The following is a 55,891-nucleotide window of genomic DNA, read 5'->3' as shown; positions in this document are numbered from 1 at the left end:
AGCGCCAGGCCTATCGCGGCCATCGCGGCGCGGACGCGCTCGCGGCTTTCGGCCACTGCCTTGTCGGGCAGGCCGACCACGACGAATTTGGGCAGTCCGGCGACGAGGTTGCATTGCACCTCGACCGCGCGCGCTTCCAAACCCAGATACGCAACCGTCGATACGCTCGCAACCAAGACCGCCTCCCCCCAGAGCGGGGCGAGCATAGCGGCTTTTCGCCGATGTGGAACGGTGTCGCGCCACAATGGCTGAAATGTCGTGTGGCACCACGGAGCGGCAATGCGCGTTCTCCTCGCGATGGATGACACGCGCCCTGTCTTGCATGAGCAACACACAGTCCCCACTTCACCCCCTATGGAGAGCAAAGGACGCCGCAGCCCCGTTATTCGCATCGCCCTGCTCATTGCGGGGGTATTGCTGATCCTCGTGACCCCATTGGTGGGAATCATTCCCGGGCCGGGTGGAGTTTTCGTATTCGCCGGCGGGCTGGTGCTGGTGCTTCAGAACTCCAATTGGGCGCGCGGGCGCTTCGTCCGGCTCAAACGCCGCTGGCCGCGTTTCGGGCATTATGCCGATATGGCGCTTCGCCGGCGCAGCTTCCGCAGACGCCAACAACGCGATAAGGAAGCCGCCGCGGCCGAGGCCGAAGCCGCGATGCTCGGCTTCCCGCAGGAGTCGCGTTGACTTGATCGTGAACCCTGCTTATGGGCACCCGACACGCGGCCGCCCTTGTGGTGGCCCTTTTAGTTATGTTCGAGGATGAGCGATGAAGCGGACCTTTCAGCCGAGCAATCTGGTGCGTGCGCGCCGGCACGGCTTCCGCTCGCGGATGGCAACGCCGGGTGGCCGCAAGGTGATCCGCGCACGCCGCGCACGCGGGCGCAACAAGCTTTCGGCGTAACTGCCGCGGCCCTGACCGGCCTCACGCAGCGCAAGGACTATCTGGCGGCGAATAGCGGCAAGCGGGCTCCCATGCCCGGCTTCGTCCTGCTGATGCGCGCGCGTGAGGATTCGGATCCCACGATGCGGATCGGGATCACCGTTTCCAAGAAGGTCGGCAACGCGGTCGTCCGCAATCGGATGAAGCGGCGCTTCCGCATGCTCGCGCGCGAAGTGTTGCCCACTGAAGGGCTGGCGGGCGCGGATCATGTGCTGATCGGGCGAAACGGCGGGATCGAGCGCGATTATGCGGCGCTCAGGGCCGAACTGGTCAAGGCGCTGGCGAAGGTGAAAAGATGAACCGCACCTTCTCCTCGCTCCCCTCCCTGCAAGGGAGGGGCTGGGGGTGGGTGGCGTCAGGGCGTACCGCAGCCGCTCGCCGCCGCGAGCCGTATCGCGGGCATCGACCCACCCCTAACCCCTCCCTTTCAGGGAGGGGAATCACATGATCGCCCGCCTCCTCATCCTGGTCGCTCGCGGCTGGCAGCTCGGCCCTTCGCTGGTCCTGCCGCCCAGCTGCCGTTACTCTCCAAGCTGTTCGGCCTATGCAATCGAGGCGCTTCGCCGCTATGGGGCGCTCAAGGGCGGCTGGCTTGCGGCGAAGCGGATCCTTCGTTGCAATCCATGGGGCGGATGCGGGCATGATCCCGTACCGTAAGATTTCCGGGGAATATCGGTGAAAGAAGACCAGAAGAATTTTCTGCTGTTCGCGGTGCTGGCGGCGCTGATCCTGTTCGGCTGGCCGATGATCGCGAGCTGGGTTTTCCCGACGCAAAATCCTGCGCCGAACAAGATCGAGGCCGGGAAGACCACGCCCGTCGCCGATCCGAAATCCGCGCCCACGGCCAACACGCCCGCCGCGATCCGCGACCGCGCGCTCGTAATCAAGGAAAGCGCGCGCGTCGCGATCGACACGCCCGCGCTCAAGGGCTCGATCAACCTGAAGGGCGCCCGGATCGACGATCTCGTCCTCGCCAGGTATCCGGAAACCATCGCCAGGAACGCGGCGCCGATCCGGTTGCTCTCGCCGGCCGGCACGCAGGACGCCTATTTCGCAGGCTTTGGCTGGCGCGACGACGGGTTGAAACCGCCGGGCGCGGACACTGTCTGGCAGACGAGTTCTCCGGTGCTCTCACCCGGCAAGCCGGTCACGCTTTCGGCGGCCAACGGCCAGGGCCAGATATTCCGGATCGAAATCGCCGTCGATGACAAATACATGTTCACGGTGAAGCAGACCGTCGCCAACGCCGGCACCGGCGTGGTCCCGGTCGCGCCCTATGGGCTCGTCTACCGCAACGGCATCTTCAAGGATCCCGATAGCTGGACCGTCCATATCGGCCCGATGTCGGTCCACAGCGGAGCCGCCAATTACGATCTCAACTTCAGCGACCTGGACGAAGCCGCCTCCAGCTTCCGTTCCAAGGCCACGTGGCTCGGCTTCACGGACAAATACTGGCTCACGGCCTTGATCCCCGATCAAGCGGCCGCGGTGGACGGCAATTTCCGCGCCGCACCTGGTGGCGCCTACCAGGCTGATTACGCCCGCGGCCCGCAATTGCTGCAGCCGGGCTCAAAGGTGTCGCACACCAGCCGCTTCTTCGCCGGGGCGAAGGAAACCGCACTGCTCGACACTTATGAAGCGCAGGGCGTCACGCGCTTCGGCAAGGCGATCGACTGGGGATGGTTCGAGATCCTCGAAAAGCCGATCTTCTATTATCTCGACTGGCTGTTCCGCATGATCGGCAATTTCGGCGTCGCGATCATCTGCCTTACGATCACGATCCGGCTGCTGCTGTTCCCGATCGCCAACAAGCAATTCGCCTCGATGGCGAACATGCGCGCGATCCAGCCCAAGATGAAGGCGCTGCAGGAACGGCACAAGGATGACAAGCAGCGCCAGCAGCAGGAGATCATGAAGCTGTACAAGGAAGAGAAGGTAAATCCGCTCGCGGGCTGCCTGCCGCTCCTGTTGCAGATTCCGATCATGTACGCGCTCTACAAGGTGCTGCTCCTGACCATCGAAATGCGCCACCAGCCCTTCGTCTTGTGGATCAGGGATCTCTCCGCGCCCGATCCCGCGACGATCCTGAACCTGTTCGGCTATCTGCCCTTCACCGTGCCCGGCTTCCTGGCGATCGGCGTGATCCCGGTGCTGCTTGGCGTCTCGATGTACTATCAGATCAAGCTGAACCCTGCGCCGATGGACGATATGCAGAAGCAGATCTTCGCGATCATGCCGTGGATGCTGATGTTCGTGATGGCGCCGTTCGCGGTGGGCCTGCAGGTTTACTGGATCACCTCCAACGTGATCACGATCCTGCAGCAGCGCTGGCTCTATTCGAAGCATCCGGGCTTGAAGGAGCCCCTGCCCAAGAAGGAAGCGAAGGCGAAGTGACCGACGCTTTCGAGCCAGAGGCTATCGAAGCGGCGCGCAAGCTCTTCGCCGGACCGATTTCGTTCCTGAAATCGGCGCCCTCGCTTGAGCATATTCCCAACGCAAACGTGCCCGAGGTCGCCTTTGCCGGGCGCTCGAACGTCGGCAAGTCTTCGCTGCTCAACGCGCTTGCGGGCCGCAACGCGCTCGCCCGCACGTCGAACACGCCGGGCCGGACCCAGGAACTCAACTTCTTCGAGGTCGGCGATCCCCTCGCCTTCCGCCTGGTCGATATGCCCGGCTACGGCTTCGCCAAGGCCCCCAAGGACATGCAGCGCAAGTGGCGCTATCTGGTCAACGACTTCCTGCGCGGACGCGACGTGCTCAAGCGCGCGCTGGTGCTCATCGATTCGCGCCACGGCATCAAGGATGTCGATCGCGAGATCCTCGACATGCTGGACACCGCCGCCGTCAGCTATCGCATCGTCATGACCAAGGCGGACAAGATCAAGGCGAGCGTGCTCACCGAAATGAAGGCGCTGACCGCCGATGAAGCGCGCAAGCGCCCCGCGGCGCATCCGGACATCATCGTCACGTCGAGTGAAAAGGGAATGGGCATTCCCGAGCTGCGCGCCGCAGTGGTCGAGGCGATTGGCTGAGCGGAAGGACGGGGAGCGGATGACAAGCAGGCGGCCGCCCTAGCGCCGGCGGATCAGCGCCTTGAGGTCGGCGAGCCGGAACGCGCGGGTGACGAAACAAGCGACGCCGTAGATCGCGCAGCCGGCGCCTACCAGCGTGGCGAGCGCCAGATAGCGCTGGACCATCGGCCCGTTGAGCCAGGGATCGAGCAACCTGTCTAATCCGAACACCGCCGCCCCCATCAGCAGCGCCGCGAGCGCGAGGCGGGGCAGGCGGTGCTTGAGCTGCGCATCGGCCTTGAAATGCCCGCGCTTCACCAGCTCGCGGTAGAGCATCCAGACGTTTAAGGTCGCGGCCAGCGCAGTTGCGAGTGGAGGCCCGACATGGCCGATCAGCGGGATCAGCGCGAGATTGGCGACGATGTTCACTGCAACCGACCAGAGCGCGAAGCGCACGGGGGTTCGCGTATCCTGTCGCGCATAATAGCCGGGCGTCAGCACCTTCATCATCACATAGCTGGGCAGCCCGATCGAGAAGCCGGCAAGTGCCAGCGCGCAGGCTGCGGTGTCCGCCGCGTCGAACTCGCCATATTGAAAAAGCCCGCGCACGATCGGCTCGGCCGCGACGATCAGCGCCACCATCGCGGGGAGCGTGAGGAACAGCGCGAGCTCGATGCCGCGATTCTGCGTCTCCATCGCTTCGGCTTCCTTGCCGGCGCCCAGCAGCCGCGAGACGGTAGGGAGCAGGATGGTGCCCAGGCCGATGCCGATCATCCCCAGCGGAAGCTGGTTCAGCCGATCGGCATAATAGATGTACGAAAGCGAGCCTGACGCCAGCAGCCCCCCGGCCAGCGCGCTGGAGACCAGCAGGTTGAATTGCGTGGCGCCCGCGCCCGCCGCGGCGGGGAGGATCAGCTTCATCAGCCTTTTCACTTCGGGATCCAGCCGGGGCAGACGGGGCTTCAGCGAGACTCCGGATTGCCGGCACGCCAAAGCGAGCCAGCCGAGCTGGAGCAGCCCGCCAACCGGAATCGCGATCGCCTGTGCGCGCGCAGTCTGGAACGGGTCGCCGTGGAACAGCAGCAGCGCGGTCACCATCGCAATGTTCAGCAGGATCGGCGCCGCTGCGTTGATCCAGAACTTGTCGAGCGAATTGAGTATCCCGCCGAGCAGCGAAGCGAGGCTGATCAGCATCAGATAGGGTATCGTGTAGCGCGACAATTCGACCGCAAAGGCGAACTGATCGCGCGGCGCATCGTTGAAGCCGCCCGACAGCGCCCAGGTAACGGGCCAGGCGGCCGCGAGCATCACCGCGGTGAACAGCAGCAGCGCCGCGAACAGCACCGCCAGCGCGCGCTCCGCAAAGGCAAGTGCGGGGCCCAGCTCGCCATTTTCGCCCATCTTGCGATTGAACATCGGCACGAACGCCGCCGCGAACGCGCCCTCCGCGAACAAGGCGCGAAACATGTTGGGCAGGCGGAATGCGATCGTGAACGCATCCGACGCGAACCCCGCGCCGACATAGCGCGCCTGGAGCGAATCGCGCACCAGCGCCAGCACGCGGCTGGCGAGCGTGAGCCCGCCCACCGAGCCGAGCTTGCGGGCGAGGTTCATGTCAGGTCTTGCCGCCCGACGGGGTCAGGCTTCGCCCGCTGGCTCGCTCAGCTGTTCGGCTGCCTGAGCCCGCTGCGCCATGTAGATGCCGCCGAAATCGATCGGCTCGAGCATCAGCGGCGGGAAGCCGCCGTCGCGGACGGCATCCGCGAGCACGCGGCGCGCGAAGGGGAACAGGATGCGCGGGGCTTCGCCGAGCAGGAACGGGTCCAGCTGATCCTCGGGGATGTTGCGCAGCCCGAACAGGCCCGCATAGGAAAGATCGACCAGGAACGCGACCTGCGTGTCCGCCTGCGCGCGCACTTCGACCTTGAGCACGACCTCATAGACTTCATCGGCCACCTTTGCCGAGCCGATATTGAACTGCACGTCGATCGCGGGCTGGACGGTGCCCTGATAGATAGCAGGAGCGTTGGGATTTTCGAACGACAGGTCCTTCACATATTGCGAAAGCACGCCGGCGGCGGGGCCGGTATCTTCGCCATTCTGCACAGGCTCGCCGGTTTCGGCGATGTTGTCGGTCTCGGCCATTCGAATGATTCCTCTTGTTCCGGAAAGTTTCGCGCATCCGGCGCGTTTCGTCGCGTGCGCGCCTAGCAGCCACGCGCGGGCGTTTCAATCGCCGCAGGGCTCACAGGCGGTTTGAATAGCGGGCCGCTTCGCCCTATGTATCGGGTAACGAGACTGGAGGACCATGTTCTACGTAATCCTTTTCGCGATGGTCGCGGCGTTTCTCGCGCTCCGCCTGTATGCCGTGCTCGGCAAGCGCACCGGGCATGAGCAGCCCTTGCCCAAGCCCGCCGAGGAGCGCGTGGGGCTGCCACCCGTGCCGCGCACGATCGACGTGACTCCCGAAGTTCGTGACAGCGGCGCCCGGGCGATCGAGACGGGGGCCGAAAGCGGCCTGCGCGCAGTGATCGCCGCCGATCCGAGCTTTGATGTCGCGCAGTTCGTCGAGGGGTCGAAATCGGCGTACCGGATGATCCTCGAAGCCTTTTGGAAGGGCGATGAGGAAACTTTGGGCTGGCTGGTGGAGGACGATGTTCGCGAAGGTTTTACAGCGGCAATCGCCGAGCGCCGCGAAGCGGGCCATGTGCTCGAAAACCGGCTTGTCGCGATCGAGCGCGCGCTGATCACCGAGGCGCTGGTCGAGGGCAAGACGGCGCGGATCACGGTGCGCTTCGATGCCGATATCGCTTCGGTGACGCGCGATGCGGATGGCAACCTCATCGCGGGGTCGATGAGCGACGCCGTGGAAACGCACGATAGCTGGACCTTCGCGCGCAAGCTGCGCAGCGACGATCCCAATTGGAAGCTCGTCGAAACCGACGACGCCTGAACAAGAGGCTGATGGCTATGCGGGCATGGGGGGTGGTCGTGCTGGCGGCGCTGTTGAGCGCTTGCTCGGGCGGAGTCGTGCCGCGTTATGTCGAGTCCGGGCCTGCGCCGGTTTCCGAGCCGGTTCGAGCACCCGAACCCCATGCGCATGTCGCGGTTCGCCAGCCCATCCCGGCCACCCCGCTTGCCCCGATCACGGCTCCGGCTGCCGCCCCCACGGTCACCGCCGCGGCCAAGGCGGGGGTGATTGCCGGCCCTCCGGTCGATACGCTGCCGATCACGGACGACAATGCGGCGCGCGCATTGGCCGCCTTCAAGATCAGTTGCGGCGGGCTCCAGAAGCGCACGGACAATAGCGGCCTGACGCGCGGCAGCGATTGGGCGCCGGCATGCGAGGCCGCGAAAACGACAGCGCCCCGCGACGCGCGCGCATTCTTTTCCCGTTGGTTCGAAACGGTCCAGATCGCCGACGGCAAGGCCCAGGCGACGGGCTATTACGAGCCCGAAATCGCAGGATCGCGCGAACGTCGCCGGGGATATGAAGTGCCGATCTACGGCCGCCCGAGCGACCTGATCGATGTCGAGCTTGGCCAGTTCAACGCGGATTTGAAGGGCAAGCGCATCCGTGGCCGCGTGGCCGGGCAGACCTTCATTCCGTATTTCGAACGCAAGGAAATCGAACAGGGCGCGATCCACGATAGGGCCCCGGTCATCGCTTACGCCGCCGATCCGGTCGAAATCTTCTTCCTCCAGATCCAGGGCTCGGGACGCCTTCGCCAGCCCGACGGCAGCGTGATCCGCATCGGCTTCGCCAGCCAGAACGGCCGCGACTATACGGGCATCGGCGCGTTGATGCGCGATCGCGGGCTGCTCAAGCCCGGCGGCGCATCGATGCAGGGCATCATGGCCTATCTGCGCGAGAATCCCGAGCAGGGCCGCGACATCATGTGGGAGAATAAGAGCTTCGTGTTCTTCCAGGAATTGAAGGGCGCGGGACCGCTGGGCTCGATGGGGCTGCCGGTGACCGGCCAGGCGAGCGCCGCGGTCGATCCGCGGTTCGTTCCCTTGGGCGGCCTCGTCTTCCTCTCGATGGACCGGGCGGAGGCCAATGGGCTTTGGGTAGCGCAGGATACCGGCGGAGCGATCAAGGGATCGAACCGCGTCGACACCTTCTGGGGCGCGGGCGAGGAAGCGCGCGCCATTGCAGGCGGAATGAATTCGCGCGGCACCGCCTGGCTGCTCGTCCCGCTCGGCACGCTCGCGCGGCTGACGGCCACGCCGTGAGGCGATTGGCGCCCGAGGAAGCGGCGCTATGGCAACGAGTGATCGCAAGCGTGAAGCCGATTGCGGGCCGGGCTGTTAAATCTCCCCTCCCTGCAAGGGAGGGGCTGGGGGTGGGTGCGCGCGCAAGCGCGCCTGCTACCCCGCCAAGGCAGCGCCAGCCGGGGCATCGAGCCCCGTCTGACGCTAAACCCACCCCTCAACCCCTCCCTGTTAGGGAGGGGAGTAAGAAGGGGGAGGGGAGTAGGAGCGCCAACACGCTAGATGGCTCCTGGGATCGTCAGCTCTCGCGGGGACTCGTCGCGCCCGAAAGCGCGATCGACTTGCATGGGCACAGCCTGGCCTCGGCCTATGACCGGCTGGATCGAGGGCTGGAGCAGGCGATAGCGCAGGGCGACCGGGTCCTGCTGCTTGTCACCGGCAAGCCCCCGCGCGCCGAATCCGAGCGGCCGCATGTGCGCGGCGCGATCCGCGCGGCGGTTGGCGACTGGCTCGCCGGTTCGCGCCATGCGGGCCGGATCGCTGCGGTGCGCAATGCGCACCCGCGCCACGGCGGCAGCGGCGCGCTATATATTGTGCTGCGGCGCGCTGATCGGGCCTGATAAGGAAAACAATCTTAACCTCTCTCTGCGATTTTCCGGCCTTCTGAAACCGGGCTTTCAGCCTGTGTGCGAAGGGGGATCGGGCAGCCGCGGTGGAAGGATTTTCGCTCAAGAGCCGCGCCATCGCCTTTGCGATGTGCGCCGGGGCGGTAGCGTTTATCCTCGCTCTCGCCGCGGCTTCGACTCCGGACATGATCACCGTGGAAACCGCCGGCCGCGCGCTGATTGCCGCGATCGTCTGCGGCGCGATGTGCTGGGCCTCGGCCGAGCGCACCATCGCATCGACCGCGGGGGCCATCGACGCGGCCATCGCGCGCCTCACCCAGGCGGCGAATGGCGACCTCGAAAGCGAAATTCCGCCCGAGATCGACGAATGCGTGCCCGAGCTTGCCTCTGCCATGGGCGGGCTGTTTCGCCAGCTTCACTCGAACCTCGAAAGCGTGCAGCGGCTTGCGATGTTCGATCCCGTGACGTCGCTGGCCAATCGCACCAATTTCCGCCGCACGGTGGAGCGCGCCCTCGCCGACATGCCCGCGAGCGAGAACGCGGTGCTCTATTTCATCGATCTGGATCGTTTCAAGGCGGTGAACGACACGCTTGGGCATGCCACCGGGGACGCGCTGCTGGGCATGGTCGCCAATCGGCTGCGGGCAATGGCGGACCGCTTCGCCGACGCCGGAACCGGTTCGCCCCTGATTGGCCGCCTGGCGGGCGATGAGTTCACGATATTCTTCCCCGGCCTGAGGGATCTGCGAGATGCCGACCGGATCGGCCGCGGCATCCTCTATGCCCTGTCCGAGAGCTTCGATCTTGCGGACCAGGAAGTGTCGATCGGGGCCTCGATCGGCATCGCGATGCGGCCCGAGCACGGCGTGACGCTCCACGACCTGATGCGCGCGGCCGATGCCGCCATGTATCATGCCAAGGCAATGGGCCGGGGCCGCGCCGAGCATTTCACCGAAGCGCTGGCCGCCGAGATCGCCGAGCGCACGCAGCTGGAAAGCGACCTTCGCGAAGCAGTGGACAAGGATCAGTTCACGCTCGTCTTCCAGCCTCAGATATCTGCAGTAGATGGCCGCATCATCGCCGCAGAGGCATTGCTGCGCTGGCGGCATCCCGACGGGCTCAAGATGCCTGGCGCCTTCCTGCAACGTGCCGAAGAGACCGGGCTGATCGTCGAGATCGGCGAATGGGTGGTCAAGAGTGTCGCCGAGACGATATCACGCTGGGGCCGGCTAGGGCTGGAGCAGCGGCTTGCGATCAATGTCAGCCAGCGCCAGATCGATCACGCAGGCTTCTTCCGCCGCCTGCGCGAGGCGATGCACGCCGCCGCGGCGCCTGCAAACCTGCTCGAACTGGAAATCACCGAGACGCTGGCGATGCATTGCTCTAGCGACGTGATGGACGCCGTCGCCGCGCTGCGCGCGGACGGCGCGACGGTGGCGATCGACGATTTCGGCACCGGCTATTCGAACCTCGCCCGCCTGCGCGGGCTGCCGATCGACCGGATCAAACTGGACCGATCGATGATCGAGCACGTCGCCGAGCATGCCGAAGCTCGCGCCATCGCCCAGGCGATGATCGGGCTGGTCCACGGGCTGGGCTGCGAAGCCGTGGCCGAGGGTATCGAGAACGAGGACCAGGCCGCGGTCCTGCGTATCATCGGGTGCGACGTGTTGCAGGGCTATGCAGTGGCACAGCCGATGGCGGAGGATGAGTTCATCGCCTGGGCCAAGGGCGTGGAGCCCCAGCGGATCGCCGGCTGACGCCGCCAAAGTTGACACTAGGGTCATACTATCGCACTTGTTTTTGCGGGGGGGGCGAATATTCCCGATGTTCGGACTGGCCATGGGGCTTGTTCGGAACGACGATTTCAAAGAGCGGGCGGCACCGCCGACCGGCCCAGCCAAGCAGGCGCAATCCTACATTGCAAGCATCTCGTCGTCCGGAAGGATAGCTCGGCGTAACTCACAAAGCTGTCGGACGGGTTACGACCCAGTTGCGGACATTCGCCCATCATGAGAAGGTGAGCTTATGACATCGATGCTGACCATCGCATTTGTCGCGCTCTTGCTCGCCTTCGTCGTGGCCCGCGTCGTTCAAAAGAGCGCTGGGCGACGGCCTTGGTTTTGGCCAGCAACCGGCGCCTGTGCTGTCGCGCCTGTCGTCCTGATTTACGTCAGCATGCAGTTCTCATCTCAAATGGTTGCATGGGCGCTGCTCCTACTGACGCCCGCCGCCGTCGCGTGGGCGACGGGCTGGTTTGTCGGTTCCGTGCTCCGAACGCGCTCTTCGGCAAACGGCAGCTAACCACCCATTTTCGGCGTGCCCAGCCGGGCCGTGAAGCCGCTGCTGATGCGCACGGCCTAGGAAGAAAAGGCTCGCCGCAGCACTTCCGCATAGACCTCGGCAAGCGCCGTCAGATCATCGAGCGCCACCGCTTCGTCGAGCTTGTGCATCGTCGCGTTGATCAGCCCGAACTCGACCACGGGGCAGAGCTTCGACAGGAAGCGCGCATCGGATGTCCCGCCTGTGGTCGAAAGCTCCGGAGCGAGGCCAAGCCTAGCCTGGATCGCGCCGGACACCAGCGACGACAGCACACCCGGCTCGGTGAGAAACGCCTCGCCATAGACCCTGCCCTTCACGACCGAATCGGGCGCGTGGCGCAGCACGATTTGCTCGATCCGGGCGACCAGATCGGGACCTTCTTGCAGATCGTTGAAGCGGATGCTGATCCGCGCCGTGGCGCGCGCGGGGATAATGTTGGTCGCGCGGTTGCCCACTTCCAGATCGATAACTTCGATGTTCGAAGGCTGGAACCAGGCATTGCCCGAATCCAGCTCGATCGCGTCGATCTCCGCGAGTGCGCGCACCAGCCGGGGTACCGGATTGTCCGCCAGATGCGGATAGGCGACGTGTCCCTGTTGCCCGATCACCGCCACATCGATCACCGCCGATCCGCGCCGGCCGATCTTGATCGTGTCGCCCAGCCGCTGTGCCGAGGTGGGTTCCCCGACCAGGCACATGTCGGGCCTCAGCCCGCGCTCCGCCATCCGTTCGATCAGCCGCGGCGTGCCGAAGGTGGCCGGGCCTTCCTCGTCGCCGGTGACGATCATGCTTACCATGCCTTCGGGCACGCGCGCCGCCGCGACGACGAACGCGGCGATCGCGCCCTTCATATCGACCGCGCCGCGGCCGTGGAGGAGGCCTCCGCGTATCTCGGGCTGGAATGCCCCGCTCGTCCAGCCCGCCCCTGGCGGCACAACGTCGAGATGCCCAGCAAAGGCGAAGTGAGGACCACCCTCGCCACGCACGGCCAGCAGATTCTCGACTGGACCATCGGGGGCTTCGCCCTCGACGAAGCGCTCGACGCGAAAACCGAGAGGGAGCAGCGCTGCCTCGAGCACATCGAACACGGCTCCGCGCGCTGGCGTCACGCTCTCGGCGGCGATCAGCGCCTTGGTGAGTTCGATTGCGTCTGGCAAACAGGCCTCCCGTTCCGGTGGAGGTGGCATTGCCCAAGCTCGATCTCGATACAATCCCGCAGACGAATGCGACCGGCTATCCGACTCCCTTCGACGAAGCCGTGCGGGGCCGCTGGTATCGCCGCCTCGGGCCAGCGAGCGGCCTGAGCGAGATGGGCGTCAGCCATGTCACGCTGAAGCCGGGCGCATGGTCCTCGCAGCGACACTGGCATTCGTGCGAGGACGAATTCGTCGTGATGCTCTCAGGCGAGGCAGTGCTGATCGACGATGCGGGGGAGCAGGTGATGCGGGCGGGCGACTGTGCGTCCTTCCCCAAGGGCGACCGCAACGGCCATCATCTGCAGAATCGCGGCGAGGTCGATTGCGTATTCATCGCCGTCAGCGCTGGCGACAAGGCGGCCGACGCCGGCGAATATCCCGATATCGACATGGTGTTCGGGCCGGGCGGATATGCGCGCAAGAACGGGACGCCCTACCCCAGCAAAAGGCTGCCTTAACCCGCCACCGGCGTTTCGAACTGCTCGATCACCCAATCCTCTTCCTGCGCGCCGGCGATCCAGTCCTGCATGAAGGGGTGCTGGAGCACCGCAAGCAGATAGGCCTGGGCGAAGCGGGCGACGGGGAGCGAATAGGTGACGATCCGCGTCACCACCGGCGCGAACATGATGTCCGCCGCGCCGAATTCGCCGAACAGGAATTGGCCCTCGCCCCCGAAGCGCGCACGGGCCTGCACCCATAATTCCATGATCCGCGCCAACTCCTGCTGCACATCGGCATCGGGGGTCTTGGGCGGATAGACTTGGCGGATGTTCATGCCGTGCTTGCGGCGGAGCGAGGCGAAGCCCGAATGCATTTCAGCCGCCATGGAACGGGCCATCGCGCGCGCCGCGGGGTCCTTGGGCCAGAACTTCTCGTCGCCCGTCTTGTCGTTGAGATATTCGACGATCGCCAGGCTGTCCCAAACCACGGCATCGCCATCCCACAGGATCGGCACCTTGCCGGAGGAAGGTGCGAATTCGTCGCCTTCGCGGCGCTTGTCCCAATTCTCGTCGTACAAGGGCACGACGACTTCCTCGAATGGAATGCCCGATTGCTTGCACGCCAGCCAGCCGCGCAGCGACCAGGAGGAATATGCCTTGTTGCCGATGATGAGCTTCATGGGCTGTCCTCTAGCCAAGCGCGAAGCCGGGGTCGAGGATGGTTGTGACGCTTATTGGGGGCAGCGAACGGGGTTTCTCGTGAGCCAATTCCATAGGAGGCGCGGCGGCGCCGCGGCTTCGCCTTTCGCCGCGGCAACTTTGCGCGAGTGCCAGCAAGCGGCCCCGTGAAGGACGGGCATGAGCCGCGTCGGGTCGGCCTTCGCCTGGTTTAGAACGCGCCGAGCTTGCGCACATAGGGATCGAATTGATTCCCCCTGTTGCTCGCCTCCCAGGCGGGGATGAGTTCCAGGACGATGGTGATTTCCATGGTCGTGAGCGCATCCGCGCGAGCTGCGGCGACCCAGACGGCGCCCAGGGGCTGCAGCCGAGAATAGTCGGGCGCCGATTGTACTGAAAGGGCCAAAGGCAGTGTCAGCGAAAGCAAAAAGGGTGGCATCGTCATCTCCGGGCGAATGGTCTGAACATCCCAGCCCTTGCAACGAAGGCTAGAGGCGAAGATGGATGCCACGCCGATGAAGCGGGGCCAATGCCATGAATACGAGCAGCGCGACGGCCAGTGAATACAGGAACGACGCCAGATACGGATAGCGCAGCACGCTCAGAGCCGCCTCGTATCCGGCCCGCTGGAATCCCAATCGCATCCCGGCCAGCCCGATCAGCAGCGACAGGATATAGCCAAGGATCGCGTTCATCCCGAAGACCTGGAACGGCGTGAGGGCGGCGCGGATCGCGGGCGCCCGCCCGGCCAGGACGCAGAGCACCAGCAGCAGCGCCGAAAGCCCCGAGGTGAGCAGGGCGAAGCTCGACGTCCACAGCTTCTTGTTGAGCGGAAACCATGGGTGCATCGCCAGCCCCATGGCGATCAGCGTGACGCCGCCGATCGCGATCCAGCGCAGCGCGCGCGCCGGATCGCGCTTCCACGTGAGTGCCGCGACTGCGCCGAGCAGCACATTGGCGAGCGCGGGGATCGTCGAAAACAGCCCTTCGGGATCATAGACGACATTGCCCGCCTCATCCCTGCCGAAGCGCCAGATATGCTGCGTGCCTACCAGCGTGCGGTCGACATAGCCGGCGAGATTGCCGCCGCGAGTGAAATCGCCGCCTAGCGCCATTGCCGCCCAGTAGAAGATCAGCGCCGCGCCCGCAGCCCCCGCTATCGCCCATAAGTGCAACTCCGCGCGTCCATCGGCGCCGCGCCGTGCTGTCAGGATCGCGATCGTGGCGGCGATCCCGTAGCAAAGTCCCAGGCGCGGAAAGACGCCGAAGACGCGCAGGTTCGCCAGCTCGGGCCGCACCAGCAATTGCCACGCCCAGCCGATCCCGATCAGGGCCGCCGTCCGCCAAGCGACGCGCCGCCACAATGCGGCGTCCACCTTGCGCGGAAAGGAGAGCCCGAGCGCTGCGCCCATCGCGCAGAGGAAAGCGGGGAACACCAGATCGGTGGGCGTGAAACCATGCCACTCGGCGTGATCGAGCGGCCACCAGACATGCTCGCCGGAACCAGGCGTGTTGACGATGATCATGCCCGCGACCGCGAGCCCGCGAAAGATGTCGAGGCCCTCGAGGCGCTGGAGAGGCTGGGAGGCCATGGGTATGGCCAGGGTGTTACCCATATCCGGCAATGGCCGGGGCGGAGCGCATTATTGGGCTGGGCCAGGAATGAGGGGGGAATGACGCGGTCCATCGGGACCGGCGAAATGACGCCGCCCAGCGCCAAAATGCGCCCGTCGCTTCGCGGTCGGCCGCTGCCGGATACAAGTACTCGCCCTAGGATGGAGCAGCTTCGCCCGCGACCGGCACCGGCGTTCCGAGATATTGCTGCAGCACGCCCTGGCTCACCAGCGCATCCAGGCTCGCCGAAAATGCAGCATCCAGCATGCCCTCCAGTCCCTTGGCGGCGAACTTCTCGACCGTGCCATAGCCGGTGGTGGTTACCGTCGCGACGACCTTCTTCTCGACCCGGTTATAAAGCTGCCACTCGACGTTGAGTGTCGCATTGCCCTTTTGCCCGCTGACCGAATCGCACAGATTGATCGTCTCGGGCCTGATTGTAGCGCCGATCAGATAGTCGCCCTTGCCGGCGTCGTCCGCTGTCGCGAACATGTTCGCCGAGGTCGTCAGCGCCGCGAAGCCCAATTTCTGCAGCTTTTCCGAGAAGAGCCGGTCGTAGCGCTCGTAATCCTGCGTCTTGGTCTCGCCCGATATCTTCCACTTGCTGGGAAAGACGCAGAGCGTGCCGCCCTTGATCTTGCCCTTGATGCCTCCCTCGGTGTTCATCACCACCTTGCTGAGCTGCACCGATTTGGTCGCGGTCTGCGCCGTGGCAGGCATGGCAGCCATGATCGCCGCGCCAGCCAGCGCGATCCAGATTCCCCGCATAATCCTCCCCTTAACTTGAACGAACCCCAGGAATAATTAGCGAAATCGAGGCGCGCAAGCGGCTCTTTCCCTCAAGCCGCTGCGCCGCTACAGCCCCCTCGTCCCAGGCACGCTTGCGCGGCGGCGCCCCCGCCGCCCGGGATCCGCGGCTGTCCAAGGGTCGGCGGTCAATCGGGCGCGGAGGCATTTCGATGAGGGTCGTCTCGGGCATCCAGACCACCGGCAATCTGCACCTGGGCAATTATCTGGGCGCGATAAGGCAATGGGTCGCGATGCAGGACGCCTTGGAGGGGAATGGGGGACAGTGCCTGTTCTTCCTGGCGGACCTCCACGCGCTGACCGGCAATGTCTCCCCGCAGGAGCTCGCCAACTCGACAATCGAAATGGCCGCGACCTTGCTCGCGGCGGGGATCGACCACCGGGCTATCCTGTTCAACCAGAGCCGCGTCCCCGCGCATGCCGAGCTTTGCTGGATCCTCCAGGGCACGGCGCGGATGGGCTGGCTCAACCGGATGACTCAGTGGAAGGACAAGGCCGGCAAGAACCGTGAAGGCGCCAGCGTGGGGCTATTCACCTATCCCGTGCTCCAGGCCGCCGATGTGCTGGTCTATCAGGCGACGCATGTGCCGGTGGGCGAGGACCAGAAGCAGCATCTCGAACTGGCGCGCGATATCGCCGCCAAGTTCAACACCGATTTCCACGTCGATCTCTTTCCCCTGCCCGAGCCCCTGGTCTCGAAAGCGGCGCCGCGGATCATGAGCCTGCGCGACGGCAGCGCCAAGATGTCGAAGTCCGACCCTTCGGATGCCTCGCGGATCAACCTGATCGACCCGGACGACATGATCGCCCAGAAAATCCGCAAGTCGAAGACCGATCCCGAGCCGCTGCCCGATAATTTCGATGCACTGGCCGAGCGCCCCGAGGCGAAGAACCTCGTGACGATCTATGCCGCGCTGGCGGAGCGGACTCCGCAATCCGTGGTGGAGGAATTCGCCGGGCAAGGCTTCGGCGCGTTCAAGCCCGCGCTGGCCGACCTGGCGATTTCCGTGCTCGCCCCGATGCGAGACCGGTTGGTGCGGCTGCTGGACGACCGGGGCGCAGTTGGCGCAGAACTGGCCAAGGGCGCCGAACGCGCCCAGGCGCTGGCCGCACCCACGCTGCTGGCGGCACAAAAGGCAGTAGGACTACAGGTCTGAACAGGGGGGATGAACATGCTGCGCAGAATCTCGATTGCCAGCAAGACCAACAGCTTTCGACATGGGAGCATTCCCAACGCAGTTGCGGCAGTTACGGGGACTGACTCGCGATTACTCCAGGCGGTCACGTCCTTTGGAAGGAAACACGTCACGCCTTGCTGCGTTAGCCTATGTTGATGGGAAAGGCGTGCCGCTTTTTCCTGAGCCGAAGGATTGGCTGATGCGCAATGCGCTGGCGCTGTTGGCGCCCTCCCTCCTCGCGATCGCCTCGTGCAGCGGCGGCGACTCCAGCGGCGGCGGCAATCCGCCCCCGGTGGCGACGGTCACGCCCACGCCGACTCCAAGCGTCTCGCCGACGCCGACGCCCACTCCCGTGCCAAGCGCGAGCCCCACGCCGACCGGCACCGATTTTCTCTCGCGCGCCGCCGCGCTCTACACCGTTCAGCCCGATATCGCCGCATGCCAGGCGGGAACGCTGCATCCCGCGGTCACCGCGAGCCTCCTCACGTCGCTCAACAATGTGCGGGCGCTCCACCGCTTGCCCCCGGTGGTCTATTCCCCGAGCGACGAAGCGTCGGCGCAGCAATCCGCGCTGATCATGGCCGCCAACGGCCAACTCAGCCACACGCCACCCGCGAGCTGGGCCTGCTATTCGAGCCTGGGCGCATCGGGCGCGGCAGCGAGCAATCTCTATGGTGGAGTGGGGACCGGGCTGACTCTGCTCAGCGAAGAGCAGATCGTCGCCGGCTTCATGACGGAGATCAACAATCTGGTGATCGAGAGCGTCGGCCATCGCCGCTGGCTGCTCGATCCGTTCCTCGGCTCGGTCGCTTATGGTCGCGTCGCCGGGCGCTACCAGACCAGCAATCGCGCCGACGCTGCGGCGATCAAGGTGTTCAACCTCGTTGGCCCATCGGGGCCGAGCGGCGCGCTGCCCGCGATCGTCGCCTATCCCTACGAGGAATATCCGGCGCGCTTCTTCGATACCAATGCGCTTCTTTCGTTCAGCGTGATCTCGAACACTACAAGCAAGTTCGGCAACACCAACGTCAACTTCTCGGGCGCAACGATCTCCGTTCGCGTGCGCGGCGGCGCGGCGCTTACCGTGTCGCGCGTCGCCTATGACAATGAGGGCTACGGACTGCCCAACAACCTGCAATTCGCTGTCGCGGGGCTGACGGCGAACACGATCTACGACGTGACGATCAGCAACGTGATCGTCGCGGGCACGCCCCGCAGCTACAGCTATTATTTCCGCATCGTCGCTTGATGAGGCCGCGGCCTGCGGTGGATCTGAGGTCTGAGGCACCATGTCGCGAACTACGCCACGGCCGCTTACGGCCCAATTGCGGGCATCAACTGCGAAGCCCAAAGTCGCGAGGTCAGCCAGCGACGTACTTCGTCAAAGCCTCCACAGCCTTCTCCGCATATGCGCCATTACACCCTCCGCGAATGCGCCAGCAAAGAAGAATACTGCTGGAGCGACCCATCGCACGACGATGCCTCGCTCGGGCTTCGCTTCAATAAGCTCGCGGGAGCTTTTGGCACGGACCAGCAGCAGCTGGCGCGAGGTGCCCGCTGGAAAATCCCCGTTGAACCCTGTGATGAGCTTTTCGATCTCACGCAGACAGGAAATCAACTCTAGCCGCGCTGCTTCTATCTCTTCCTCAGATAGGCCCTCGAAATTACCGCCAGCTCTAGACTTGAGATGCGCAAGCGTCCGTAGGCCAGCGGCACGCCTCGCGAGCGGCTCGGTCGCCGCCCTGCCGAAAAAATATCGGCCATCCGATGCTTTACTTGCGGCGAACCATTGTCCGCTGCCATCGAGTTGGTGCGACAGGACGACTTTCTCCGCAGGAACCGCCGCGTCGAGCAAACCGGTAAATTCGGGCACCCCTGCGTCTGCGGGAGGGTCAAGCTTGGCCATATTTCAATGCTAGTGATGCTGCTCACCAATTGATAGTTTCGCACCATGTTTAAGAATCAGCCACCGATTTTCGAAACGGGCAGCAAGCCTGAAATCTCACTTACGATGACCCGCATCAGGGAATGGCAAGATCATGGTTTTGGCCTCAATGCGAGCTACTTCGAGCGCGGCGAAATTGAGGGGGGCCACGAGGCAATTGCATCAGGCGAGGCAGATGACTTCTGGCGCGGCGGCAAGCAGATCGTCGGTAAAAAGCTCAGAATGCACGTCAAATTCCATAGTGATCTTTCGCGCCGGCAAACAGATAGAGGCATCATTGGCGGCGGGCAGTTTTACGATGAATACGTAGACATCGAGCTGAACCTAGAGCCTCAGCACGTCCGAGAGGTCGTTCACGAGTTACGGCTTAGCGCAGTGCGACAGCTCTTCGTTGGCGGCTATGCAATTAGCCCCAAGATATTCAGGGCGACACGCTTTGGTCTAAGTGAACCGCGCGGCGGCCAGCCAGTATAAGCCGCAGTCTGAACGGTGCTGAGCGCTCCCCGATTTGTTTCAATAACGACGCTGGATGCAATTCGAGACGGCGTTCAGCGAACGACAGCAATCCACCCAAAAGCAGTCTTCGCCATCAAACCTTGCAATGTAGGATTTCGCCTGCTTGGCTGAGCCGGCCGGTAATGCGTCCGCTCTTTGAAATCGTCGGTCCGAAATCCCCATGGCCAGTGCGACATTGGGAACACTCGCGCCCGGGAAACCATCCCGATAGTGTGACCCAAGTGTGACCTTTGGCGGGGGGGTTACCGTAGCGCAGGAACCGCGCATTGGCCTAAACTTCGCCTAAACTTCCGCGCCGTCGCGCCGGCCCTCGCGGTGAAAAGCCGGGGTGGAGGCGTGACAATTCGCGTTGCCCCGCTCTCATCTCCTCCACCCCGACCCCCTCCGATGGGAGGGAACCGCCAAACTTGTCGCTCAGCCTTCGAGCGTGCGCATCAGCGTGCGGACGGCGCCGTCGATCTCGCTATCCTTGCCGCGCAGGTCCTCGATGCGCTTGACCGCGTGAATAACCGTTGAGTGATCGCGGTTACCGAACTTTCGACCAATTTCCGGCAGCGAGCGCGTCGTCAGGCGCTTGGCGAGATACATCGCGATCTGGCGCGGGCGGGCGATGGCGACCGCGCGGCGCTCCGAGATCAGGTCGATCTGCTTGACTTCGAAATGCGCCGAAACCGCGCGCTGGATCTCGTCGATCGTGATCCGGCGCTGCGCGGTGCGGAGCACTTCGCCCAGCGTCACCGTCGCGAAATCGATGGTGATCGTCTCGTTCGAGAGATTGGCGTAGGCGACCAGCCGATTAAGCGCGCCCTCCAGCTCGCGGACGTTCGACGTGATCCGCGCGGCGAGCAGATCCATCACTTCGTGCGGCATGTCTACCGCCGGCATGTCCTTGAGCTTCTGCGCCACGATCGCGCGGCGCAGCTCCAGCTCGGCGGGCTTGATGTCCGCGACCAGCCCCGAGCCCAGCCGGCCCGCAAGCCGCGTCTCGAAGCCCTCGAGCGCCTGTGGCGCGCGGTCGGCGGCGATCACCAGCCGCTTGCCGCTGCTCATGAACTCATTGACCGTGTGGAAGAATTCTTCCTGCGTCGCGTCCTTGCCGCCGATGAACTGCAGATCGTCGATCATCAGCAAGTCGACCGAGCGCAGCCGCGTCTTGAATGCGTGCGTATCCTTGGCGCGGATCGCCTGGACGAACTCGAACATGAAGCGCTCGGCGGTCACATAAATCGCGGTCGAATCGGGATTGGCCCCCAGAAAGGCCTGGCCGATCGCGTGCATCAGATGGGTCTTGCCCTGCCCGGTGCCGGCATGAAGGTATAGCGGGCTGAACTGCGGCATGCCGGGCTGGGCGACCGCGCGCGCCGCATTGAACGCCACCCGGTTGGTCGCATCGGTGACGAAACGGTGGAAGGTGAAGCGCGGATCGAATTGAGGGCGTTCGGCGGGCGCCGCGGCGGCGGGCGCCTCGGGCGCCGCCTGAAGGACGCGCTTGGGCTCATCCGCCATCGTCTCGACGGTGACGCTGATAACTTCGGGCAGCACGGCCCGGAACTCGAGCAGCAACCGCTCGGAATAATGGTTGCGGACCCACTGCGTCATGAAGGTCGAGGGCAGGCCCAGGCGAACGGCCTCAGCGGTGCTGCCGTCGACAAGCACGACGGGTTTCAGCCACTGATCGAACAATCGCTGCCCGGCCGAGCGGCGCAGGTTTCCCCGCACATGCGCCCAAGCCTTGGCGACTGCTTCCATCCCGTCACGCTCCACGGTTTGCACCTGAGTCAAACGACGCACCTCTCCCCCGCGAAAAGCCTGTGCTTCCGCGTATGAACTCGATCCCGACACATGATCTCTACGCAGCCGGTCTTTGCCCCCGGGCTTGGCGCGTTGAGTTCGTATAAATCCGGGCGAGGGACTCGGCCCGGACGACCTTTTTAGAAACCTAGGTTCGAGTCGAGCAAGAGCCCGATTGTAAAGATTCCGAAATAGTTTTGTTGACTCCGCATAACTCGCGGAAATCCAAGGCGCACTGTATTCAACTTGTTATAAATCAAATACTTAGATGCTTAATAGTCTCATGGCTCCAGCGACTCGCGGATTTCCGGGAGTTGCGGCATGTTAAGCTGACCGACAGGCGCAGGGACCTGTCCCGCACGCGAAAAACCCCGCCGAAACTGGTCCGGCGGGGCGCAATTTCGTCGCAAAAACGAAGTCAGGCCAGCGCTTCGACGCGCTTGTTGAGACGCGAGAATTTGCGGCTCGCGGTGTTCTTGTGCAGCACGCCCTTGGCGACGCCGCGCTGCAACTCCGGCTGGACGGCGGCGAGCGCAGTGGCCGCGGCTGCCTTGTCGCCGGAATCGAGCGCCGATTCGACCTTCTTCACGAAAGTCCGGATGCGGCTGACCCGCGCGCCGTTGATTTCCGCGCGGCGGTCGTTCCGCCGGATACGCTTCTTCGCTTGTGGCGTATTCGCCATGCCCTGTCGTTCCTAGCTCAAAGATAGAGGGCGCGGGAAAGTGAACCAAGCCATAGGGTAAATCATGCCCCCGGCATGATTTAGAAGCACCTGGGAGGTGCTTCGACCCTATGGCTTGGTTCACTCCCACGCCCGGGAAAGCGCGGCCCTTACCGCCTGAGGCGCTTCGGGTCAACCGCTAGCGCTGGCATTTGGGACACCAGAAAGTCGAGCGGCCCGAATCGACGCGGCGCTCCACCAGCCCCCCGCATTCGCAGGGCTCGCCCTCGCGGCCATAAACGCGCCATTGCTTGGCGAAATAGCCGAGTTCGCCCGAGGGTCGGGCATAGTCCCGCAAGGTCGATCCGCCGGCTTCGATCGCCGCCTCCAGGACCTCGCGGATCGCCGCGACCAGCTTTTCCAGCCGCGGCCTTGTGATCCCCCCGCCCGGCCGCGTCGGAGCGATCCGCGCGAGATAAAGCGCCTCGCACACATAGATATTGCCAAGGCCCGCCACCACGCGCTGATCGAGCAGCAGCGCCTTCACCGGGGCGGCCCGTCCCTTGAAGGCGGCGGCAAGATGCCTGGCGGAGAAATCCGCGCCCAGCGGCTCGGGGCCCAGCACGGCGAAGGCCGGCCATTCGGCGAGTTCCCCCGTCGGCACCAGATCGAGCGAGCCGAAGCGTCGCGGATCGTTCAGCGCCAGCAGGTGCTTTGCGGTCTCGATGATGCAGTGATCGTGCTTGCCGATCTCCTCCGGATCGATTCGCCAGCGGCCCGACATGCCGAGGTGGAAGACCAGAGTGTCGCCCCGATCCGTTTCGATCAGCCCGTATTTGGCGCGGCGGCCCATCCCGGTGACGCGCGCGCCCGTCAGCCGCTGGCCGAGATCTTGGGGGAAGGGCCGGCGCAGATCCGCGCGGTGAAGCGTCACGCGCTCGATCACCTGGCCCTCCAGCACCGGCGCCAGGCCGCGCACGGTGGTTTCGACTTCGGGTAGTTCCGGCATGGCTACCCCCTAGCCCCGCCCCTTCGCCACCGCTAGAGCACCGCCATGCCAGACACCGTATCCTTCGGCTACGAAGACATCGCCCCCGAAGACAAGACTCGCCGCGTGGGCGAGGTCTTCTCGAACGTCGCGTCGAAATACGACCTGATGAACGACGCGATGTCCGGCGGGCTGCACCGGCTGTGGAAGGACCTGTTCGTCCGCCGCGTAAAGCCCCGGGCCGGCGAGCACATCCTCGACATGGCCGGCGGCACCGGCGACATCGCCTTCCGCATGGCCCCTTCCGGCGCGGCGATCACGGTGGCGGACATCAATCCCGAGATGCTGGCTGTCGGCATAGAGCGCGCGGCGGCACGCGGGATCGCCAACGGGCGCAAGCCCGACACCGGCAGCCTGGTCTGGACCGAAGCGAACGCCGAGAGCCTGCAATTCCCCGAGCGGTTCTTCGACGCCTATACGATCGCCTTCGGCATCCGCAACGTCACCGACATCCCCAGGGCCCTCCGCGAAGCGCACCGCGTGCTCAAGCGCGGCGGGCGCTTCTATGTCCTCGAATTCTCGACCACGCAGTGGCCCGGCTTCGGACAGATTTACGACGCCTATTCGCACCACCTCGTGCCCAGGCTGGGCAAGCTGCTCGCGAACGACGCGGACAGCTATCGCTATCTCGTCGAATCGATCCGCCGCTTCCCGCCGATGCCCGAGTTCGAGAAGATGATCCGCGAGGCAGGCTTCACGCAGACCAGGGTCGAGCCCCTGCTCGGCGGCATGGTCGCGATTCACAGCGGCTGGAAGATTTGAGCCCCCGGTGACCGCCCCCGCGATCCATCTCTGGCGCCTCCTGAAATGGGGACGCATCCTCGCGCGGCACGGCGCACTGCGCGGGATCGAGCGCGATCCCAACACGCCGCGCCCCGTCCGCCGGGTGGCCAGGCTTGCGCGGTTCGGCGCGCGCATCCCCGCAGTGCCGCGCTATGCCGACGCATTCCAGGAGATCGGCCCCGCCGCGATCAAGCTCGGCCAGACGCTGGCGACCCGCCCCGATCTGGTCGGCGAGGAAGCTGCGCATGATCTGCTGCGACTGCAGGACGCGCTGCCGCCGGTTCCGTTCGCGGTGATTCGCCAGCGCATCGAAGCGAGCTTCGGGCGGCCATTGGAAAGCCTGTTCGCCAGCGTGGACGAAGTGCCGATCGGCGCGGCCTCGATCGCCCAGGTCCACCGTGCAGTGACGCCCGAAGGCGCTCATGTCGCGGTCAAGGTGCTGCGCCCCGGCATCGAGGCGGAGTTCGCCCGGGCGATCGAAACCTATGAATGGGCGGCCGCCCAGGTCGAGGGCATGGGCGGCGAAGCGAGCCGCCTGCGCCCGCGCATGATCATCGAGACCTTCAAGCGCTGGACCGCGCGCGAGCTCGATTTGCGCCGCGAAGCCGCTTCCGCTTCCGAACTCGCCGAGGGCATGCAGGCCGAGCCCGATTTCTTCGTTCCCGCGATCGATTGGCAGCGCACCACCGGCAAGGTGCTCACCCTCGAATGGATCGACGGCATCAAGCTCTCGGACCGCGAGGCGCTGATCGCCGCAGGCCACGATACAACCGCGCTGGCGGGCAAGCTCATCCGCGCCTTCCTGCGCCAGGCGATCGCCGAGGGCTTCTTCCACGCCGATATGCACCAGGGGAACCTCTTCGCGCTCCCCGACGGCCATATCGCTGCGATCGATTTCGGTATCATGGGCCGCATCGATCGCCGCGCGCGCGTATGGCTCGCCGAGATTCTCTACGGCCTGATCACCGGCAATTATAAGCGCGTCGCCGAAATCCATTTCGAAGCCGGCTATGTGCCGCCGCACCATAATGTCGCCGAGTTCGCCACGGCCCTTCGCGCGGTCGGTGAGCCGATGCGCGGGCTGCCGGTCAAGGACATGTCGGTCGGCGCCATGCTCGACGGGCTGTTCAACATCACCCGCGATTTCGACATGCAGACCCAGCCGCATCTGCTGCTGCTGCAAAAGACGATGGTGATGGTGGAGGGCGTCGCGCGCGGCCTGGATCCCGATATCAATCTCTGGGAAACCTCGGCCCCCTTCGTGCGCGAATGGATCCGCACCGAGCTGGGTCCGGAGGCCGCGATTGCCGACCGCATCGTCACAGACCTGCGCACGCTGGCCCGGCTGCCGGAACTGATCCGTAACATCGAACTCCGCTTTCCCGCTCCGGGGGGTGCCCCGCCCGCTCCGCCGCTGCGCGAGATTGAAGTGATTCGCGTCGGGGGTGGCTGGCGCTACATCGCTGTCGCGATGGCCGCGGCGGCATTGAGCGCGGTGCTCACGGTCTGGCTGCTGGGCTAGAGTCTGTTCAGTTAGAGGGCGCCGGAACAGCCTATAAGCAGCCCGGCGCGTCGCTCAGGGGGCGATGACGATCGACTTTGCCATGTCGTCGAACATCGTCTCGGTACGCGCTGAATTCGGCCCGGCGCCGAAAACGCCCCACAGGTCGTCTCCGTTTCCGAACGTGATGATCCGCACTGCTCCATCACCATATTTGGTGCGCTCGGCGCCCTGGCCGACATAGCCGGTCGTTCCGCCTACTGACTGCTCGAAAATCAGCCGCTTCTTGGTCGAAAAGCCCATCGTCACCGCTTGCTGCGCCATCATGTCCCCCAGCGCCCGGGGGTTGAGCGGTTTCCCCGGTTTGGAGCGCATATGATAGACCCAGACCTGCGTGCCCTTCTTGTCGTCGATCGTATAGGTCGTCCATTTATCGAGCAGGGTGGCCCATTCGCCGGCGATCGGCTCGTTCGCGGCCACGGCGGGGGCAGGCACGCTCATCTTCATTCGCCCGGCTGCGAGCGGAATCAGCACCGGCTTCGCCACAGGCGCGCGGACCGAGGCGAAGATATGATCCTCTTCCGCATCCGCGCTGGCTCCGAGATTGCCGTTGGCAAGTCGCGAGGTCTGGATGCTCCAGTCGTCCTGCCCGACGCGGATCAACACTTCTTCCAGGTGATAGCGGTCGCCCGAAGGAAAATCGAACTCCACTTCCAGCTTTGCTGCCGGATAGCCAAGCATGGTCGTGTCCGTGACCTTCGCAGTGGGGTTCTTCTTGTCCTTGATCATCGAGCCGCCCACCAGCTCGAGAAACCGGCGCGGTGCGTCGGTGACATTTGCGCTGCGGTCAACGAGATGGATTTCGACCGATAAGAAGCCGTGTTCGGTTTTCCATGTCTTGTAGCGGATGCCCTGATCGACCCGCTCGCTGGCCACCAGCGCCTTGGGCGGCACATCGATCTGAAAGGGCGCGCCCGGCAGCGTGACTTCCTTCCACCGCCGCAGATCGACGGGATCGGCCAAGCCCAGCAGCGCAGTAGCGAGCAATAGCATTCGAACCCCCGTGTCGGACCGCGACCTGCATTCAGCCTATGCGCAGATATGCAGCCTGTCATCCCCCTCGACACTCGCTCGGCGCTGCGTGTAGGTCGCAGATGCTCATGGCCCAGCTTGCCGCGCTCCCCTGGTTGACCACTCGATCGCGCTTCGCGGGACTTTCGCGTGGCCGCGCGCGGCTTGGGCTGGTGCTCCTCGCATTCCTGCTCGCCGCCTGCCTGACCGCGCTTGCCGTGCCCGATCCCGGGGCGATCGGCGCGGCCACAGCGGCCGAGACGGGGCAGACCGACCTGGCGCTCTACGAGAAGATCGTCGCTGCCGTCCGTGGCGGCGAGAATTACTATGTCGCCGCCGCCGACGCGCTCCGCGCCGGGCAATATCCGTTGCGGCCCTTCTTCACCTTCCGCATGCCCGCGCTGGCGAGTGCGCTGGCCGCGGTCCCGCACTGGCTGCCCGTGCGCTATCTACTGTACGCGCTGGTGCTTTGCGTCGCGGGAGCCTGGGCCGATCGGCTGCGTGGCGAGCTTACCCGCCCCCTCCCGACAGTCGCCGCACTAGTCCTGATGCTGGGATCGCTGCTGGTGTTCCTGCAAGCCGAGCTGGCACCCTTCCACGAGATATGGGCCGCCTTGCTGATCGCCCTGTCGCTCGCGCTCCGCCGGCCGGGACGCTGGATCGAGGCGGTGGCGATCGGCCTTGCCGCGATGCTGATCCGCGAGACCGCCGCGCTCTATGTCGTGATCATGGCCGTGTTCGCCTGGACCGAAGGCGAACGGCGCGAGGCGCTCGGCTGGGGCCTGGCGCTGGGGCTGTTCGCCGCGGCGCTGGGCGCGCATGCCTGGGCGGTGGCGGGCGTCACCGGGCCAACCGACCCCGCCTCGCCCGGATGGGCCGGGCTGCTGGGCTTCGGCTTCTTCGTGAAGACCGTGACGCTTGCGACCGGGCTGTACATGATGCCGATCTGGGCCGGGGCGCTCCTTGTCGGCCTCTCGCTCTTCGGCTGGGCAAGTTGGAGCGACACCTTGGGGCTGCGCATGTTCGCGATGCTCGCAGCCTATGCCGCCGCGATCGGCGTCTTCGCGCGTCTGGACACCTTTTATTGGGGACTGATGACCGCGCCGGTCTTCCTCCTCGGCCTGCTCTTCGCCCCCGCCGGCATCCGCGACCTCGTGCGCCAGTCACTCGACAAAAGGCGCATCACGGTGACAAGGGTGCCGCGATGAAGCGCATCCTCCTCATCGTCGGCGGCGGCATCGCGGCTTACAAGGCTTGCGAGTTGATCCGTCTGTGCCGCAAGGCCGGGATCGGCGTGAAATGCGTGCTCACCGCAGGCGGACAGCATTTCGTCACGCCGATGACGCTGGCGGCGCTCAGCGAGAACCAGGTCCATACCACGCTCTGGGACCTCAAGGACGAGGCCGAGATGGGCCATATCCAGCTCAGCCGCGAAGCCGATCTGGTCGTGGTCGCCCCTGCCACCGCGGATCTGATGGCGAAGATGGCGGCGGGGATCGCGGACGATCTCGCCACCACCCTCCTGCTCGCCACCGACAAGCCCGTGCTCGCCGCCCCCGCGATGAACGTGCGGATGTGGCAGCACCCGGCGACGCGCCGCAACGTCGCCGCGCTGCGCGGCGATGGCGTGACGGTGATCGAGCCTGACCAGGGTCCGATGGCGTGCGGCGAATATGGCCCGGGGCGCTTGCCCGAGCCCGAAGCGATCCTCGCCGTGATCCAGAACCATCTCTCCGCTCACCCTGAGCCTGTCGAAGGGTGCCCACCCGCAAGCGCGGCGGAGAGCGGTCCTTCGACAAGCTCAGGACGAGCGGTAGATAGGTTGCGCGGCAAGCATGTGCTCGTCACCGCAGGACCCACGCACGAGCCGATCGACCCGGTGCGCTACATCGCCAACCGCTCGTCCGGACGGCAAGGCTACGCCATTGCCGGCGCGCTCGCTTCGCTGGGCGCGAAGGTGACGCTGGTCAGTGGCCCGGTCACGCTGCCTACGCCTCCCGGGGTTACCCGCATCCAGATTGAGACCGCGCAGGACATGGCCAACGCCGTCGCGCGGGTGCTGCCCGCCGATGCCGCTGTCATGGTGGCGGCCGTGGGCGACTGGCGTGCGGAGGCGGCGGACCAGAAGATCAAGAAAGGCGACGCCCCGCCCCGCCTCGCCTTATCCGAAAATCCCGATATCCTCGCGATGCTTGCCAGGAGCCCGCACCGTCCGCCGCTCGTCATCGGCTTCGCCGCCGAGACCGAGCGCGTGATCGAACACGCCACCGCGAAGCGCGAGCGCAAGGGCGCGGACTGGATCGTCGCCAACGACGTATCGGGCGATGTGATGGGCGGCGACGCCAACACCGTCCATCTCGTCACCGCGGCTGGCGTGGAAAGCTGGGAGCGGCTGCCCAAGAGCGAAGTCGCCCGGCGGCTGGCGGAGCGGATCGCCGATGCACTGGGGACAAACTGAGATGCAGCCGATCCGCATAGCCCTTCAGCGGCTCCCCCACGGCGAAGGATTGCCCCTCCCCGCTTATGCGACCAGCGGCGCTGCCGGCATGGACGTGGTTGCCGCGGAGGATCTGGTCCTCGCCCCCGGCGCGCGCCACGCCGTCGCCACCGGCTTCGCCATGGCGATCCCGCACGGTTACGAAGTCCAGGTCCGCCCGCGATCGGGGCTGGCGCTCAAGCACGGCATCACTTGCCTGAACACGCCGGGCACGATCGACAGCGACTATCGCGGCGAAGTGAAGGTGATCCTCGCCAATCTCGGCAGCGAGGCCTTCCCGATCAAACGCGGAGACCGGATCGCACAACTCGTCCCCGCGCCTGTCCAACACGCCGACCTGGCCGAAGTCGATAGCCTCGACCAGACCGACCGAGGCGCGGGAGGCTTCGGCTCGACGGGCATATGACCCTGAGCGATGAAGAACTCGAACGCTACGCCCGCCATATCGTGCTGCGCGAGATGGGCGGCGGCGGACAGGCGCGGCTCAAGGCGGCAAGCATATTGGTGATCGGCGCGGGCGGCATCGGTTCGCCCGCGATCCAGTATCTCGCCGCCGCCGGCATCGGCCGCCTGACGATCGCCGATGACGACCGGGTCGATCTCTCGAACCTCCAGCGCCAGACGCTGTTCGGCACCGCCGATGCCGGCCGCGCGAAGGCCGAAGTAGCGGCCGAGCGCGTGCGCGCGCTCAACCCGCATGTCCATGTCGTCGGCATCGAAAGCCGCATCGACCGCTACAATGTCCATAACCTGCTCGAAGCGCATGACGTGGTTCTCGACGGCTGCGACAATTTCGAAACGCGCCTGGCCGTCGCCGACGCCGCGCTGGATCTCCGCATCCCGCTGGTCTCCGCGGCGGTGGCCGAGTTCGAAGGCCAGCTCGGCGTGTTCCGCGGCTGGGAGGCGGACAAGCCCTGCTATCGCTGTTTCGTCGGAAGCGACCCCGGGCGCGAAGGCGTCACCTGCGCCGAACAGGGCGTGCTGGGCGCGCTCACCGGCGTGATGGGCAGCCTCGCCGCCCTCGAAGCTATCCGCGCGGTCGCCCCGTTCGGCGAGGATTCCGCGGGCAAGCTGCTGCTGGTCGATGCGCTGGCCCTGCGCTTCCGCATGCTTACCCTTCCGAAAGATGCGGGCTGTACGGGTTGCGGCGCAGCGGGCAAGGGCAGGGGCGAATGAGGGGCAAGCGCGTTCTGGTTACCGGCTCCGCCGGTTTCATCGGTTTCCACACCAGCAGCCTGTTGCTTCAGCAGGGCGCAACGGTGCTCGGAGTCGATAATTTCTCCGACTATTACGATGTCGCGCTCAAGGAAGCGCGCAACGACATGCTGGCGAACCACCCGGATTTCTCGGTGGCCCGCGTGTCGATCGAGGACCGCGAGGCATTCGGTGCCGCCTGGCGCGAATTCAAGCCCGATATAGTCATCCACCTCGCCGCGCAGGCCGGCGTGCGCTACTCGATCGACGCGCCGGACTCCTATGTCGGCGCAAACCTGATCGGCACGTTCAACGTGCTCGAACTGGCACGGCATCATCCGCCGCAGCATCTCCTCGCCGCCTCGACCAGTTCGGTCTATGGCGCGAATACCGACATGCCGTTCGACGAGATGCAGCGCACCGCGACGCCGCTGAGCCTCTATGCGGCCACCAAGGGCGCGACCGAACTGATGGCGCACAGCTATGCGCACCTCTTCAAGATGCCGATGACCTTTTTCCGCTTCTTCACGGTCTATGGCCCCTGGGGCCGGCCGGACATGGCGCTCTTCAAATTCACCAGGGCGATCGTCGCGGGTGAGGCGATCGATGTGTACAACAATGGCGATATGGTGCGCGATTTCACCTATATCGACGATCTCGCCACGGCGATCGTGAAGCTGGCCGCGGCGGTTCCGGGCAGCGATCCGGTGGAGGGCGACAGCCTCTCCCCGGTGGCACCCTTCCGCGTGGTGAATATCGGCCAGGGTCGCCCCACCAAATTGATGGATTATATCGGCGCGATCGAGCGCGCACTGGGCAAGCGGGCGATCAGGAATTTCATGCCGATGCAGCAAGGCGACGTGCCCGCCACCCAGGCCTCGCCCGCCTTGCTCAAGCGGCTCACCGGCTATGTGCCCTCCACTTCGCCCGAAGAAGGCGTTGCGAAATTCGTTTCCTGGTATCGCGAGCGCTACGCCGGCGACGCCCTTTAGCGATATCTCCCGCGCGCGCATGGTTTTCGCCGCGTTAGCAGGATTGAAACGGGTCCTGCGCGATGAAGGCCTCCGGATTTAAGCGGGGATCGCTATGAGTATCGAATGGCCGGCGCACGGCCTGAAGCTTCAGGCGCGGATCGAATCGGGCGCCGCGACCATCGGCGTCGTCGGCATGGGCTATGTCGGGCTTCCGCTCGCGGTGGCGTTCGGCGAGGCTGGATGCCCCGTCCTCGCCTTCGATATCGACCGGGGCAAGATCGACGCGCTGGAGGCGGGCCGCACCTATATCGACCATGTCGAGAGCAGCCGCATCGCCGCATTGGTGAACGATGCCACGCTGCGCGCCACCGCCGATCTCGGTCGGCTGGGCGAAGCCGATGTGGTGGTGATCTGCGTGCCCACGCCGCTTTCCCGGCATCTGGAGCCCGATCTGGCCTATGTGGTGGAGACTACGCGCGCGATCGCGCGCAGCCTGCGCCGCGGGCAATTGGTGATCCTGGAATCCACTACATATCCCGGCACGACGCGCGAAGTGATGCAGCCGATCCTGGAGGCTGGGGGCCTGCGCGCGGGGCGTGACTTTTACCTCGCTTATTCGCCGGAGCGCGAAGACCCGGGCAATGTGACCTATTCGACCGCCAAGATACCCAAGGTAGTGGGCGCGGACGATCCGCTCTCTGCGGATCTCGCGCTCGCGCTGTACCGGCACGTCGTTCCCCAGACGATCGCTGTGTCCTCCGCGGCGACCGCCGAGGCAGTCAAGATCACCGAGAACGTGTTCCGCGCGGTCAATATCGCCTTGGTCAACGAACTGAAGCTGATCTTCACTGCGATGGATATCGATATCTGGGAAGTGATCGACGCCGCCAAATCCAAGCCCTTTGGCTTCATGCCCTTTTATCCGGGCCCAGGCCTGGGCGGGCATTGCATCCCGATCGACCCCTTCTATCTCACGTGGAAAGCGCGTGAGTTCAATCAGCACACCCGCTTCATCGAGCTGGCGGGCCAGATCAACGCGGCCATGCCCGAGCATGTAGTCCGCGTGCTTGCCGATACGCTGGATGCGCGCACCGGCCGCGGCCTGCGCGGCGCGCGCGTGCTGGTCATGGGCGCCGCCTACAAGAAAAACGTCGCCGATATCCGCGAGAGCCCGTCCCTCCGCTTGATGGAGATGATCGAAGCCCGCGGCGCGACCGCCGATTTCCACGATCCCCACGTGCCCGAAATCGACAATACCCGCGAGCACCCCACTCTCAATTTCCGCAAAAGCGTTTCCTTCGATCCCTCGGTGATCGCCGAATACGACGCAGTGCTGATCTCAACCGATCACGATTCGGTCGATTATGCGGCGCTCGTCGATGCGGCGTCGCTCGTCATCGACACGCGCAACGCATGCGGCCGGGCGAGCATCGTCAGCGAGAAGGTCGTGCGCGCCTGAGACCGGAGGGAGTGCTAGCGACGGGTGCTTTCAACTCAGTTGTGGAGCAGTCTGAGGCGAATGCCAGAAGCGGACTGACTGCTGACGACTAACTTTCCAACATTTCGCCATAAAAGGCGCGGGATAAATTTCGAGCGCACGCTACCGAGTTCTGAGCGGCTTCAATAGGACTCTACCTTCCCGTTACCGCCCCCCGCTAGCTCCCGGAATACATCTACGATTGGTTGTGGGGTAAACTCGGGGTAGTCTGCGATGACGTTGCTTATTAAGGCGTCGATCAGCCGGTTGCCGCCGGTAACGTAGCTGCCGACTTGCGGTACCTTGACTTTGATCCGCTCCTCGAGTGCGTGGCCCTTCATCCGCTGATACTGACAAGGTGCCGAAATCGTGAAATCGCCGAGATAATGGCGGTGCTCCGGTTCTCCGTCTAACTCGAGCATTTCCATGATTACGTCGGCGAGCGCCTGAAGTTTCGCGGATGAGGCTGAAACCAATTTCGGCAGTGTTAGGGGAAAATTCATCTTTAATTTGGTGTCGCGCATCAGTAATACCGCGATTAAGAGTGGGTCAAGTAGCACATTCTCCTTGGTGTAATGAGTCCCATGGGCGAGAACCTTGATTTTATTCGACGGGTTATGATGCTCATCCCAGTCGAGCATTCCGAATACTGTAGGCACCTCGGCCATCGCCTTGACAATGGGGGCAACCTAGAGTATTGGGTCACGTCGATGCCACTCTCGACGAAGACCTGTCGCTGGCCCGAGAAGTCGATCGAAATTATAGGCAGACCGACGGTGAGTTGATCAATTGCATGCTGCTTAGTGACCTGACGGGGTACGCGGTCGGCCTCGGTCAGTTCAAAAATTGAGCCCTCCGGGGCAATCGCCACCGTCGTCGGGGAATGTGTGGAGAGCACGACCGTTATGCCGAGCTGATCGACGACCACGTTGCTGATAGTCTCGAGCCAACGACGCACGGCCGATGGGTGCAGCGAAGCGTCGAGCTCGTCGATCAAGAGCAGCTTGGGCAGCGTGACGTTGCTGAACTCGTCATTCGCCTTGAAGAGAGAAAGCACAAAGCGGACTAGCACCTGCTCTCCTGTCGACAAAAGTTGAAACTGGATCGGTTCCGCAGTGCCCCGCTTAAGGAGGAACAATTGCACAGGCTGGGTTGGGTCATTGGGGGGAGCGGCCACTTCGAAAGGAAGGCCGAACTCGGCAAGCGCAGCGGAAACTTGCTGCCAAGGTGGCGGCCCAAAGCTAGCCTCGAAATCGGCCCACAGAAGGCCGGTACTGGTGCCGTCGCGCGCATCCTCGGTAAGTTTGAAAGTATTGCGCCACCGCCTATCGCGATAGTTGAGCATTGAACGGATGATGGTCACGCTGAACAAGGGTTCGCCTCCCCCACGAACTGCCTGCTCAAATTCCTGTTTGGTAAGCGCACCTGGTGACTTGCCGAGGCTAGCTGCGTGAGAGTGGATGCGCGTCATCACAACCGGATCGATCTTGGGGGAGATTAACGGCAAATAGTGAATGGGCGAGTGGCGCTCGGCTTCGGTGAGCGACTCCTGAGCTTCAAGATGTGCTGCCACCAGCTTTGCAGGAAGGTTGGGGGGTTCGGGTCGGCCCCACCCCGATACAAGTTGCGCCGCGTCAGTCCCCAATCCGGTCGAGAATTCGTGCATATTATCGGAGTTGGACAGGACAGTTATCTCGGGGGAGGTGGCGCCCCCTGGCATCCCCGGCGTCCCCGGTACCCGCGGGGCAGGGGGATGCAGTTCACTAGGCATTGGGATCGGGGCGACATCATTATGCACGCTCCCTTGCGCAATGGCATCGAGCAGATGGGTTTTGCCCGCACCGTTTATCCCCACCAGCACCGTAAGGCTCGGCAGCTCGATCTCCGCGAAGGGTGCAATGGACCAGTGCTGCTTTATGCCACGAAGCTTCATGAGCGGTCTCTCCTGCGCCCCAGCGTTGCTACGCCGAATGCTGTATTCCCCGAATGGGTGCTTGGCTTAATAGGGCCACGCAGAACAGTACTAGCCGTCGTTTTTGGCGCTCATTGAACAACGCTGCCTTTTCTGGATCAACCGATAAAATGAAAAGTCAGCAGCTAGGGCAGAATGTAACTGATCGCAGCATGCGTTTGCACCGACCGTTCCAACCGAAGCCACTGTTCAACCCCCTTGCAATGTAGGATTTCAGATGCTTGGCTGAGCCGGTCGGTAGTCCCCGACCGCTCTTTGACATCGTGACACCGACAGCTCGTGAAAGGCCGTTCTTGGCCTAACTTTACTAACCTTTCGCGACGCGCCGCGCCTTACCCCTGCGAAGCGATGAACTCGCGAACCGCCGGACCGATATCCTCGCGGCCCAGCGCCACTGCGATGTTCGCCTGGATGAAACCGGCCTTGTCGCCGCAATCGTAGCGGACACCGTCGAAAGTAAGGCCGTGGAAGGGCTGGCTGCCGATCATGCGGGCCATCGCGTCGGTGAGCTGGATCTCGCCGCCCGCGCCCTTGCCCTGCCCTTCCAGCACGCGCATCACTTCGGGCTGGAGGATGTAGCGGCCGATCACCGCCAGGTTCGAGGGCGCGGTGCCGCTCGCGGGCTTTTCGACCAGGCCCTTCACTTCGGTGAGCGCCCCATCGCGCTTGCCCGGCGTGATGATGCCGTATTTGTCGGTGGCGTCCTCGGGCACTTCCATCGCGCAGATCATGTTGCCGCCGGTCTGGTTGTACGCATCGACCATCTGCTTGAGGCAGCCGGGAGCGCCCGCCATGAAATCGTCGGCGAGCAGCACCGCGAAGGGCTCGTCGCCGACGATGTCGCGCGCGCACCAGACGGCATGGCCCAGCCCCATCGGCTCCTGCTGGCGCACATAGGCGACGGCGCCGGGCCTGAGCCGGGTAGCATCGAGCACGTCGAGCGACTTGCCGCGCGCGGCCATCGTCGTCTCCAGCTCATAGGCGATGTCGAAATGGTCCTCGATCGCGGACTTCCCGCGCCCGGTGACGAAGATCATCTGCTCGATCCCGGCTTCGATCGCTTCGTCGACTGCATATTGGATCAGCGGCCGATCGACGACCGGCAGCATTTCCTTGGGCATAGCCTTAGTGACGGGCAGGAAGCGCGTGCCGAGCCCGCCTACGGGGAACACGGCCTTGCGAAGCGGCTTGATCGGCATAACGTCCTTCTGGGTTGCACGCGAGCGAGCCGCTTAGCCGCCGCCGCCGATCCGCGCAAACACGCGCGTAGCTTGGGGCCCATCAGAAGCCAAAATTGACTCGCACCGCCGCGCCCCTGTCGGTGGGCATGGTGGCGAAATTCCCCGGATGGCGGCGGAGGAACAGATTGGTGCTGACGTCACCGCCGAGGAACGACCAGCCATAGGCCAGCTCGAAATCCATTTCCCGCCCGGTCGGCGCAAGGTTGAGGCGAGACACCTTCCAGCTATCCACGCTCCGGCTGTAATAGTCCCAGCCCTGCGGCAGCCTCAGGTCGATCCCTCCCGATGCGACTCGCAGCGGCTGGGCGATCCGAAGCCCGAAGCGGTCGCCGGGCGCGAGCAGCCCCACCTTGCCGAGATCTGCGGAGAAACCGTTGGTGCGAACCGTCCCAGATCCCTCCACCCCACCGCGCAGCCGCGCCATGGTCCAGCCCTGGCGCATCGAGCCCCCCAGGCTCCAGTCACCGCCCATCTCGTAGCGAGCGGCGATATCGACGAACACCGTGTCGGCCCGCGTAGCGCCCAGGGCTCCGGAGAAGCGCGCTCCGAGCAGCGTGTCGGCTTCGTTCAGATGCGTAACCAACAGACCGGCGCGCAGCCCGCCAAAGGCGCGGTCCAGCCCCATCGTGGTGCGGGAATAGCCGAAGCGCTCGGGTCTCCGGCGCAGCGCCTCGAACTGCGTGTCGCGCCGGGTAAGCACGTCTCCAGCCTCCTGCCCCAGCGTCAGCGCCCAGGCCCCGAGCTGGCGGCGGACGGCGAGCGAGCCCTTCACGTCCGCGTCGAATCCCGAGCCGTGCGTGGGATCGCTCGCGACGAGAAACGCCGGCTCCGCACGGCCGGCGAGGCGTGCCGAAAGCGTGTTGACGCCTTCCGACGCCCCGATCGCGAACTGCGCCTTGCTTCCCAGGCGGGCGGCGACCGATCCGGCCAGGACCCGCGCCCTGGTGGCATCGTGGCTGCCGATGCCCAGGCGCTCGATGCGGATCGCATCGCTCGTCGGCACCAGCGACACCGCGACCCTCAAGTCGTTCGCGCCGACCGCAAAGCTGCGCTGGCGCGAGGCCATCAGCTGCGGCAATTGCCGCCCCGCGCCCTGGCGGCGGATCGAGCGCGCGAGATCGGTGGCGAAGGCTCGGTCGAACCCGTCGAGCACCACGACGCCGAGCGAACCTTGCGCCGCGTCGCCCATCGGTGCGGAAAGGGCGGCGTTGAAATTATCCGACGTCGCTGCCCGCGATTCGGGCAACGAAGTGGTGCCCACCGGCTGGAACGCACGCGCGAGATCGAGCACGCCGCGGCCATAGACCGGGTCGATCCCCGCCGCACCGGCGTCGCGCGCCGTGGTGAAGAGCAATTGGACGATCTGCGCGCCGGTCATCGTGGGAAATGCCTGCGCGAGCAGCGCTACAGCGCCCGCGATCTGGGGCGCCGAGAAGGACGTACCCGACCAGAGGAATGGCGTATTGTTCTCGTCCGGGGCGCGCACGCTCTGGCCCACCGCAGTGAGATAGGTGCTGGCGCCCGTCCCCGCGCGATTGCTGAAGCTCGAAATCTGGTCGGCCGTATTCACCGAGCCTGCGATTATCACGAGATTACGCGCGCCGGCGCTTCCGGCCATGCCCGCGGCGAAGGCATCGGGGTTGGCGCCCTCAGGCTTGGTTCCGTCATTGCCCGCCGAGATCACAATGACGATCCCGGCCGCGGTGGCATCGCTGACCGCCTGAAGCAGCCGGGAATTGGGCGCATCGCCTCCGAGCGAGATGTTGACCACGCGCGCGCCACCCTCACGAGCCGCGTCAAGCCCCAGCGCAATCGCGGTGTCCCCAAAGCTGCAGCCGGCATCTTCGTCGCTCGAGCTTTCGGTGGCGCAGCTTCCGGGGCTGTCGGCCCGCGCCACGATCAATTGCGCGTCGAAGGCGACTCCGTGCGTTCCCGCGTCATTGCGCCGGCCGGCGATGGTGAACGCGACCGCGGTGCCATGCCCGCCTTCGTCGTCTATCGAGGCATTGCCAGCAGTGCTGCGCGAGAAGCTGGTGATCCGGCACGTGCCGGTGCCGACCCCGCCCGAACAATCGCCGAATTCGGAGCTCTGCAAGTCGATCCCAGAATCGATCACGCCAACGCGAATGCCCGAGCCCGTGCCCCCGCGATTATAGGCGGTGAGCGCGCTCATCGACACCGCTCCCGCAGTCGCGCGATATTCGGCAGTGTCATAAACCGCGGTGGGCGTGGGTGTCGGGGCGGGCGTCGGGGTCGGCGTTGCAACCGGCGTTGGCGTTGGCGTTGGCGTGGGCGTCGAGGTCGGAGCCGGCGTCGGCGGGGGCGGCGTGTTCACGCCCCCGCCCCCGCCCCCGCTGCTGCAAGCGGCCGCCAGCAGCAGCACAGTAAGGGCCGCGGATCGGTTCAGCTTAGCGCGATATTGGCAGCCCATGTTTCGTCCCCATCCATTCGAAACGTTGCAACTATATTTCGCAGTATTTAACGTAGCTTAACGGAAAGGGCAGACGCTTCGATACTGTCGCTATACGCCCGCTGACGGCGGTGTGCAAAATCCGCCCCGCAGCCAGCAGACATGGACGGGCGGTTTGGCCCAGGTTGAAGGTGGAGACGGAGATGCGCTTGATTGAGCTTCTGCGTAGCGCTTCAGAGTGGAGCGACGAAGACACGACGATCTACGTCGCACCTGAATGGTCAGGCAATGCGGAAGCCATCCTCGTCACGCCCGCGCCGGACACCACCGAGCCGGTGGTCCGGGATGGAAGGCGCTATGATTATTTCCTCGAGACATTTGTCGCTCGCGAGGTCATCGAAGACTATGCGTCCACCGCCGAAGGGGCGCATGCGACGGAGGAAGAGCGGTGCAATCGCCTCATCCGCTACGCGCAGGACGACGCATAGAAGGAGCTGAGCCTAGCCGCAGTCGAGCATGATGATCTGGCCAGAGTCGTTGAGGACCACGTTCATCCGCCGATCGACGATCGGCCCTTCGGCTGCGTCCTCCCCGGTGGGACGAATGCGCCGTATCGCCGTGGCTCCGCTGACCCGCATCAGTTCCGCGTCCAGCTCAGGGTGGTAGGTTTTGCCCAGAAAGGCGGTTGCACGCGTAGACCCGCAAGGCCCGGGCGTGGCGCCGATCACATCGTTGACGTCGGAAGGGGGCGCATCGGCGGGACGCGACACCAGCGCGCTATCCTGGTTCGATCGGTTCTCGCTGACGTTGCCCGCATTGTCGGCACATGCGGCGATGGCGAGGATGGGCAGGAACAGTCGAAAGCTCATGGTATCCCCGGGTCAAGGTCGTTCCATTATGTCGGAACGCCGGTTCGAGGCAACTGCGTCCAGTCATCGGCGGAGTCGGGCGGAGGAACAGCCGCGGCGCTGATCCTCCGATCCCAGGCGTCCCATTGCGTCCATCGTGGGAATGCGGAAGATGCGTCCAGGAGGCCCCATGGACGATCATCAGCCCTATTTCCGGTTCAATCCGCACGCCTATGAGCACGGACACATTTTTGAGCGGTCCGCAGATGTGTGCGACGTCTGCTCGCGCCCCTGCGTGTGGAAATACACCGGCAGTATTTTCGCGAAGCAGAGCCCGAGCGCCTGTGCCCGCTGCATAGCGGACGGCGAACTCGCAAGATTTCTCGATGACGAGCACTTCGCCTTGCAGGACATCGAACTGCACGAAGCCGATCCCGAGCTGGCAGCCGAGCTTCTTCAGCGCACCCCCGGCGTCGCTTGCTTCAACCCCTTCGAATGGCCGGTGCTGGACGGTAAGCCACTGGCATTCTTCGGAAATGGAGAGGATGAGGGGCTGCTTGCGATCCCCGATGTGCGGTCTGCCATCGAAGCGGCCTTCGCCGAGGCGGGCTGGGAGTTCGAGGGACCCACGCCCTATGCACTGATCTTCCAGGAGCTGGAAGGTGAGCGGTTTCGAGTGGCCATCGACCTGGACTAGGCCGGCGAACAGCACCTAACTCGATGCACGGTAACCATCTGGTCAGACAAGGGCGTTAGTCGGTCAGCATGGCAAGGAAGCGCGTCCTGGTGGTGTTCGGAACTCGGCCGGAAGCGATCAAGCTGTTTCCCGTCATCCACGCGCTTGCCGCGGAACCGGGCATCGAGGTCAGGACATGTGTGACCGGGCAGCACCAGGGGTTGCTGGACCAGGTGCTCGCGATCGCGAGCCTCACCCCGGACATCAACCTCAGATTGATGAAACCCGGGCAGTCGTTGGAAGGGCTGACGGCGACGCTATTGACCAGCCTGGGCGAGGTGATCGAATCGGAAAAGCCCGACCGCGTGCTGGTCCAGGGCGACACGGCGACTGCCATGGTCGGCGCCCTCGCTTCCTACTATCGCAAAATTCCGGTCGGTCATGTGGAAGCAGGCCTGCGCTCGGCCGACATCTACCAGCCATGGCCGGAGGAAGTGAACCGGCGCATCGTGGCGCCCATCGCAGACCAGCATTTCGCGCCGACGGAGACTGCTGCGAAGGCGCTGCGAAAGGAGAATATCGACCCGTCCACGATCCATGTCACCGGCAACACGGTCATAGACGCCCTGCTGGCCACCCGGGAGCGAATTGCCGCCGATCCGACGCTTGCCGCGGGACTCGACGGCATAGCCCAGCGCTTTGCGGGCAAGCGGATCGTGCTGGTGACCACGCACCGCCGCGAGAATTTCGGCGGGGGCATGGAGAGTATCGCTCGGGCGCTCGCCCGGATTGCCGACCGCGAAGACGCGGCGATCCTGTTTCCGATGCACCCCAATCCCAATGTCGTGGCAGCGATGGACGAAGTGCTGGGCGAGCGGCCCAATATCGCGCGCATCGATCCGCTCGATTATCCGCACTTCATTCGCGCGCTGGGCATGTGTGAAGTCGTGCTGAGCGATTCCGGAGGCGTACAGGAAGAAGCCCCTGCGTTCGGCAAGCCGGTACTCGTGATGCGTGAGACGACCGAGCGGCCGGAGGGCGTCGAGGCGGGCACGGCGAAGCTGGTCGGCACCGATGAGGCGCGGATCGTCGCCGAAGTATCGACGCTTCTCGACAATCCTGCCGCCTACTCGGCAATGGCGCGCGCGCACCATCCGTTTGGTGACGGACACGCCTCGGCACGCATTGCACGGATCGTCGCCAACAGCTTTGGCTTCTGACCACAAAGATCCTTGATGTGAGAATGCACCCCTGAGACCGCTGGACGTGCGCGCCGTGGGCGGGACGTTTCCGAAATATCAACGCTAGTCGGCCATCATGCCGCCTCTTCGGGAATGGCGCGCGTCCGCACCATGCCCTGGCTGGTTGCGGAGATCGTTGCGCATGGTTTCGGATTCAGAGCTCAAGGTCGCGGTTCTCGGCCTGGGCTATATCGGACTTCCCACGGCCGCGGTGATCGCCCGTACCGGGGCCAGCGTGCTCGGCATCGATGTGCACCGGAGCGTTGTGGACACCGTCAATTCGGGCAAGGTGCATATCGAGGAGATCGATCTCGATGCGCTCGTCTCTGGCGTAGTCGCCCGCGGCAATTTGCGCGCCTCGCTTCAGATCGAGCCTGCGGACGTGTTCGTGATCGCCGTCCCCACGCCTTTTCAGGAAAACCACGCCCCAGACATCGGCTATGTGCTCAATGCCGCCACCAACGTCGCGATCGTGCTCAAGGCTGGCGACGTGGTGATCCTCGAATCGACTTCGCCCGTGGGCACCACGGAGAAGGTCGCTCAATTGCTGTCGCAGTTGCGGCCGGATCTGAAGATCCCGGGTCAATGCACTGGCAGCGCCGACGTTGCGATCGCCTATTGCCCCGAACGCGTGTTGCCGGGGCGCATCCTGGTCGAGCTTATCGACAACGACCGCGTCATCGGCGGGATGACGCCGCGCTGCGCGCGCAAGGCGCTGCAATTCTATCGCCGCTTCGTGCGCGGCGCCTGCGTCACCACTACCGCCAAGGCGGCGGAAATGACCAAGCTCAGCGAAAATGCATTCCGCGACGTCAACATAGCCTTCGCCAACGAACTGAGCATCGTCGCCGAGAAAATGGGCGTGGACGTTTGGGAAGTCATTCGCCTCGCCAACCGCCATCCGCGCGTGAATATCCTGTCGCCCGGCCCTGGCGTGGGCGGGCATTGCATTGCGGTGGATCCCTGGTTCCTCATCAGCGCCGCGCCCGAATCGACGCCGCTGATCCGCACAGCGCGCGAAGTGAATGACGGCAAGGTCGAGCACGTGATCGCCCGAGCAACGGCGATGATCGAAGCTGACCGGCACGCCCGGGTTGCGTGCCTGGGCCTGGCTTTCAAGGCCAATATCGACGATTTTCGCGAGAGCCCGGCACTCAAGGTCGCCGCGGCGCTGGCCGCGCGCTTCGGTGCGCGCATTGCGATTGTCGAGCCCTATGCAAATGAATTGCCGAAGGCGTTCGACGGCACTGGCGCGACGCTTACCGATGTCGATACCGCGCTCGAGAGCTGCGGCATTCTGATTCCGCTGGTCGATCACGACGTGTTCAAGTCCATTCCGCTCGACGAGCGCTCCGACAAGCAGGTCTACGACACACGAGGCATCTGGCCAGATCAGCCGCGGGCAATGCCCAGCGCCCCGCTCAGGATCGCCGTCTGATCGTTGAAATTCGCGGCGGGCCCTGCCGCCGTGATCGCGGCAGGCTTAACGGTGGCGAATGAGCAGCGCTTGCCAATTGCCGTCGAGCGGGCGGTCGCGCTCGGCAAGGATTGCGGGAATCATCGGTCGCGCGGAGATCGTCTCGGCCTTTGCGATCTCGGCCTCGAGCGTCGCGACCCTGTCGCGCCAGGCCGGGTGCGAGCGGCTGCGCAGGATGCCGCCGGCCTTGCTGGGCCCGAACCTGCGCCAGAAATCGGTGGATGCGTGAAGCGGATAGCCGGCGTTCCCGAGCAAATAGACCGAGAGCAGATCGGCCTGAAGCTCAGTCTGGCGGAAGTATTTCACGTTGGCGCCGAACCCTGAAAGCATCCCGAAGCTCGCGCCCCGCGCCTCAAGCCGAACACGGTGACGCAAAACATTGTGCGCCAGCTCGTGCGCCATCACTCCGGCGATCTGATCCTCGGTATATTCTTCGATCAAGCGCGAACTGATCTGCACCATAGACCCATCGGCAGAGGCACCCCAATCGCGAGCAATCCGCATCTCGAACCGCGATTTACAGACCGGCACGGGTTGGAGAGTTACGCGAATGGTCTGACCCGCCCGCAACGCTACGACTTGGACGGGCTCGTTGGGGGACAAGGCCGCGATCGCCATTTGCGCGGCGACCATTCGTTCGGTGGAATCCGGCCTGCCCGCTACATCCGCGATCATCACCGTCCCGACCTGCACGAGCGAATCATCGGGCTTGAGCTGAGCGCGTTCGGCGGGAGAGCCGGCTATCACTGCTTCTATGGCGACCCGCGTTTCAAAGCCGAAATGCGCCCGCGCGGCCGCTCGCTGTGCCGGGTCGAACTGATCCAGAGTATGAAGCTGGAACCCAAATCCGGCTTCGATCTGATCGCATAAGGGGGCGTTGGCCGAGGCCAGTCGCCAGCCGATGCTCGCCACCTTCAGATCCGCCTGACGAATGGCTTCGAATAACGCGATGTCGCCCGATTGCTCCTGCGCCGCCGCGCCGGCCATCCCGGGGGTTAGCAATATCGCCGCTGCAACTGAACGAACGAAGCCGCGCCACCGGGACGGTGCGGACCTCTTGAAGGCTGGTGACATCAGCCCGATATCCGCTCGTTCAAGCTTGAGCACAATGGAAAACCGCTAGGTTTCGTTTTGCTCTGAGCGGATATGAAGCCTTGGATGTGGCGCTAACCGAATCGACGACAATGTTTTCAAAGCTTTTTTCTCGCCGCGTCCCCGATGAAAAACCCGTCCAGGCGCAATTGTCTCCCGGGGAGCGGGTTTATGCGATCGGCGACATCCATGGGCGTCATGACCTGCTGGTGCAATTGCTGGCGCGCATCGAAGCCGATGACGTTTTGCGCGGCGGCGATGCTGGCACGCTTATCTTCCTGGGCGACCTGGTCGATCGCGGCCCTGAATCGGCTCAGGTCGTCGAGACGCTCATGCACCTCTCGAAACGCCGGCCGGAGGGCAAGACGCGTTTCCTTCTGGGAAACCATGAGGAAGTCTTTCTCGCCGTGCTTGCGGGCGATTCGAAAGTGCTCAAATTCTTCGATCGAATCGGCGGCGGCGACACGATTCTGAGCTACGGGGTGTCAAAGGCCGCGTACAAGGCGGCAAGTTATGAAGAACTATTGACCCTGGTTCTCGATGCCGTTCCGGAAGATCATGTCGAATTTCTACAATCGTTCGAAGACATGATCGTCGTCGGTGACTATGTGTTCGTCCACGCGGGGGTGCGCCCGGGCCAGCCCCTGAATCTCCAGCGATCAAACGACCTGCGCTGGATTCGAGCTGATTTTCTCGGCCACCGCGGACGCTTCGAGAAGATCGTGGTGCACGGGCACACGATTTCGGACGAAGTCGAAGTCATGAGCAATCGAATCGGATTGGACACAGGCGCTTTTCAGAGCGGGAGGCTCACCGCGATGGGTTTCGAAGGCTCCAGTCGCTGGGTGTTGCAGACCGGCGTTTCCAGGTAGCGGGGGCCTGACCAGGCCGAACTGTCCCTTTGCGGCACAGTTACTAGCGTCATTTCGGGATGCCGTCGATTCGCCGGGGAGTTCCTATTCTCTCCGCAACCAGGTTAAATGCTGCGTTGGCACCGTAATATGCTCGAATGGGGCCGAGAGCGTTGCATTGACGCAACAGAATTGTGCGATGCGGAAAATATTTCGTTTCAATGTCTTTTTGGATGAAATTACCCTTGCCCTGCATAACGAAGATGGTATCTCGACCCCGCAGCAATAAAGCCCATCACAAGGAGCTACGGAATGCGTAATTACACGAAATTGGCTATCGGCGCGGTAGCGACCGCGGGCCTCCTGATCGGCCCGATGGCTGTAGCCGGGACCCGCGCTGCGGCGAACGTGCCTGCTGTCAGCGCTGCCAAGACTGCCCTTACCGGCACGCGCTTTTCTTCGCGCTCCACCAAGGTAAATGGCCAGGGCGCTGAGGGCATCCCCGTGATCGCCATCGTCGGTGGCGTTGCGGCCGCCGCTCTGTTGATCGTGGTCGTCACCGACGGCGACAGCGACGGCTGAACCAGCTAATTGATTAGAACGGCGCTCGTTGCAAAACGGGCGCCTTTTTTTGTAAGCCGTTCGTTGCCACGTTATTAAGTTATTTTGATTCCCCGTTATATGGCTCCGGATGGACCTTTCGCACGGGCCAGGGCGTTTATGGGGAGCGCGGTTACAGGAGCAAACATCCGGCGGTTGCTCTTTGTCGGCCGTCGCGGTCGTTTCCATCTCATGGATTTTGATTTCGGCGATCAGGATCCGGTGTCTGTGAAAATTTCCGCAAATCTCCTTGCCCTGGAGAACAAAGGTGAGTACCGCCGGTCTGCAATTATCCAATAACGAGGGAGTTTCATAAATGCGTGCTTTTACAAAGATTGCGATCAGCGCCGTGGCCACCGCCACCCTGCTGACCGGCCCGGTGGCACTGGCTGAGGGAACGCGCGCTGCGGCGACGACTCCTACCGCCAAGGCTGCGCAAACGTCGCTTACGGGCACACGTTTCTCGTCGCGCTCGACCAAGAGCAGTGAAGCCGCTCCTGCCGTTATCATCGGTATTATCGCCACTGCCGCGATCATCGGTGGCGCAGTTATCCTGTCCAACGACAGCGACGGCTAAGCTCTAAACCTCAAAAAAACGGCGCTCGTTGCGAAACGGGCGCCGTTTTTTTGTGTGCTTTTGAGAGGATCTCGCGGGCGAATCGACCGGACAGCTGGGCGAATTGACTTGGGTCTCCCCCTCTTGGTTTGATGTGCGATGATTAGCCTGTTGGCAGCCGACATGGGAATTCAGCTGTATCCCGAGCCGACGTGATTGCCCCGGCGCAGCCAATTGAGCAGACAAGGCCCGATACCCAGGCGAATCGCACCCGCGGGCCTTGGAGCAGCGCGTATCCATCATCGACGTGAGCTGGGCATTCCAAGGACTGGAAATTATCAGTCATCCGCGCGTTGAAGACGAATTCGAACAAGGTATTGCACATCGAAACTCGTTTCGTCATCGCCTACGGGCTAATTCTGGCGATCATATTCTTCGCAGTCGTGCTGGCTCTGTACCTTCGCCACAATAGCTGGAGGAAAAAGGCATCCAGGGGAGCGCGCCGTGACCAAGCGCAATATGACGCGCGGACAGTTGAGGAGCCGCCCGCCCCCTGAGCTGTGCCAGCCGGTTCCGGATCGGTGCCGGCCTGTGGTGCATCGGCTGAGTGTCGTGGCACTCATCGCCAGCTGCCCGCCTGGGGCTATTCATGTAAGATAAAGTCACCGGCATTCTAAGATACATGCGCGGCAATATAGTCCTGCTGCCCCCATGCTGCGCGCGGCCCCCTTGTCCCCTGCGGGATCTCAACCGATTCGAGCGCATAGTGCGGGTGTCCGCATGCGTGCCACGGCCACTGCGAGAATGGCTTGCAACACATTATAGCCGTGCCTAATAGCCATGCTGCGCTGCGGCGATTTCCGCTATCAGCATTATTCGATCGGGTGGCATTGCCCGGTCCGCCGATATCCGCCGGGGGCGGCTATCGATCTGAAAAAGGACGCGGGGATGAGGGTTTATGTGGCCGGCTGCGGCGGGATGTTGGGTGAGGCGATCCACAAGGTATTCTCGGCCAAGCACGAAGTTAGATGCTCCGACATCGACATCAACGAGGACTGGCTCGAGTACCTCGATTTCCGCGATTTCGATGCGTACAAGGCGGCCGTCGATGCGTTCAAGCCAGAGCTGCTGATCCATCTCGGCGCGCATACCAGCCTGGAATATTGCGAAGAGAACCCCGACGACGCTTATCGCACCAACACGCTGGCGGTGGAGAACGCCACGACGCTGGCCAACGCGCACGGCATCCCGATGGTCTACATTTCGACGGCCGGCATCTTCGACGGCGAGCAACTGACCTATGACGACTGGGACCAGCCCAATCCGCTGGGCGTCTATGCGCGTTCCAAATATATGGGCGAGCACATCGTGGAGAAGCGCATCGCCAAACACTACATCTTCCGCGCAGGCTGGATGATGGGCGGCGGTCCGAAGAAGGACAAGAAGTTCATCTCGAAGATGATCAAGCAGATCAAGGCCGGCTCGACCGAGCTCAAGGTGGTCGATGACAAGCTCGGTACCCCGACCTACACCATCGATTTCGCCACCACGATGGAAGCCATGGTCAACACCGAATATTACGGCCTCTACAACATGGTGTGCGGCGGCGAGACCGGCCGCTTCGAAGTATGCGAGGAAATGGTCCGGCTGCTAGGCCTTGAGGACAAGGTCAAGGTTACCGCGGTATCGTCCGACCATTTCGCGGCGGAGTATTTCGCGAAGCGCCCACCCTCTGAACGCCTGGTCAACTATAAGCTCGATCTGCGCGGCATGAACAAGATGCGGGACTGGAAGGTCTCGCTGGAAGAGTATCTGCGCGACTATTATAAAGGCTATCTGGACTGATCCGGATAAACGGAGAGGCCAGCCATGACCGATCAGGTCGCCACCAAGCAGCCCAGCCTGCGGATCGCCTCTTTCGGCTTCCGCAGCTTTCCTCCGCGCGCCGGTAGCGCAGGCGCGGACAAGTTCGCGCTGGAGCTGCTGACGCGGCTCGCGGCCCGCGGCCACAAGGTCGTTGGGTACAATCGCGCCTATCCGGGCGAAGAGGTGCCGCCGACACACGAGTATCGCGGGGTGGAGGTCCACACCCTCAAAACCTTCCGGAAATCCGGCGCGGAAGCCTTTTGGCACTCGGCCAAGGTGACCTGGGATATCATCCGCCACAACCGGGCGGACGTGGTCCATATGCAGAATGGCGGCAACAGCCTTTTCGGCGCGATTCTGCGCCTGTTCGGAAAGAAGTCATTCCTGACCGAAGACGGTAAGGAATGGGAACGCAGCAAATGGTCCGGCCTCGCAAAGCTCTACATGACGACGATGACCACGCTTACCGCGCGTGTTCATAACGAGGTGCTGTTTGACAATGTATTCGTCCGGAAGGAATTCGAGGACCGATACAATAAGAAATACGCCTTCGTTCCGTATGGGGCGGATGTCGCCTACGATCCGGCCTCTGAGACCATTTTGGAGGAGCTGGGCCTGAAGAAGGGCGAGTATTTCCTGTTCGTGGGCCGCTTTATCCCGGACAAGGGGCTCCATTATCTGGTGCCCGCGTTCGAGCGGCTCAAGACGGACAAGAAGCTGGTCCTGATCGGCGGCAGCCCCGTTCCCACGGAATATGAGCAGCAGATCAAGTCGACCACCGATCCGCGCATTATGATGCCCGGCTATGTCTATGGCGGTGGCACCCATGCATTGATGCGGAACTGCTTCGCCTATGTGCAGGCGTCCGACCTCGAAGGGTTATCCCCGGTGATTCTCGAAAGCGCTTTCTTGGGCGCCCCGATCATCTGTTCGGATATCGAAATGAACCGCTACGTCCTCGAAGAGCACGGCATTTATTTCAAGCAGAGCGACACCGGGGACCTGTTGGCCCAGATGGAACATGCTATCGCCGATCCCGCATGGCTTCGCGAACATGGCGCCGCCCAGCAAGCCCATGTCCGCGACACCTATTCGTGGGACCGTGTGGTCGATACGCACGTCGAGATCTTCCGCCAGTCCTGATTCCTGCCGCACCCGCGCGCCGACGTTCATAAAGAGGTAGTTCGATGATCCGTGTAGCAGTTGTCGGCCTGGGCAAGATGGGAATTTCCCACCTGGGCCTGGTCAATCCGCATCCTGACGCGACGGTTGCCGCAGTATGCGATCCGGCGGCGTACGTCCTGGACGTGCTGTCCAAATATACCGGCCTGACGACTTATACCGACTATACCAAGATGTTGGCCGAGGCGGAGCTGGACGCGGTGATCATCGCGACCCCTTCCCGCTTCCACTATGACATGGTCAAGGCAGCGCTCGACAAGGGCCTGCATGTGTTCTGCGAAAAGCCGTTCACGCTCGACCCCGGCCAGGCCAAGGAACTGTCCGAACTGGCGGCGTCCAAGGGGCTGGTGAACCAGGTCGGCTATCACTATCGCTTTGTCGGCGCGTTCCAGGAAGTGAAGCGCCTGATCGATGCCGGCGTGCTCGGCGATATCAGCCACGTTATGGCCGAGGCCTATGGCCCGGTCGTGCTCAAGCCCAAGGGTTCTACCTGGCGCACGCAGCGCAGCGAAGGCGGCGGTTGCCTGTACGATTACGCAGCGCACCCGCTGAACCTGCTCAACTGGTATTTCGGCATGCCGGTCGGCGTGGGCGGAAGCGTGCTCGGCAAGATCTTCTCGCGCGATACCGACGACGAGGTTTACGGTACCCTGTATTTCGGCGACGGAAAGACCGCGCAGATCTCGGTCAACTGGAGCGACGAATCGTACCGCAAGATGTCGACCAAGATCACGATCTGGGGCACCAACGGCCGAATCTATGCCGATCGCCAGGAAGTTCAGGTATTCCTGCGCAAGGGCGCCAAGACGATCCCCGGCTATGAGGAAGGCTGGAACGTCCGCTACACCACCGAGCTGACCGAGGAAGTGCCCTTCTATATCCGCGGCGAGGAATATTCGGCGCAGATGGACTATTTCGTCGAGTGCATCCGCGACAGGAAGACCGATAACGTCAATGGCTTCGAATCGGCGGCGCAGACCGACAGCGTCATCTCGATGATCATCGCCGATGCCGAACGCGGCCCGGTCGATGTGGGGCCGATCGCCCAGCGCCTGCCGCCCGCGCCGAAGAAGCGCTTCTCGCTCTTCCCCCGCTGACACTGCCGAAACCTGAGGATTCGAAATGGACAAGCTGCTTTTCGGCGACAACCAATTCTTTGGCGTGAACCACATGTCCGAAGAAAAGGCGCGCGCGCAGTCGATGCGCTTTCAGGATATCGGCGCCGTGATCGATGTGCTGGACGCCGCCTATGACGAGGGCGTTCGTTCCTTCATGTGCACAACCCACGATCGCATCGCGCTGGTGGCGGAGCACATGCGCGCCAATCCCACGCGATATGCCGATTTCAGCTTCCTGCCCTGCATGCCCTACGCACACAAATATGCAAACGCGGTCACCGAGGACGGCATGCTGGGGGCGCTCAAGAGGTTCATGCCCGAGGACGGCCTGATCAACGCGGCGATGCGCGGCGGCATGTCGATCGCCCGCAAGGATGTGGAAGGCATCGGCACGTTGCTGATCGATGCCGAGATGGCGATGTTCCGCGGGCTCAATACGCCGGTGATCTTCGTCCAGAATGTAGTCGTCGATCTGCTTTTGGGCCTGGGCTTCAAGGAAGCATTCCGCATTTTCGCCGACCATATCAAGAACCGCTATGGCGCCGAGCCCGGCTTCATTACGATGAACATGCCGATGCTGGTCGATGTGCTGGAGGAAGTGGGAATCAAGAATCCGATCGTCTGCTCCAACATCAACAAGATCGGGTTTCGCATGTGCGGAGGCCTGGAAGCCTATGAGCGCACGCTGCGCGAGAAGGAGTTCCGCGCGATCGCGATGTCGGTCTACGCATCGGGCGCCCTCCCCGCTCGCGAGGCGATCGAATGGGTCTGCAACCAGCCCAATATCGAGGCGATCGTGTTCGGCGCTTCGAGCCGCGGCAATATCCGCAACACCCGCGAGCTGGTGGAGCAATATTGGCGCGGCGCGCAGCCCGTCGGCGCCGCCTGAGTGCGCGTAGCCCTCGCCCATAGACTGTTCAACGTGACCGGCGGCGCGGAGGTCTTCTTCTGGGAGACCGACCGTATCCTGCGCGAAGCCGGGCACGAGACCTTGATGATCGCGACGGGCACGCCGGCCAAGATGGAAGGCGCGGAGAAGCTGATTCTAAAGGCGCCGGACTATGACAGCCCCAGCACGGTCCGGAAAATCCTGGATCTCCCGGCTTCGATCTACGACCCGGCCAAGCGCAAGATCATCCGCCGGGCGTTCGAGCAGTTCAAGCCAGATGTCCTCCAGATATTCTCGCTGAACGTGCATCTGAGCCCCGCGCTGGTGTTCGCTGCCGTGGATCTGGATATTCCCATTGTCGGCAGCTTCAACGACTATCGCCACATCTGCCCGAACTATAAATTATTCCATCACGACCGCATCTGCTTCGATTGCAAGCCGCGCCGCTTCTTCAATGCGGTGAAGAACAATTGCTGCAAGGAATCGATGGCGATCTCGATGGCCAGCATGGCGGAAGCCTATGTGCACAAGTGGATGCGCGTATATGAGCGATTCGACCATTTCACCTTTTCCAGCCAGTTCATGGCGCGCACCACGCAGGAATTTTGGCCGCATCGCGAGATCAGTTGGTCCACGTTCCGCAACCCGTTCAATTCCTCGATCTACCGGGCTGAGGACGTCTATGAACCCTATGGCCTCTATTTCGGCCGGGTCATCGAGGAGAAGGGAGTGGATCGGCTGATCAAGGCGGCCGCCCTGATCGATGGCTTCCCGGTCAAGATAATCGGGGACGGCCCGCAGCTGAAGGAGCTGCAGGAATATGTCGCCCGCGAGGGCATCACCAATGTCGAATTCCTGGGCGCTATGTGGGGCGAGGAGCTGGACCTGATTCTCAGCCGCGCGCGCTTCGTCGTGGTCCCTTCCATATGGCATGAGAATTTCCCCTACGTCATCAATCAGTCCTTCGCCTTTGGGCGCCCGGTGATTGGATCGCATCGGGGCGGGATCACCGAACTCGTGTCGGACGGCGAGCGGGGCCTGGTCGTGGAGCCGGACGATATCGACTCGATCGCGGCGGCAATGCGGCGCCTCGCGACCGACGAGGGTGAGGCGCGCCGCCTTGGCCGCGCCGCCAAGATATGGTCCGACGCGCAGTTCAGCGATGAAACCGCCCATGTAAACCTGATGTCCGCCTATAGAACGACGATAGATGCGCATTCTACTAATAGGCGGTAGCGGCTTTATCGGGAGCCGGTTCGCGAGCGCGGCCGCGGCTGCGGGCCATGAAGTTACGATAGTCTCGCGGTCACCGCGCCCGCAAGCGACTCCCTATGGCTGGATCGCGGGCGGGATCGACGCCCTGCTGGCGGATCCTAATCTCATCGCCAGGGCGGACATGCTATGCCAGTTCGCATCGACCACTTTCCCTGCGACATCGAGCCTCGATCCGGTTGCCGACGTCACCGAAAACCTGATCCCCAACATCCAATTGCTCGAGGCGATGCGCGGCATGGGCGCCAGCCGTATCCTCTATCTGTCGTCGGGCGGGGCGGTCTATGGGCGCCCCGAACGCAACCCCATTCCTGAGATGCATACGCAGCGCCCGATCAGCTCCTATGGGATCGTGAAAGGCGCCGTCGAACGGTATTTGGGGATGCATGCGGAGCTGCACGGGCTCCAGACCACCATCATACGCCCTGCCAACCCCTATGGCCCAGGGCAGAGCGCCGCACGGCAGCAGGGCGTGATCGCGGCTCTTCTCGCAGCCGCGCGGGATGATCGCGAAGCAGTGATTTACGGCGACGGATCGATCATTCGGGACTTCATCTACCTGGACGATCTGTGCGGCCTGTTGCTGACAGCCCTCGAGAGCGGCGCGACCGGAGTGTTCAACGCGGGGAGCGGCCAGGGAGCCTCGCTCAACGAGGTTATCGACACTGTGGAGAGCGTGACGGGCCGCAAGATTCGGCGAAAGACGCTTCCCGTCCGCGAATTCGATCCGCCGGCCATCGTCCTGGATATCGGTCGCGCGCGGGACCAATTGGGTTGGAGCCCTTCGGTGCCGCTGAAAGAAGGCATCGCCCGCACCTGGGCGACTTTCGCCTAGAACAGGGGCCGGATTATGCCGGCTTGGCGAGGTAGATACGCTCCATATCGCGAGCGTTGAAATGCATGGAGACGTTCTCCAGGCCGATCCCGCGCACAGTCTTCATCAGTGCGTCGCGCAGCTTGGTGCTGCGCGTGATGATGCCGACATTGGTGACCAGCCGGCCGATGGTCAACGAGCGTCCCACCTTGTCTTCGCGTACCACGGTGAAGCCCGCTTTTTCCGAGACCTCGCGCAGGGTCTTGGTGGTGAAGAAGTAGATGTGGCCCGCACAGGACAGGCTCCGTTCGCGCCGGCCGAACAGCTTCATCATCAGCGTGTCGTATCGCGGCGTCTCCATGACGAGCATGCCGCCCGGCTTGAGGACACGGAAAATCTCGCGCAGCGTCTCGTCAGGATCGGGCACGTGCTCGATCACGTGCATCATGAGGACCGCATCGAACGATTCGTCGGGGTAGTTCGCGTCGGGTAGCAGACCTGTGACGATGTCCAGTCCCAGCACCTCGCGTGCATGCTGATTCAGCCCCTCCTCCGGATCGACGCCCGCTACTTCCCAACCATCCTTGCGGAAATAGTCGAGGAGATAGCCGAACCCGTTGCCCACATCGAGCAGCCTGCCGCGTTTGGGAAACCGCTCGGCCAGGATCTTGCGCGTGCCCGCATAATCGCGGACCTGCAGCTCTTCCTTGGTGTTGCGCTCGCCACGCTTCGCCTCGGTCCGGACCTCAGCGGCAATGATGACGTGGTCGGGCTCTGCTGCCCGCGGGTTCGAATACATCAGCCCGCACTGCTTGCATTCCACGATGCGGGCAGGCTGCGCCTCTCCCGCTTCGAACCTTACCGTATAGTCATCGGCACCACAAAGATTGCATGCGACAAAGCTCATCAACGCCCTCCCAGATCGCGGAAAGCGGTAGCTAGTCTGAACCCGACCGTCAATGATTAGGGTGCGACGCGGAAATCGAGGAACGGTCTCTATTCTGGCCGAATTTCGTCACCTTTTGGCTTGCAGGACCCTTGGCAAAGCTCTAACCGCTCGCATCTGCACAATTGGGGCTTGGGGGCAAATTGTCGGTCGTTGTGAGGCTTCGAAACGGACGCGCATTCGCGTCTGAACCGGGCCAGACGATACTGAACGCGGCCCTCTCCGGCGGGATCGCGCTGGAATATAGCTGCCGCAACGGGCGTTGCGGCGTCTGCAAGACCCGCGTCCTGGACGGCGAGACCCGCGCGACCCAGCCGGAAGTCGCGCTAAGCCCCGCCGATGTCGAGCGCGGCCTGGTCCTCACCTGCTGCCGCGCCGCCGTCTCCGACCTGCAGCTGGATGCCGAAGACCTGGCGCGGCTTGCAACCGTCACTGCCCGCACCTGGCCAGCCCGCATTTCCGCGATCGAGCATCTGACCGACGATATCGTCACTGTGCTGCTGCGCCTGCCGCCGACGGCCAATTTCGCATTCATACCCGGTCAGTATATCGACGTGATGCATGACGGGCTGCGGCGCTCCTATTCGCTCGCCGCCGCGCATCGCGAGGACCGGCTGCTGGAACTGCATATTCGCCGGTTCGAGAGCGGTGCGATGAGCGCCTATTGGTTCGGCAAGGCCGCGGCGAACGACCTGGTGAGGATCGAAGGTCCGCTCGGCAGCTTCTGCCTGCGCGAGCGAGAGGTCGATACGCTGTATTTCCTGGCGACGGGGACCGGCATCGCCCCGGTCAAGGCGTTGCTGGAGGACATCATCTCCAGCGACGAGCATCGCGCCAAGCGGATCAAGGTCTTGTGGGGCAATCGCCACGCTTCGGATTTCTACTGGAATCCGCGCAGCCTGCCGATCGCCCTCGACTACACCCCGGTGCTTTCGGGTGCATCGGATAGCTGGGAGGGAGCGCGCGGGCATGTGCAGCATGTCATGTTGTCCGAAGGGCCTGACCTCGCGCGCGCTTCGGTCTATGCATGCGGCTCGCAGGCGATGATCGACGAGGCCAGCGCGCTGCTTGCAGAACGCGGGCTTCCCGAGGCAAATTTCCACTACGATGCATTCGTACAATCCGGTTTGTAAGGAAACTTCGATGAAGGCTGTTATCTTGGCAGGCGGGCTGGGCACGCGCTTCAGCGAAGAGACCTCGCTGCGCCCCAAGCCGATGATCGAAGTGGGCGGCTGGCCGATCCTCTGGCACATCCTGAAGATCTATTCGTCGCACGGGATCAACGACTTCGTGATCTGCTGCGGGTATAAGGGCTATGTCATCAAGGAGTATTTCTCCAACTACGCGCTCCACACCTCCGACGTCACGATCGACATGCGCGACAACAGCATCCATGTGCATGAGCGCCGCGCGGAGCCGTGGCGGGTCACGCTGGTCGATACCGGCGAAAGCTCGATGACCGGCGGCCGGCTTCGCCGCGTGGCGGAGCATGTGAAGGATGAGGAAGCCTTTTTCTTCACCTATGGCGACGGTGTCGGCGACGTCGATATCACGAAGTCGCTCGAGTTCCACCGCAAGCACGGCAAGCTGGCGACACTGACTGCGGCCGCCCCTCCCGGCCGGTTCGGCGCCATCCATCTCGAAGGCGACAAGATCACCAGCTTCCAGGAGAAGCCCGAGGGCGATGGCGGCCTGATCAACGCCGGCTATTTCGTGCTGTCGCCCAAGGTGATCGACTATATCGCCGAGGATGCGACGATCTGGGAGCAGGAGCCGCTGCACCGCCTGGCCGCCGAGGGGGAACTGATGGCGTTCGAGCATCGGGGCTTCTGGCAGCCGATGGATACCTTGCGCGATAAGATCAACCTGGAGAACCAATGGGCCAGCGGCAAGGCCCCCTGGAAAGTCTGGTGAGCCTGGTCGATCCGGAATTCTGGCGCGGCCGCCGTGTCTTCCTGACCGGCCATACCGGCTTCAAGGGCAGTTGGCTGTCGCTTTGGCTCCAGGAAATGGGAGCGGAGTTGACCGGCTATGCGCTGACCCCGCCCAGCGAGCAGAATTTGTTCGACGAGGCCCGGGTGGCCGATGGAATGGCGTCGCACATCGCGGACATCCGCGACCTGGAGACGCTGACTGCCGCCATGCGCGCGGCCGACCCGGAGGTGCTGATCCACATGGCCGCACAGCCGCTCGTGCGCCTTTCATACAGGGACCCGCTGACGACCTATGACACCAATGTGATGGGCACGGTGAAGGTACTGGAGGCTGCGCGGCAGATGCCTTCGCTGCGCGCGATCGTCTCGGTCACCACCGACAAATGCTACGAAAATCGCGAATGGGACTGGGGCTATCGCG

Annotated in this window: 58 protein-coding genes (2 of these 58 only partly in view); 38 read left to right on the top strand and 20 right to left on the bottom strand. The window is 63.7% G+C overall.

Annotated features, from left to right (window positions below):
- A protein-coding gene (locus tag VF617_RS15840; RefSeq protein WP_331015872.1) for a YifB family Mg chelatase-like AAA ATPase crosses the window boundary here: on the bottom strand, positions 1 to 176 show its beginning. Its footprint begins 1,324 nt before the window's first position; only the first 176 of its 1,500 coding nucleotides appear in the window; the start codon lies at positions 174 to 176; its stop codon lies off the left edge, out of view.
- A gap of 238 nt (positions 177 to 414) precedes the next feature.
- Between VF617_RS15840 and VF617_RS15835 the strand changes: the two genes are divergently transcribed.
- The 6 genes from VF617_RS15835 to yihA all read left to right on the top strand — a co-directional run bounded on the left by VF617_RS15835 (position 415) and on the right by yihA (position 3,972).
- Entirely contained in the window at positions 415 to 684 is a 270-nt protein-coding gene (locus VF617_RS15835) for a hypothetical protein (protein ID WP_331015871.1), read from the top strand.
- An 82-nt stretch (positions 685 to 766) separates the two neighbouring features.
- Positions 767 to 901: a 50S ribosomal protein L34 gene (gene rpmH / locus VF617_RS15830; protein ID WP_224922788.1), complete on the top strand. Its 135-nt coding sequence runs from the start codon at positions 767 to 769 to the stop codon at positions 899 to 901.
- Positions 902 to 912: 11 nt separating this feature from the next.
- Positions 913 to 1,239 (top strand): ribonuclease P protein component, encoded by a 327-nt coding sequence (gene rnpA / locus VF617_RS15825; protein WP_331015987.1) that lies wholly within the window; start codon positions 913 to 915, stop codon positions 1,237 to 1,239.
- 145 nt (positions 1,240 to 1,384) lie between these two features.
- A complete protein-coding gene (gene yidD / locus VF617_RS15820) occupies positions 1,385 to 1,597 on the top strand; it encodes a membrane protein insertion efficiency factor YidD (RefSeq protein ID WP_331015870.1) in 213 nt (70 codons plus the stop codon).
- A gap of 18 nt (positions 1,598 to 1,615) precedes the next feature.
- Complete coding sequence (yidC, locus tag VF617_RS15815) at positions 1,616 to 3,334, top strand: membrane protein insertase YidC (protein WP_331015869.1); 1,719 nt, start codon at positions 1,616 to 1,618, stop codon at positions 3,332 to 3,334.
- Positions 3,331 to 3,972, top strand: coding sequence for a ribosome biogenesis GTP-binding protein YihA/YsxC (gene yihA / locus VF617_RS15810; protein WP_331015868.1), 642 nt, complete (start codon positions 3,331 to 3,333; stop codon positions 3,970 to 3,972). The genes yidC and yihA overlap by 4 nt, the downstream gene beginning before the upstream one ends.
- A 39-nt stretch (positions 3,973 to 4,011) precedes the next feature.
- On the opposite strand, the gene murJ is transcribed toward yihA, so the two are convergent.
- Positions 4,012 to 5,565, bottom strand: a complete 1,554-nt coding sequence (gene murJ, locus VF617_RS15805; protein ID WP_331015867.1) for a murein biosynthesis integral membrane protein MurJ — start codon at positions 5,563 to 5,565, stop codon at positions 4,012 to 4,014.
- Positions 5,566 to 5,589: 24 nt separating this feature from the next.
- The gene (gene secB, locus VF617_RS15800) at positions 5,590 to 6,096 is read right to left on the bottom strand and encodes a protein-export chaperone SecB (protein ID WP_331015866.1); all 507 of its coding nucleotides are present in this window, start codon (positions 6,094 to 6,096) and stop codon (positions 5,590 to 5,592) included.
- Positions 6,097 to 6,259: 163 nt separating this feature from the next.
- On the opposite strand from secB, the gene VF617_RS15795 reads away from it, so the two are divergent.
- The 4 genes from VF617_RS15795 to VF617_RS15780 all read left to right on the top strand — a co-directional run bounded on the left by VF617_RS15795 (position 6,260) and on the right by VF617_RS15780 (position 10,552).
- Positions 6,260 to 6,904 carry a Tim44/TimA family putative adaptor protein gene (locus VF617_RS15795; protein WP_331015865.1) on the top strand — a complete coding sequence of 215 codons (645 nt, stop codon included), beginning with the start codon at positions 6,260 to 6,262 and terminating at the stop codon, positions 6,902 to 6,904.
- A gap of 11 nt (positions 6,905 to 6,915) precedes the next feature.
- Complete coding sequence (locus VF617_RS15790; protein WP_331015864.1) at positions 6,916 to 8,187, top strand: murein transglycosylase A; 1,272 nt, start codon at positions 6,916 to 6,918, stop codon at positions 8,185 to 8,187.
- Between the two features lie 41 nt (positions 8,188 to 8,228).
- Positions 8,229 to 8,786 carry a Smr/MutS family protein gene (locus VF617_RS15785; RefSeq protein WP_414714075.1) on the top strand — a complete coding sequence of 186 codons (558 nt, stop codon included), beginning with the start codon at positions 8,229 to 8,231 and terminating at the stop codon, positions 8,784 to 8,786.
- A gap of 92 nt (positions 8,787 to 8,878) precedes the next feature.
- A complete protein-coding gene (locus VF617_RS15780; RefSeq protein WP_331015862.1) occupies positions 8,879 to 10,552 on the top strand; it encodes a putative bifunctional diguanylate cyclase/phosphodiesterase in 1,674 nt (557 codons plus the stop codon).
- 600 nt (positions 10,553 to 11,152) lie between these two features.
- On the opposite strand, the gene dapE is transcribed toward VF617_RS15780, so the two are convergent.
- Complete coding sequence (gene dapE, locus VF617_RS15775) at positions 11,153 to 12,301, bottom strand: succinyl-diaminopimelate desuccinylase (protein ID WP_331015861.1); 1,149 nt, start codon at positions 12,299 to 12,301, stop codon at positions 11,153 to 11,155.
- Between dapE and VF617_RS15770 the strand changes: the two genes are divergently transcribed.
- Positions 12,301 to 12,768, top strand: coding sequence for a cupin domain-containing protein (locus tag VF617_RS15770; protein WP_331015860.1), 468 nt, complete (start codon positions 12,301 to 12,303; stop codon positions 12,766 to 12,768). The two genes, dapE and VF617_RS15770, sit on opposite strands and share 1 nt — an antisense overlap.
- Here VF617_RS15770 and VF617_RS15765 read toward each other — a convergent pair.
- From VF617_RS15765 to VF617_RS15750, 4 genes are all read right to left on the bottom strand, one after another.
- On the bottom strand, positions 12,765 to 13,430 hold the full coding sequence (locus VF617_RS15765; protein ID WP_331015859.1) for a glutathione S-transferase family protein: 666 nt from the start codon (positions 13,428 to 13,430) through the stop codon (positions 12,765 to 12,767). The genes VF617_RS15770 and VF617_RS15765 overlap by 4 nt on opposite strands.
- Positions 13,431 to 13,639: 209 nt before the next feature.
- Complete coding sequence (locus tag VF617_RS15760; protein WP_331015858.1) at positions 13,640 to 13,867, bottom strand: hypothetical protein; 228 nt, start codon at positions 13,865 to 13,867, stop codon at positions 13,640 to 13,642.
- Between the two features lie 49 nt (positions 13,868 to 13,916).
- Complete coding sequence (locus VF617_RS15755) at positions 13,917 to 15,020, bottom strand: acyltransferase family protein (RefSeq protein WP_331015857.1); 1,104 nt, start codon at positions 15,018 to 15,020, stop codon at positions 13,917 to 13,919.
- Between the two features lie 178 nt (positions 15,021 to 15,198).
- The gene (locus VF617_RS15750) at positions 15,199 to 15,810 is read right to left on the bottom strand and encodes a hypothetical protein (RefSeq protein ID WP_331015856.1); all 612 of its coding nucleotides are present in this window, start codon (positions 15,808 to 15,810) and stop codon (positions 15,199 to 15,201) included.
- Between the two features lie 191 nt (positions 15,811 to 16,001).
- Between VF617_RS15750 and trpS the strand changes: the two genes are divergently transcribed.
- Both trpS and VF617_RS15740 read left to right on the top strand, forming a co-directional pair.
- A complete protein-coding gene (trpS, locus tag VF617_RS15745; RefSeq protein WP_331015855.1) occupies positions 16,002 to 17,006 on the top strand; it encodes a tryptophan--tRNA ligase in 1,005 nt (334 codons plus the stop codon).
- Positions 17,007 to 17,193: 187 nt separating this feature from the next.
- Positions 17,194 to 18,276: a CAP domain-containing protein gene (locus VF617_RS15740; protein WP_331015854.1), complete on the top strand. Its 1,083-nt coding sequence runs from the start codon at positions 17,194 to 17,196 to the stop codon at positions 18,274 to 18,276.
- A gap of 132 nt (positions 18,277 to 18,408) precedes the next feature.
- On the opposite strand, the gene VF617_RS15735 is transcribed toward VF617_RS15740, so the two are convergent.
- Entirely contained in the window at positions 18,409 to 18,933 is a 525-nt protein-coding gene (locus VF617_RS15735) for a hypothetical protein (protein WP_331015853.1), read from the bottom strand.
- A gap of 45 nt (positions 18,934 to 18,978) precedes the next feature.
- On the opposite strand from VF617_RS15735, the gene VF617_RS15730 reads away from it, so the two are divergent.
- Positions 18,979 to 19,446 (top strand): hypothetical protein, encoded by a 468-nt coding sequence (locus VF617_RS15730; RefSeq protein WP_331015852.1) that lies wholly within the window; start codon positions 18,979 to 18,981, stop codon positions 19,444 to 19,446.
- A gap of 456 nt (positions 19,447 to 19,902) precedes the next feature.
- Here VF617_RS15730 and dnaA read toward each other — a convergent pair whose 3' ends face one another.
- The 3 genes from dnaA to mutM form a co-directional block, all read right to left on the bottom strand.
- Positions 19,903 to 21,237 (bottom strand): chromosomal replication initiator protein DnaA, encoded by a 1,335-nt coding sequence (dnaA, locus tag VF617_RS15725; RefSeq protein ID WP_331015986.1) that lies wholly within the window; start codon positions 21,235 to 21,237, stop codon positions 19,903 to 19,905.
- Positions 21,238 to 21,697: 460 nt separating this feature from the next.
- Positions 21,698 to 21,961, bottom strand: a complete 264-nt coding sequence (gene rpsT / locus VF617_RS15720) for a 30S ribosomal protein S20 (protein WP_331015851.1) — start codon at positions 21,959 to 21,961, stop codon at positions 21,698 to 21,700.
- 178 nt (positions 21,962 to 22,139) lie between these two features.
- Entirely contained in the window at positions 22,140 to 22,949 is an 810-nt protein-coding gene (gene mutM / locus VF617_RS15715; protein WP_331015850.1) for a bifunctional DNA-formamidopyrimidine glycosylase/DNA-(apurinic or apyrimidinic site) lyase, read from the bottom strand.
- A 45-nt stretch (positions 22,950 to 22,994) separates the two neighbouring features.
- On the opposite strand from mutM, the gene VF617_RS15710 reads away from it, so the two are divergent.
- Together VF617_RS15710 and ubiB are read left to right on the top strand one after the other, a co-directional pair.
- Entirely contained in the window at positions 22,995 to 23,750 is a 756-nt protein-coding gene (locus VF617_RS15710) for a class I SAM-dependent methyltransferase (RefSeq protein ID WP_331015849.1), read from the top strand.
- 7 nt (positions 23,751 to 23,757) lie between these two features.
- Entirely contained in the window at positions 23,758 to 25,293 is a 1,536-nt protein-coding gene (gene ubiB, locus VF617_RS15705) for a 2-polyprenylphenol 6-hydroxylase (protein ID WP_331015848.1), read from the top strand.
- Positions 25,294 to 25,347: 54 nt separating this feature from the next.
- Here ubiB and VF617_RS15700 read toward each other — a convergent pair whose 3' ends face one another.
- Entirely contained in the window at positions 25,348 to 26,325 is a 978-nt protein-coding gene (locus VF617_RS15700; RefSeq protein ID WP_331015847.1) for a hypothetical protein, read from the bottom strand.
- Between the two features lie 101 nt (positions 26,326 to 26,426).
- Between VF617_RS15700 and VF617_RS15695 the strand changes: the two genes are divergently transcribed.
- From VF617_RS15695 to VF617_RS15670, 6 genes are all read left to right on the top strand, one after another.
- Complete coding sequence (locus tag VF617_RS15695) at positions 26,427 to 27,551, top strand: hypothetical protein (protein ID WP_331015846.1); 1,125 nt, start codon at positions 26,427 to 26,429, stop codon at positions 27,549 to 27,551.
- Positions 27,548 to 28,801, top strand: a complete 1,254-nt coding sequence (locus VF617_RS15690) for a bifunctional phosphopantothenoylcysteine decarboxylase/phosphopantothenate synthase (RefSeq protein ID WP_331015845.1) — start codon at positions 27,548 to 27,550, stop codon at positions 28,799 to 28,801. The genes VF617_RS15695 and VF617_RS15690 overlap by 4 nt, the downstream gene beginning before the upstream one ends.
- A gap of 1 nt (position 28,802) precedes the next feature.
- Entirely contained in the window at positions 28,803 to 29,246 is a 444-nt protein-coding gene (dut, locus tag VF617_RS15685) for a dUTP diphosphatase (protein WP_331015844.1), read from the top strand.
- Positions 29,243 to 30,016: a molybdopterin-synthase adenylyltransferase MoeB gene (locus VF617_RS15680; RefSeq protein ID WP_331015843.1), complete on the top strand. Its 774-nt coding sequence runs from the start codon at positions 29,243 to 29,245 to the stop codon at positions 30,014 to 30,016. The genes dut and VF617_RS15680 overlap by 4 nt, the downstream gene beginning before the upstream one ends.
- Positions 30,013 to 31,026 carry an NAD-dependent epimerase/dehydratase family protein gene (locus tag VF617_RS15675; RefSeq protein ID WP_331015842.1) on the top strand — a complete coding sequence of 338 codons (1,014 nt, stop codon included), beginning with the start codon at positions 30,013 to 30,015 and terminating at the stop codon, positions 31,024 to 31,026. The genes VF617_RS15680 and VF617_RS15675 overlap by 4 nt, the downstream gene beginning before the upstream one ends.
- Before the next feature lie 94 nt (positions 31,027 to 31,120).
- The gene (locus VF617_RS15670) at positions 31,121 to 32,467 is read left to right on the top strand and encodes a nucleotide sugar dehydrogenase (protein ID WP_331015841.1); all 1,347 of its coding nucleotides are present in this window, start codon (positions 31,121 to 31,123) and stop codon (positions 32,465 to 32,467) included.
- A gap of 161 nt (positions 32,468 to 32,628) precedes the next feature.
- Here VF617_RS15670 and VF617_RS15665 read toward each other — a convergent pair whose 3' ends face one another.
- The 4 genes from VF617_RS15665 to VF617_RS15650 all read right to left on the bottom strand — a co-directional run bounded on the left by VF617_RS15665 (position 32,629) and on the right by VF617_RS15650 (position 38,033).
- Positions 32,629 to 33,009 (bottom strand): hypothetical protein, encoded by a 381-nt coding sequence (locus VF617_RS15665; protein ID WP_331015840.1) that lies wholly within the window; start codon positions 33,007 to 33,009, stop codon positions 32,629 to 32,631.
- A 14-nt stretch (positions 33,010 to 33,023) separates the two neighbouring features.
- The gene (locus VF617_RS15660) at positions 33,024 to 34,418 is read right to left on the bottom strand and encodes an ATP-binding protein (protein WP_331015839.1); all 1,395 of its coding nucleotides are present in this window, start codon (positions 34,416 to 34,418) and stop codon (positions 33,024 to 33,026) included.
- A gap of 371 nt (positions 34,419 to 34,789) precedes the next feature.
- Positions 34,790 to 35,656: a UTP--glucose-1-phosphate uridylyltransferase GalU gene (gene galU / locus VF617_RS15655; RefSeq protein WP_331015838.1), complete on the bottom strand. Its 867-nt coding sequence runs from the start codon at positions 35,654 to 35,656 to the stop codon at positions 34,790 to 34,792.
- Between the two features lie 82 nt (positions 35,657 to 35,738).
- Positions 35,739 to 38,033 (bottom strand): S8 family peptidase, encoded by a 2,295-nt coding sequence (locus VF617_RS15650; protein ID WP_331015837.1) that lies wholly within the window; start codon positions 38,031 to 38,033, stop codon positions 35,739 to 35,741.
- Positions 38,034 to 38,311: 278 nt separating this feature from the next.
- Between VF617_RS15650 and VF617_RS15645 the strand changes: the two genes are divergently transcribed.
- Complete coding sequence (locus VF617_RS15645; protein WP_331015836.1) at positions 38,312 to 38,596, top strand: hypothetical protein; 285 nt, start codon at positions 38,312 to 38,314, stop codon at positions 38,594 to 38,596.
- 12 nt (positions 38,597 to 38,608) lie between these two features.
- On the opposite strand, the gene VF617_RS15640 is transcribed toward VF617_RS15645, so the two are convergent.
- Positions 38,609 to 38,977, bottom strand: coding sequence for an I78 family peptidase inhibitor (locus tag VF617_RS15640; RefSeq protein ID WP_331015835.1), 369 nt, complete (start codon positions 38,975 to 38,977; stop codon positions 38,609 to 38,611).
- A gap of 169 nt (positions 38,978 to 39,146) precedes the next feature.
- On the opposite strand from VF617_RS15640, the gene VF617_RS15635 reads away from it, so the two are divergent.
- From VF617_RS15635 to wecC, 3 genes are all read left to right on the top strand, one after another.
- Positions 39,147 to 39,653: a CbrC family protein gene (locus tag VF617_RS15635; protein ID WP_331015834.1), complete on the top strand. Its 507-nt coding sequence runs from the start codon at positions 39,147 to 39,149 to the stop codon at positions 39,651 to 39,653.
- 68 nt (positions 39,654 to 39,721) lie between these two features.
- Complete coding sequence (gene wecB / locus VF617_RS15630) at positions 39,722 to 40,852, top strand: non-hydrolyzing UDP-N-acetylglucosamine 2-epimerase (RefSeq protein ID WP_331015833.1); 1,131 nt, start codon at positions 39,722 to 39,724, stop codon at positions 40,850 to 40,852.
- Between the two features lie 163 nt (positions 40,853 to 41,015).
- Positions 41,016 to 42,311 (top strand): UDP-N-acetyl-D-mannosamine dehydrogenase, encoded by a 1,296-nt coding sequence (gene wecC / locus VF617_RS15625; RefSeq protein WP_331015832.1) that lies wholly within the window; start codon positions 41,016 to 41,018, stop codon positions 42,309 to 42,311.
- 45 nt (positions 42,312 to 42,356) lie between these two features.
- Here the strand turns inward: wecC and VF617_RS15620 are convergent, their stop codons facing one another.
- A complete protein-coding gene (locus VF617_RS15620; RefSeq protein WP_331015831.1) occupies positions 42,357 to 43,352 on the bottom strand; it encodes a M48 family metallopeptidase in 996 nt (331 codons plus the stop codon).
- Positions 43,353 to 43,534: 182 nt separating this feature from the next.
- Between VF617_RS15620 and VF617_RS15615 the strand changes: the two genes are divergently transcribed.
- The 9 genes from VF617_RS15615 (at position 43,535) to VF617_RS15575 (ending at position 52,611) form a co-directional block, all read left to right on the top strand.
- Complete coding sequence (locus tag VF617_RS15615; RefSeq protein WP_414714074.1) at positions 43,535 to 44,314, top strand: metallophosphoesterase family protein; 780 nt, start codon at positions 43,535 to 43,537, stop codon at positions 44,312 to 44,314.
- A 291-nt stretch (positions 44,315 to 44,605) separates the two neighbouring features.
- Positions 44,606 to 44,875: a hypothetical protein gene (locus VF617_RS15610; RefSeq protein ID WP_331015829.1), complete on the top strand. Its 270-nt coding sequence runs from the start codon at positions 44,606 to 44,608 to the stop codon at positions 44,873 to 44,875.
- A gap of 334 nt (positions 44,876 to 45,209) precedes the next feature.
- A complete protein-coding gene (locus VF617_RS15605; protein WP_331015828.1) occupies positions 45,210 to 45,470 on the top strand; it encodes a hypothetical protein in 261 nt (86 codons plus the stop codon).
- Between the two features lie 819 nt (positions 45,471 to 46,289).
- On the top strand, positions 46,290 to 47,294 hold the full coding sequence (locus VF617_RS15600) for an NAD(P)-dependent oxidoreductase (protein ID WP_331015827.1): 1,005 nt from the start codon (positions 46,290 to 46,292) through the stop codon (positions 47,292 to 47,294).
- A gap of 24 nt (positions 47,295 to 47,318) precedes the next feature.
- Positions 47,319 to 48,458: a glycosyltransferase family 4 protein gene (locus VF617_RS15595; protein ID WP_331015826.1), complete on the top strand. Its 1,140-nt coding sequence runs from the start codon at positions 47,319 to 47,321 to the stop codon at positions 48,456 to 48,458.
- A 44-nt stretch (positions 48,459 to 48,502) separates the two neighbouring features.
- Positions 48,503 to 49,594 carry a Gfo/Idh/MocA family oxidoreductase gene (locus VF617_RS15590; protein ID WP_331015825.1) on the top strand — a complete coding sequence of 364 codons (1,092 nt, stop codon included), beginning with the start codon at positions 48,503 to 48,505 and terminating at the stop codon, positions 49,592 to 49,594.
- Between the two features lie 25 nt (positions 49,595 to 49,619).
- On the top strand, positions 49,620 to 50,504 hold the full coding sequence (locus VF617_RS15585) for a hypothetical protein (RefSeq protein ID WP_331015824.1): 885 nt from the start codon (positions 49,620 to 49,622) through the stop codon (positions 50,502 to 50,504).
- A complete protein-coding gene (locus VF617_RS15580; RefSeq protein WP_331015823.1) occupies positions 50,505 to 51,740 on the top strand; it encodes a glycosyltransferase in 1,236 nt (411 codons plus the stop codon).
- Complete coding sequence (locus tag VF617_RS15575; protein ID WP_331015822.1) at positions 51,715 to 52,611, top strand: NAD-dependent epimerase/dehydratase family protein; 897 nt, start codon at positions 51,715 to 51,717, stop codon at positions 52,609 to 52,611. The genes VF617_RS15580 and VF617_RS15575 overlap by 26 nt, the downstream gene beginning before the upstream one ends.
- A gap of 13 nt (positions 52,612 to 52,624) precedes the next feature.
- On the opposite strand, the gene VF617_RS15570 is transcribed toward VF617_RS15575, so the two are convergent.
- Positions 52,625 to 53,497 carry a class I SAM-dependent methyltransferase gene (locus VF617_RS15570; protein ID WP_331015821.1) on the bottom strand — a complete coding sequence of 291 codons (873 nt, stop codon included), beginning with the start codon at positions 53,495 to 53,497 and terminating at the stop codon, positions 52,625 to 52,627.
- Positions 53,498 to 53,691: 194 nt separating this feature from the next.
- Here VF617_RS15570 and VF617_RS15565 point away from each other — a divergent pair, with 194 nt between their 5' ends.
- The 3 genes in view from VF617_RS15565 to rfbG are tightly spaced (at most 10 nt apart) and all read left to right on the top strand, a layout consistent with a single transcriptional unit that may run on beyond the window.
- Entirely contained in the window at positions 53,692 to 54,669 is a 978-nt protein-coding gene (locus tag VF617_RS15565; RefSeq protein WP_331015820.1) for a 2Fe-2S iron-sulfur cluster-binding protein, read from the top strand.
- A gap of 10 nt (positions 54,670 to 54,679) precedes the next feature.
- Positions 54,680 to 55,450 carry a glucose-1-phosphate cytidylyltransferase gene (rfbF, locus tag VF617_RS15560; protein WP_331015819.1) on the top strand — a complete coding sequence of 257 codons (771 nt, stop codon included), beginning with the start codon at positions 54,680 to 54,682 and terminating at the stop codon, positions 55,448 to 55,450.
- A protein-coding gene (gene rfbG, locus VF617_RS15555; RefSeq protein WP_331015818.1) for a CDP-glucose 4,6-dehydratase crosses the window boundary here: on the top strand, positions 55,414 to 55,891 show its beginning. 638 nt of this gene lie beyond the right edge of the window; the window shows 478 of its 1,116 coding nt (coding positions 1–478); the start codon lies at positions 55,414 to 55,416; its stop codon lies off the right edge, out of view. The genes rfbF and rfbG overlap by 37 nt, the downstream gene beginning before the upstream one ends.

Origin of the sequence: Sphingomonas sp., from assembly GCF_036388215.1 — a bacterium.
Classification (GTDB): Bacteria; Pseudomonadota; Alphaproteobacteria; order Sphingomonadales; family Sphingomonadaceae; genus Sphingomonas.
This window is presented reverse-complemented; position numbering and strand designations above follow the sequence as displayed.

Bases quoted from the DNA above. Each gene is read 5' to 3' on its own strand.
- rpmH (WP_224922788.1), top strand. From the start codon at position 767: ATGAAGCGGACCTTTCAGCCGAGCAATCTGGTGCGTGCGCGCCGGCAC.
- yidD (WP_331015870.1), top strand. From the start codon at position 1,385: ATGATCGCCCGCCTCCTCATCCTGGTCGCTCGCGGCTGGCAGCTCGGC.
- murJ (WP_331015867.1), bottom strand. From the start codon at position 5,565: ATGAACCTCGCCCGCAAGCTCGGCTCGGTGGGCGGGCTCACGCTCGCC.
- secB (WP_331015866.1), bottom strand. From the start codon at position 6,096: ATGGCCGAGACCGACAACATCGCCGAAACCGGCGAGCCTGTGCAGAAT.
- VF617_RS15795 (WP_331015865.1), top strand. From the start codon at position 6,260: ATGTTCTACGTAATCCTTTTCGCGATGGTCGCGGCGTTTCTCGCGCTC.
- VF617_RS15790 (WP_331015864.1), top strand. From the start codon at position 6,916: ATGGCTATGCGGGCATGGGGGGTGGTCGTGCTGGCGGCGCTGTTGAGC.
- dapE (WP_331015861.1), bottom strand. From the start codon at position 12,301: ATGCCACCTCCACCGGAACGGGAGGCCTGTTTGCCAGACGCAATCGAA.
- VF617_RS15765 (WP_331015859.1), bottom strand. From the start codon at position 13,430: ATGAAGCTCATCATCGGCAACAAGGCATATTCCTCCTGGTCGCTGCGC.
- VF617_RS15760 (WP_331015858.1), bottom strand. From the start codon at position 13,867: ATGCCACCCTTTTTGCTTTCGCTGACACTGCCTTTGGCCCTTTCAGTA.
- VF617_RS15755 (WP_331015857.1), bottom strand. From the start codon at position 15,020: ATGGCCTCCCAGCCTCTCCAGCGCCTCGAGGGCCTCGACATCTTTCGC.
- VF617_RS15750 (WP_331015856.1), bottom strand. From the start codon at position 15,810: ATGCGGGGAATCTGGATCGCGCTGGCTGGCGCGGCGATCATGGCTGCC.
- trpS (WP_331015855.1), top strand. From the start codon at position 16,002: ATGAGGGTCGTCTCGGGCATCCAGACCACCGGCAATCTGCACCTGGGC.
- VF617_RS15735 (WP_331015853.1), bottom strand. From the start codon at position 18,933: ATGGCCAAGCTTGACCCTCCCGCAGACGCAGGGGTGCCCGAATTTACC.
- VF617_RS15730 (WP_331015852.1), top strand. From the start codon at position 18,979: ATGTTTAAGAATCAGCCACCGATTTTCGAAACGGGCAGCAAGCCTGAA.
- dnaA (WP_331015986.1), bottom strand. From the start codon at position 21,237: ATGGAAGCAGTCGCCAAGGCTTGGGCGCATGTGCGGGGAAACCTGCGC.
- rpsT (WP_331015851.1), bottom strand. From the start codon at position 21,961: ATGGCGAATACGCCACAAGCGAAGAAGCGTATCCGGCGGAACGACCGC.
- mutM (WP_331015850.1), bottom strand. From the start codon at position 22,949: ATGCCGGAACTACCCGAAGTCGAAACCACCGTGCGCGGCCTGGCGCCG.
- VF617_RS15710 (WP_331015849.1), top strand. From the start codon at position 22,995: ATGCCAGACACCGTATCCTTCGGCTACGAAGACATCGCCCCCGAAGAC.
- VF617_RS15700 (WP_331015847.1), bottom strand. From the start codon at position 26,325: ATGCTATTGCTCGCTACTGCGCTGCTGGGCTTGGCCGATCCCGTCGAT.
- VF617_RS15695 (WP_331015846.1), top strand. From the start codon at position 26,427: ATGCTCATGGCCCAGCTTGCCGCGCTCCCCTGGTTGACCACTCGATCG.
- VF617_RS15690 (WP_331015845.1), top strand. From the start codon at position 27,548: ATGAAGCGCATCCTCCTCATCGTCGGCGGCGGCATCGCGGCTTACAAG.
- dut (WP_331015844.1), top strand. From the start codon at position 28,803: ATGCAGCCGATCCGCATAGCCCTTCAGCGGCTCCCCCACGGCGAAGGA.
- VF617_RS15680 (WP_331015843.1), top strand. From the start codon at position 29,243: ATGACCCTGAGCGATGAAGAACTCGAACGCTACGCCCGCCATATCGTG.
- VF617_RS15675 (WP_331015842.1), top strand. From the start codon at position 30,013: ATGAGGGGCAAGCGCGTTCTGGTTACCGGCTCCGCCGGTTTCATCGGT.
- VF617_RS15670 (WP_331015841.1), top strand. From the start codon at position 31,121: ATGAGTATCGAATGGCCGGCGCACGGCCTGAAGCTTCAGGCGCGGATC.
- VF617_RS15665 (WP_331015840.1), bottom strand. From the start codon at position 33,009: ATGCGCGACACCAAATTAAAGATGAATTTTCCCCTAACACTGCCGAAA.
- VF617_RS15660 (WP_331015839.1), bottom strand. From the start codon at position 34,418: ATGAAGCTTCGTGGCATAAAGCAGCACTGGTCCATTGCACCCTTCGCG.
- galU (WP_331015838.1), bottom strand. From the start codon at position 35,656: ATGCCGATCAAGCCGCTTCGCAAGGCCGTGTTCCCCGTAGGCGGGCTC.
- VF617_RS15645 (WP_331015836.1), top strand. From the start codon at position 38,312: ATGCGCTTGATTGAGCTTCTGCGTAGCGCTTCAGAGTGGAGCGACGAA.
- VF617_RS15640 (WP_331015835.1), bottom strand. From the start codon at position 38,977: ATGAGCTTTCGACTGTTCCTGCCCATCCTCGCCATCGCCGCATGTGCC.
- VF617_RS15635 (WP_331015834.1), top strand. From the start codon at position 39,147: ATGGACGATCATCAGCCCTATTTCCGGTTCAATCCGCACGCCTATGAG.
- wecB (WP_331015833.1), top strand. From the start codon at position 39,722: ATGGCAAGGAAGCGCGTCCTGGTGGTGTTCGGAACTCGGCCGGAAGCG.
- wecC (WP_331015832.1), top strand. From the start codon at position 41,016: ATGGTTTCGGATTCAGAGCTCAAGGTCGCGGTTCTCGGCCTGGGCTAT.
- VF617_RS15615 (WP_414714074.1), top strand. From the start codon at position 43,535: ATGTTTTCAAAGCTTTTTTCTCGCCGCGTCCCCGATGAAAAACCCGTC.
- VF617_RS15610 (WP_331015829.1), top strand. From the start codon at position 44,606: ATGCGTAATTACACGAAATTGGCTATCGGCGCGGTAGCGACCGCGGGC.
- VF617_RS15605 (WP_331015828.1), top strand. From the start codon at position 45,210: ATGCGTGCTTTTACAAAGATTGCGATCAGCGCCGTGGCCACCGCCACC.
- VF617_RS15600 (WP_331015827.1), top strand. From the start codon at position 46,290: ATGCTGCGCTGCGGCGATTTCCGCTATCAGCATTATTCGATCGGGTGG.
- VF617_RS15595 (WP_331015826.1), top strand. From the start codon at position 47,319: ATGACCGATCAGGTCGCCACCAAGCAGCCCAGCCTGCGGATCGCCTCT.
- VF617_RS15590 (WP_331015825.1), top strand. From the start codon at position 48,503: ATGATCCGTGTAGCAGTTGTCGGCCTGGGCAAGATGGGAATTTCCCAC.
- VF617_RS15585 (WP_331015824.1), top strand. From the start codon at position 49,620: ATGGACAAGCTGCTTTTCGGCGACAACCAATTCTTTGGCGTGAACCAC.
- VF617_RS15575 (WP_331015822.1), top strand. From the start codon at position 51,715: ATGCGCATTCTACTAATAGGCGGTAGCGGCTTTATCGGGAGCCGGTTC.
- VF617_RS15570 (WP_331015821.1), bottom strand. From the start codon at position 53,497: ATGAGCTTTGTCGCATGCAATCTTTGTGGTGCCGATGACTATACGGTA.
- rfbF (WP_331015819.1), top strand. From the start codon at position 54,680: ATGAAGGCTGTTATCTTGGCAGGCGGGCTGGGCACGCGCTTCAGCGAA.